At 28.3% G+C, this 42,802-nt stretch carries 43 protein-coding genes, 1 pseudogene and 1 riboswitch; of the genes and pseudogenes, 31 read left to right on the top strand and 13 right to left on the bottom strand.

What is annotated here, in order from left to right; translation table 11 throughout:
• Positions 1-243: 243 nt before the first annotated feature.
• Positions 244-645 carry a putative quinol monooxygenase gene (locus AVBRAN12647_RS06825; RefSeq protein WP_214150678.1) on the top strand — a complete coding sequence of 134 codons (402 nt, stop codon included), beginning with the start codon at positions 244-246 and terminating at the stop codon, positions 643-645.
• Positions 646-1,010: 365 nt separating this feature from the next.
• On the opposite strand, the gene AVBRAN12647_RS06820 is transcribed toward AVBRAN12647_RS06825, so the two are convergent.
• Entirely contained in the window at positions 1,011-1,679 is a 669-nt protein-coding gene (locus tag AVBRAN12647_RS06820; protein WP_336614902.1) for an HAD family hydrolase, read from the bottom strand.
• A 111-nt stretch (positions 1,680-1,790) separates the two neighbouring features.
• Between AVBRAN12647_RS06820 and AVBRAN12647_RS06815 the strand changes: the two genes are divergently transcribed.
• From AVBRAN12647_RS06815 to hemH, 7 genes are read left to right on the top strand one after another with little or no spacing between them, the layout of a single operon-like run.
• Positions 1,791-2,189 (top strand): MarR family winged helix-turn-helix transcriptional regulator, encoded by a 399-nt coding sequence (locus AVBRAN12647_RS06815; RefSeq protein WP_336614153.1) that lies wholly within the window; start codon positions 1,791-1,793, stop codon positions 2,187-2,189.
• Between the two features lie 9 nt (positions 2,190-2,198).
• Complete coding sequence (locus tag AVBRAN12647_RS06810; RefSeq protein ID WP_214118268.1) at positions 2,199-3,449, top strand: MFS transporter; 1,251 nt, start codon at positions 2,199-2,201, stop codon at positions 3,447-3,449.
• A gap of 8 nt (positions 3,450-3,457) precedes the next feature.
• Positions 3,458-4,201, top strand: a complete 744-nt coding sequence (fabG, locus tag AVBRAN12647_RS06805) for a 3-oxoacyl-ACP reductase FabG (protein WP_214118270.1) — start codon at positions 3,458-3,460, stop codon at positions 4,199-4,201.
• Positions 4,202-4,256: 55 nt separating this feature from the next.
• Positions 4,257-4,490, top strand: coding sequence for an acyl carrier protein (acpP, locus tag AVBRAN12647_RS06800; protein WP_214118272.1), 234 nt, complete (start codon positions 4,257-4,259; stop codon positions 4,488-4,490).
• 9 nt (positions 4,491-4,499) lie between these two features.
• A complete protein-coding gene (locus tag AVBRAN12647_RS06795) occupies positions 4,500-5,753 on the top strand; it encodes a beta-ketoacyl-ACP synthase II (protein ID WP_214118274.1) in 1,254 nt (417 codons plus the stop codon).
• Between the two features lie 5 nt (positions 5,754-5,758).
• The gene (locus AVBRAN12647_RS06790) at positions 5,759-6,694 is read left to right on the top strand and encodes an acetyl-CoA carboxylase carboxyltransferase subunit alpha (protein WP_214118277.1); all 936 of its coding nucleotides are present in this window, start codon (positions 5,759-5,761) and stop codon (positions 6,692-6,694) included.
• A gap of 42 nt (positions 6,695-6,736) precedes the next feature.
• Positions 6,737-7,666, top strand: coding sequence for a ferrochelatase (gene hemH, locus AVBRAN12647_RS06785; protein ID WP_336608803.1), 930 nt, complete (start codon positions 6,737-6,739; stop codon positions 7,664-7,666).
• Between the two features lie 1,316 nt (positions 7,667-8,982).
• Here the strand turns inward: hemH and AVBRAN12647_RS06780 are convergent.
• From AVBRAN12647_RS06780 to nrfH, 3 genes are all read right to left on the bottom strand, one after another.
• On the bottom strand, positions 8,983-9,525 hold the full coding sequence (locus AVBRAN12647_RS06780) for a hypothetical protein (protein WP_336614901.1): 543 nt from the start codon (positions 9,523-9,525) through the stop codon (positions 8,983-8,985).
• 184 nt (positions 9,526-9,709) lie between these two features.
• The gene (locus AVBRAN12647_RS06775) at positions 9,710-11,389 is read right to left on the bottom strand and encodes an ammonia-forming cytochrome c nitrite reductase subunit c552 (protein ID WP_336614900.1); all 1,680 of its coding nucleotides are present in this window, start codon (positions 11,387-11,389) and stop codon (positions 9,710-9,712) included.
• Positions 11,390-11,400: 11 nt separating this feature from the next.
• Positions 11,401-11,868, bottom strand: coding sequence for a cytochrome c nitrite reductase small subunit (gene nrfH / locus AVBRAN12647_RS06770; protein ID WP_214118286.1), 468 nt, complete (start codon positions 11,866-11,868; stop codon positions 11,401-11,403).
• Between the two features lie 279 nt (positions 11,869-12,147).
• On the opposite strand from nrfH, the gene napA reads away from it, so the two are divergent.
• The 10 genes from napA to AVBRAN12647_RS06720 all read left to right on the top strand — a co-directional run bounded on the left by napA (position 12,148) and on the right by AVBRAN12647_RS06720 (position 21,543).
• Positions 12,148-14,919, top strand: coding sequence for a periplasmic nitrate reductase subunit alpha (napA, locus tag AVBRAN12647_RS06765; RefSeq protein WP_214118288.1), 2,772 nt, complete (start codon positions 12,148-12,150; stop codon positions 14,917-14,919).
• 5 nt (positions 14,920-14,924) lie between these two features.
• A complete protein-coding gene (gene napG, locus AVBRAN12647_RS06760) occupies positions 14,925-15,677 on the top strand; it encodes a ferredoxin-type protein NapG (protein WP_336614899.1) in 753 nt (250 codons plus the stop codon).
• Positions 15,677-16,480 (top strand): quinol dehydrogenase ferredoxin subunit NapH, encoded by an 804-nt coding sequence (gene napH / locus AVBRAN12647_RS06755; protein WP_336614898.1) that lies wholly within the window; start codon positions 15,677-15,679, stop codon positions 16,478-16,480. The genes napG and napH overlap by 1 nt, the downstream gene beginning before the upstream one ends.
• Positions 16,477-16,998: a nitrate reductase cytochrome c-type subunit gene (locus AVBRAN12647_RS06750; RefSeq protein ID WP_336614897.1), complete on the top strand. Its 522-nt coding sequence runs from the start codon at positions 16,477-16,479 to the stop codon at positions 16,996-16,998. The genes napH and AVBRAN12647_RS06750 overlap by 4 nt, the downstream gene beginning before the upstream one ends.
• Entirely contained in the window at positions 16,995-17,822 is an 828-nt protein-coding gene (locus AVBRAN12647_RS06745) for a hypothetical protein (protein WP_336614896.1), read from the top strand. The genes AVBRAN12647_RS06750 and AVBRAN12647_RS06745 overlap by 4 nt, the downstream gene beginning before the upstream one ends.
• On the top strand, positions 17,822-18,133 hold the full coding sequence (locus AVBRAN12647_RS06740; protein WP_214118302.1) for a chaperone NapD: 312 nt from the start codon (positions 17,822-17,824) through the stop codon (positions 18,131-18,133). Before AVBRAN12647_RS06745 ends, AVBRAN12647_RS06740 begins: the two co-directional genes overlap by 1 nt.
• Before the next feature lie 133 nt (positions 18,134-18,266).
• Positions 18,267-20,351, top strand: coding sequence for a carbon starvation CstA family protein (locus AVBRAN12647_RS06735; RefSeq protein WP_336608798.1), 2,085 nt, complete (start codon positions 18,267-18,269; stop codon positions 20,349-20,351).
• Positions 20,332-20,490, top strand: a complete 159-nt coding sequence (locus tag AVBRAN12647_RS06730) for a CstA-like transporter-associated (seleno)protein (RefSeq protein ID WP_214118306.1) — start codon at positions 20,332-20,334, stop codon at positions 20,488-20,490. Before AVBRAN12647_RS06735 ends, AVBRAN12647_RS06730 begins: the two co-directional genes overlap by 20 nt.
• Positions 20,491-20,670: 180 nt before the next feature.
• A complete protein-coding gene (locus AVBRAN12647_RS06725) occupies positions 20,671-21,048 on the top strand; it encodes an NINE protein (RefSeq protein ID WP_214118308.1) in 378 nt (125 codons plus the stop codon).
• Between the two features lie 180 nt (positions 21,049-21,228).
• Entirely contained in the window at positions 21,229-21,543 is a 315-nt protein-coding gene (locus AVBRAN12647_RS06720; RefSeq protein WP_336612761.1) for a hypothetical protein, read from the top strand.
• A 180-nt stretch (positions 21,544-21,723) separates the two neighbouring features.
• Here AVBRAN12647_RS06720 and AVBRAN12647_RS06715 read toward each other — a convergent pair whose 3' ends face one another.
• Entirely contained in the window at positions 21,724-22,332 is a 609-nt protein-coding gene (locus AVBRAN12647_RS06715) for a LysE/ArgO family amino acid transporter (RefSeq protein ID WP_336614895.1), read from the bottom strand.
• Between the two features lie 54 nt (positions 22,333-22,386).
• Here AVBRAN12647_RS06715 and AVBRAN12647_RS06710 point away from each other — a divergent pair, with 54 nt between their 5' ends.
• Genes AVBRAN12647_RS06710 through AVBRAN12647_RS06700 form a run of 3 tightly spaced genes read left to right on the top strand, consistent with a single transcriptional unit; the run spans position 22,387 to position 23,296 of the window.
• Positions 22,387-22,908, top strand: coding sequence for a thermonuclease family protein (locus AVBRAN12647_RS06710; protein ID WP_250325170.1), 522 nt, complete (start codon positions 22,387-22,389; stop codon positions 22,906-22,908).
• A 54-nt stretch (positions 22,909-22,962) separates the two neighbouring features.
• Complete coding sequence (locus tag AVBRAN12647_RS06705) at positions 22,963-23,118, top strand: CstA-like transporter-associated (seleno)protein (RefSeq protein ID WP_214118312.1); 156 nt, start codon at positions 22,963-22,965, stop codon at positions 23,116-23,118.
• A 46-nt stretch (positions 23,119-23,164) separates the two neighbouring features.
• Positions 23,165-23,296 (top strand): hypothetical protein, encoded by a 132-nt coding sequence (locus AVBRAN12647_RS06700; RefSeq protein ID WP_275591981.1) that lies wholly within the window; start codon positions 23,165-23,167, stop codon positions 23,294-23,296.
• Between the two features lie 81 nt (positions 23,297-23,377).
• On the opposite strand, the gene AVBRAN12647_RS06695 is transcribed toward AVBRAN12647_RS06700, so the two are convergent.
• On the bottom strand, positions 23,378-24,298 hold the full coding sequence (locus tag AVBRAN12647_RS06695; RefSeq protein ID WP_336608796.1) for a bile acid:sodium symporter family protein: 921 nt from the start codon (positions 24,296-24,298) through the stop codon (positions 23,378-23,380).
• Positions 24,299-24,429: 131 nt separating this feature from the next.
• On the opposite strand from AVBRAN12647_RS06695, the gene polA reads away from it, so the two are divergent.
• Genes polA through motB form a run of 4 tightly spaced genes read left to right on the top strand, consistent with a single transcriptional unit; the run spans position 24,430 to position 29,730 of the window.
• The gene (gene polA, locus AVBRAN12647_RS06690; protein ID WP_336614894.1) at positions 24,430-27,036 is read left to right on the top strand and encodes a DNA polymerase I; all 2,607 of its coding nucleotides are present in this window, start codon (positions 24,430-24,432) and stop codon (positions 27,034-27,036) included.
• Positions 27,037-27,047: 11 nt separating this feature from the next.
• Entirely contained in the window at positions 27,048-28,190 is a 1,143-nt protein-coding gene (locus AVBRAN12647_RS06685; RefSeq protein WP_336607412.1) for a GGDEF domain-containing protein, read from the top strand.
• A gap of 35 nt (positions 28,191-28,225) precedes the next feature.
• Positions 28,226-28,999, top strand: coding sequence for a flagellar motor stator protein MotA (gene motA / locus AVBRAN12647_RS06680; protein ID WP_214118320.1), 774 nt, complete (start codon positions 28,226-28,228; stop codon positions 28,997-28,999).
• 2 nt (positions 29,000-29,001) lie between these two features.
• Complete coding sequence (gene motB / locus AVBRAN12647_RS06675) at positions 29,002-29,730, top strand: flagellar motor protein MotB (RefSeq protein ID WP_336607411.1); 729 nt, start codon at positions 29,002-29,004, stop codon at positions 29,728-29,730.
• Between the two features lie 287 nt (positions 29,731-30,017).
• Here the strand turns inward: motB and thiD are convergent, their stop codons facing one another.
• From thiD to AVBRAN12647_RS06650, 5 genes are read right to left on the bottom strand one after another with little or no spacing between them, the layout of a single operon-like run.
• Positions 30,018-30,773 carry a bifunctional hydroxymethylpyrimidine kinase/phosphomethylpyrimidine kinase gene (gene thiD / locus AVBRAN12647_RS06670; protein WP_336614893.1) on the bottom strand — a complete coding sequence of 252 codons (756 nt, stop codon included), beginning with the start codon at positions 30,771-30,773 and terminating at the stop codon, positions 30,018-30,020.
• A complete protein-coding gene (locus tag AVBRAN12647_RS06665) occupies positions 30,742-31,296 on the bottom strand; it encodes a hypothetical protein (RefSeq protein WP_336614892.1) in 555 nt (184 codons plus the stop codon). Before AVBRAN12647_RS06665 ends, thiD begins: the two co-directional genes overlap by 32 nt.
• Positions 31,272-31,889, bottom strand: coding sequence for a thiamine phosphate synthase (gene thiE / locus AVBRAN12647_RS06660; protein WP_336607409.1), 618 nt, complete (start codon positions 31,887-31,889; stop codon positions 31,272-31,274). Before thiE ends, AVBRAN12647_RS06665 begins: the two co-directional genes overlap by 25 nt.
• On the bottom strand, positions 31,873-32,667 hold the full coding sequence (thiM, locus tag AVBRAN12647_RS06655; protein ID WP_336608289.1) for a hydroxyethylthiazole kinase: 795 nt from the start codon (positions 32,665-32,667) through the stop codon (positions 31,873-31,875). The genes thiE and thiM overlap by 17 nt, the downstream gene beginning before the upstream one ends.
• The gene (locus tag AVBRAN12647_RS06650) at positions 32,630-33,763 is read right to left on the bottom strand and encodes a cytosine permease (RefSeq protein WP_336614891.1); all 1,134 of its coding nucleotides are present in this window, start codon (positions 33,761-33,763) and stop codon (positions 32,630-32,632) included. Before AVBRAN12647_RS06650 ends, thiM begins: the two co-directional genes overlap by 38 nt.
• Positions 33,764-33,806: 43 nt before the next feature.
• Positions 33,807-33,907, bottom strand: a riboswitch (TPP riboswitch).
• A gap of 216 nt (positions 33,908-34,123) precedes the next feature.
• Here AVBRAN12647_RS06650 and AVBRAN12647_RS06645 point away from each other — a divergent pair.
• The 5 genes and pseudogenes from AVBRAN12647_RS06645 to AVBRAN12647_RS06625 form a co-directional block, all read left to right on the top strand.
• A pseudogene (locus AVBRAN12647_RS06645) lies at positions 34,124-34,900 on the top strand (putative hydro-lyase); the annotation flags it as partial.
• A 30-nt stretch (positions 34,901-34,930) separates the two neighbouring features.
• On the top strand, positions 34,931-35,590 hold the full coding sequence (pxpB, locus tag AVBRAN12647_RS06640; protein ID WP_336614890.1) for a 5-oxoprolinase subunit PxpB: 660 nt from the start codon (positions 34,931-34,933) through the stop codon (positions 35,588-35,590).
• Positions 35,587-36,510, top strand: a complete 924-nt coding sequence (locus AVBRAN12647_RS06635; RefSeq protein ID WP_214118339.1) for a biotin-dependent carboxyltransferase family protein — start codon at positions 35,587-35,589, stop codon at positions 36,508-36,510. The genes pxpB and AVBRAN12647_RS06635 overlap by 4 nt, the downstream gene beginning before the upstream one ends.
• The gene (locus tag AVBRAN12647_RS06630) at positions 36,500-37,237 is read left to right on the top strand and encodes a 5-oxoprolinase subunit PxpA (protein WP_336614889.1); all 738 of its coding nucleotides are present in this window, start codon (positions 36,500-36,502) and stop codon (positions 37,235-37,237) included. Before AVBRAN12647_RS06635 ends, AVBRAN12647_RS06630 begins: the two co-directional genes overlap by 11 nt.
• Entirely contained in the window at positions 37,237-38,409 is a 1,173-nt protein-coding gene (locus AVBRAN12647_RS06625; RefSeq protein WP_214118343.1) for an NRAMP family divalent metal transporter, read from the top strand. Before AVBRAN12647_RS06630 ends, AVBRAN12647_RS06625 begins: the two co-directional genes overlap by 1 nt.
• A 49-nt stretch (positions 38,410-38,458) precedes the next feature.
• On the opposite strand, the gene AVBRAN12647_RS06620 is transcribed toward AVBRAN12647_RS06625, so the two are convergent.
• Positions 38,459-39,436: a catalase gene (locus AVBRAN12647_RS06620; protein ID WP_336614888.1), complete on the bottom strand. Its 978-nt coding sequence runs from the start codon at positions 39,434-39,436 to the stop codon at positions 38,459-38,461.
• A 76-nt stretch (positions 39,437-39,512) separates the two neighbouring features.
• The gene (gene ppsR / locus AVBRAN12647_RS06615; RefSeq protein ID WP_214120410.1) at positions 39,513-40,331 is read right to left on the bottom strand and encodes a posphoenolpyruvate synthetase regulatory kinase/phosphorylase PpsR; all 819 of its coding nucleotides are present in this window, start codon (positions 40,329-40,331) and stop codon (positions 39,513-39,515) included.
• Positions 40,332-40,386: 55 nt separating this feature from the next.
• Between ppsR and ppsA the strand changes: the two genes are divergently transcribed.
• Entirely contained in the window at positions 40,387-42,747 is a 2,361-nt protein-coding gene (ppsA, locus tag AVBRAN12647_RS06610) for a phosphoenolpyruvate synthase (RefSeq protein ID WP_214150430.1), read from the top strand.
• The last annotated feature ends 55 nt before the right edge of the window (positions 42,748-42,802 follow it).

The following is a 42,802-nucleotide window of genomic DNA, read 5'->3' as shown; positions in this document are numbered from 1 at the left end:
TTTTAGATTATTTTATTATGGTGTGTGTTTTTAATTGTTTTTAGTAGTTAGTGAAGGTTGTTTTAGAATGAGATTTTAATTGCTTTTTAGTTTTTAATTTAAAGTATTGTTTATGTTGTTTAGAGTGGTTGGGGGGGGGTTAATGGGTGTTTTTAGTATTTAATGGATTAGTGGTTTATGGTGGGGGAATAGTTTATGTATTTATAGTATATTGTTTGGTTTAAAAAATTGAAAGGTTGAAAAATGAAAAAAATATTAGCTTTAATTTTATCGCTATTTGGATTATCTTCTAATATTTATGCTGATGATAATATTAATAATAAAATGTTGGTTAGAATTTCTGTTGTTGAAGTTTATCCAGAGTATCTTGATGAATACCTTGTTATTGCAAAAGAAGTTGCTGAAGCTTCAATTGAAAAAGAAAAGGGTGTAATATCTATTTATCCAATGATGCTTGTAAAAAATAATAATATAATTAATATTTTAGAAATTTATAAAGACCAAGAATCTTATAATAAACATATTAATTCCGAACATTTTCAAAAATATAAAAAAGGCACATTGCATATGGTAAAATCTCTTGAGTTGCTTGATTCTTATCAATTAAGTGATAAAAATTTTAAAGCAATTTTTAAAAGACAATAATTTCTATATGTTTTTTAATTAAAAGTATTAAATAGATTGTGTGTTTTATAGACAAGGAGTATAATAATTTATTTTAATATAAATTATTTTAATTAGTAATTATTATCTTAATTAATTATAGCAGTAATTTTTATAGTATTTTTAATGTATGTATTAATGCTTAATTGTACTAAAAATACATTATAAATATTAAAATATTATATTTTATACAGATATAATAGTCCCTATTAAAAAATAGGTTTAATTAAGTGGTAATAATGAATATTTTATATAGCTAAAATTAAAATAAATTTTTCAAATTCCATTTTAATTTATTGATGTAAGTAAAACTAATTTTTTATTAAATTAGTTTTACTTTATAATATTTATTTTTTTAAAATATCTTGAACGCATTCAAGTGGGGTTTTAAATATTTTATCGCAACTTTGCTTGAGAGTATTCATATCTGTGTATTCAAATAAAGTTACATAAGCATTCACTCCAGCAGCTTTAGCAGCTTCTGTATCGTTTAAAGTATCTCCTATCATATAAATTTTACTAAAGTCAAATTCTTTTTTAAGTTCGTTAATTGCAAGCATTTCAGAGCCTTTTAAACGACTTAGTGCTTTATAAATTGGTTCTGGATTTGGTTTGCAGTATTTTACTTCATCACCACCCACAACTACGCTAAAATCATCTAAAATATCAAAATCTTTTAAAATTTCTTTAGCAAAATAAACAGATTTTGTAGTTACTAATCCTACTTTAGCATTTTTACTAGCAAGTTTTACTGCTTCTTTTGCCCCATTTAAAAGACTAGTTCCGTCTTTATAATATATTTTATAATTTTGTCTATATAATTTAACTATATCAGCAACTTGCTCTTTTGGCACTCCTATTGTTTCAAACATTCCTTCAGTAGACATTCCAATTAATGTTTTTATATATTCATCACTTAAATTAAAATTATAACTTTCTAAGGCTTTTCTAAGGCTAGTAATTATTGGCTGGGTAGAATCGATTAAAGTTCCATCTAAATCAAAAAATATAATCATTTGTATCCTTTTTTTATTTTAAGCTTAGCAAAATAAAGCTAATTTATTGACAATTTACAAATTTAATTATAAAATCTAATTTAATTGACTTTATCAACTATTAGGAATAACATGTTTTTTAAAAAAATTACCTATGCAAATAGAAAAATCATCAGTAAAGTAAATGAAATTTTAAAGCCATTTAATATTAATGCGACTGATTGGAGAGTATTTTATTATCTTAGCTCAACAAAAAGTGCTAGTTTAAGTGAGATTTGCGAGTTTTATCAGATGGATAAGGCTATTGCGTCTAGGATTTGTAAGAAACTAGAAAAAGCAAATTATTTAGAAATTTCAAGCTCAAATGATAAAAGAGAAAAAATCATTTCACTTAGTTTAAAAGGTAAGGAATTGTTTTTTGATGCAAATATTTTAATTTCTAATTACGAAAAGCAAATTTGTGATGATCTAGACTATGCTGAATTTGGATTATTCATTAATATACTTGATAAAATCAATAAAAAATTATAAGGAGTTTTTATGGGATTATCCAAAAAGTATAATATTTGGAATAAGAATTTTATTTGTGTTTTTATTATTAATTTTGTTATTTGTTTAGTGTTTTTTATTACTACTATTGCTTCTACAGATTTTGCAAAAACTATATTACAATCTAGCACAGCAATAGCAGGTCTTGCCAATGGTATTTTTGTAATTGGAGCACTATTATCAAGACTTTATTTTGGCTCAATTATTGATAATATAAACATAAAAAAAGTTATGATTATTAGTTTAGTTTTGTATTTTATACCTAATTTATATTACTTGTTTTTATCAACTAATTTTGAATTAATATTATCAAGATTGCTTGCTGGTATGTGTTATGGTGCATGCTCTTGTGCTTGTGGTGCTGCAGTAGCTAGACTAGTACCTAGCAATAAAAGAGGAATTGGTATAGGATATTATGCGGTTAGTGTTGTATTAAGTTCTGCTATTGGACCATTTTTAGCAGTATATTTAGTGGGTAAAAATAATTTTAATTTATGTTTTATAATTTCTTTAATTAGTATATTAATAGCATTAATTTCAAGTGTAGTAATAAAAGTTAAAAGATTTAGAAAACATAAGATAAATCATGTTAAAAAATCTTTTTCAATTTTTAATTACATTGAAAAATCGGTTTTGGGTGTTGCTTATGTCGTATTTTGTATGGGTTTTGTTTATGGAGCAATTATTGCTTTTATAAGTTCTTATTCAAAAGAGCTTAATTTAATTGAAGCAGGTTCATTATTTTTTGTATTTTATGCTTGTATTAGTGTGTTTTCAAGACCAATTTCAGGTAAAGTATTTGATAAAATAGGTGCGGATTATGTAATAGTTCCTTCTATTTTGTTTTATGTAGCAAGTTTAATAATTTTAGCTTATACAAACAATTCTTTAATGATGTATTTATCGGCTATTTTTTGTGCTTTAGGATATGGAAACGCTACTTCAAGTCTTCAATCACTTGCTATAAAATTATCTCCTAAAGAGAAAATGGGCTTAGCAAATTCAACATTTTTTATAGCTTTAGATGTTGGAATGGGTATTAGTCCTTATTTATTAGGTTTGATTGAGCCTAGTTACGGGCATTCTAGGATTTATGAAATATGTGCGGGGATAATTTTGTTTTCTTTAATATTGTATTATGCCTTTGTTATGAGAAAATCAAAAGATTTTAAAAAAGATTTAAAAGATTATGAAGATAATTTTTTAGAAAAAAATCACTCGGATATTATCATTAAAGACTAGGAGAAAATATGAAATTTAGTGGAAAAAATGTATTAATTACAGGTGCATCTAAAGGCATTGGTGCTGAAATAGCTAGAGTTTTAGCGGGATTTGGTCTAAAAGTATGGATTAATTATCGTTCAAAACCTGAACTTGCAGAGAATTTAAAACAAGAAATTGAAAAAAATGGTGGTAAAGCAGCAATTATTTGTTTTGATGCAAGTTGTGAAAGTGATTTTACAAATGCTATTAAAACAATAATTGATTGCGATGGAGAATTAAGTTATTTAGTAAATAATGCAGGAATTACAAAAGACAAATTAGTTTTAAGAATGAGCGAAGCTGATTTTGATGATGTTATAAAGGCTAATTTAAATTCAACTTTTATAGGTTGTAAAGAAGCATTTAAAGTGATGAGTAAAAAGCGTTTTGGTAGTGTTGTAAATATTAGTTCAGTTGTTGGTGAGATGGGAAATGCAGGTCAAGTAAATTATTCTGCTAGTAAAGGTGGAGTTATTGCTATGACTAAGTCTTTTGCTAAAGAAGCAGCTAGTAGAGAAGTTCGTTATAACGCAATTACTCCAGGATTTATAGAAAGTGATATGACAGATGTATTAAGTGATGAAATTAAACAAACTTATTATAAAGCAATTCCACTTGCTAGATTTGGTAAACCTAGCGAAGTTGCAAATGCAGTTGCGTTTTTATTAAGTGATTATTCTAGTTATATTACAGGTGAGATTTTAAAAGTTAATGGCGGAATGTATGTGTAATTTATTTACACTTTTTTGTAAGAATACGAGTTTAATTTTATTTTAGGAGAAAAAAATGTCTATTTTTGAAGATGTTAAAAAAGTTATTGTAGAAGAATTAGGAGCTGATGAAGCTAGTATTACACCTGATGCTAAAATTATTGAAGATTTAGGTGCAGATTCACTTGATGTAGTTGAATTAATTATGGCTTTAGAAGAAAAATTTGATATTTCTATTCCTGATGAAGATGGTCAAAAAATCGCAACAGTTAATGATATAGTAAAATACATAGAAGCAAAAAAACAATAAGGATTTAAATTGAGAAGAGTAGTAGTAACTGGCATTGGAATGATAAATGCCCTTGGGCTTGATAAAGAAAGTTCGTTTAAGGCGATTTGTGATGGAAAAAGCGGTGTTGGAGAAATTACTCTTTTTGATACCAGTGATTTAAGTGTTAAAATTGCCGCAGAAGTTAAGGATTTCGATCCTTTAACAGTATTAAATGCAAAAGATGTTAAAAAAGCTGATAGATTTATTCAACTTGGATTACACGCTGCAAAAGAAGCTATAAGTGATGCTAATTTTAAAATGGTTGATGGCGTGATTAGTGAAGTTGATTTAGATGAATTTGGAGTAGTAAGTGCAGCAGGAATTGGTGGCTTACCTAATATTGAGAAAAATTCTAATGTATGTTTGCAAAAGGGCGCAAGCAGGATTTCGCCTTTTTTCATACCTTCAGCTCTAGTTAATATGCTAGGGGGAATGGCTTCAATTGATTATAAATTGAAAGGTCCAAATTTATCTTGTGTAACTGCTTGTGCAGCAGGAACTCATGCAATTGGCGAAGCTTATAAAACAATAGTTTGCAATCAAGCAAATAAAATGTTAGTAATTGGAGCTGAATCAGCTATTTGTGCAGTAGGTATAGGTGGATTTGCTTCAATGAAAGCTTTATCTACTAAAAATGATACTCCAGAAACAGCTAGTAGTCCATTTGATGCTAGTAGAGATGGCTTTGTTATGGGAGAAGGTGCAGCTGCTCTTGTTTTAGAAGATTATGAAGATGCTAAAAAAAGAGGTGCTAGAATATATGCTGAAGTTATAGGGTTTGGTGAAAGTGCAGATGCAAATCATATAACTTCTCCAGCTTTAGATGGCCCATTAAGAGCTATGAAAAAAGCTTTATGTATGGCAAAGGGATTTGATTGCTCTGCTAATAAAATTAAAATTGATTATATTAATGCACACGGAACATCAACTCCAGCTAATGATAAAAATGAAACAGCAGCAATGAAAGAATTGTTTAAAGATGATATGCCTTTAGTAAGTTCTACAAAAGGTCAAACAGGACATTGTTTAGGTGCTGCTGGTGCTATTGAAGCAGTAATTTGTCTAATGGCTATGAGAGATAGTATAGTTCCACCTACAATAAATTATAAAAACCCTGACCCTGATTGTGATTTAGATTATGTGCCTAATGTGGCTAGAAAGCATACAATTAAAACAGCTATGAGTAATTCGTTTGGTTTTGGTGGAACGAATGCTTCAGTGATTTTTAGAAAATTGGATTAATTAAGATGGCAGCTTATTTAGATTTTGAGAAAAATATTCAACAATTAGATGAAGATATTATTAATGCTAATATTAAAGGCGATATAGAAGCAGTTAAGATTTTAAAAAAGAATTTAGAAAAAGAATTAACAAAAACCTATAAAAATTTAAGTGATTTTCAAAAACTACAGCTAGCAAGACATCCTGATAGACCATATTCTCTTGATTATGTGAGAATAATTTTAAAAAATGCCCATGAATTACATGGAGATAGAGCATTTAGAGATGACCCTGCTATAGTTTGTTTTGCTGGTTATATTGGCGAGCAAAAAGTAATGTTAATAGGCGAACAAAAAGGTCGTGGAACAAAATATAAATTACATAGAAATTTCGGTATGCCACATCCAGAGGGTTATCGTAAGGTTTTAAGATTTGCTAAAATGGCTGAAAAATTTAAAATACCTATTGTATTTTTAGTAGATACTCCAGGTGCTTATCCTGGAGTAGGAGCTGAAGAGCGTGGTCAAAGTGAGGCAATTGCTACAAATTTATATGAATTAAGCGCTTTAAAAACAATAATTATTTCCATAGTAATTGGAGAAGGCGGTAGTGGTGGAGCTTTAGCTTTAGGTGTAGCTGATAAATTAGCTATGCTTAAAAATTCAGTGTTTTCTGTAATATCTCCTGAAGGTTGTGCTGCTATATTATGGAATGACCCAAGTAAAAGTGAAGCTGCAACAAAGGCTATGAAAATAAGTGCTGATGATTTATATGAGCAAGGGTTAATAGATGATATTATAGAAGAAGGCATTGCTCATAGAAACAAAGAGATTACTGCAAATAATATACAAAATTATGTTTTAGAAAAAATAGAAGAACTAAAACCATTAAATCTTGATGAATTGGTTGCAAAAAGAATGCAAAAAATTCTCAAATTGGGTTCTTTTAATGAAGACAAATAATATTTATCCAAGTATCTTACTTGGATAATTTTAGGTTTGTATATGAAGTATGTTTTTTTACTCAATATGGGTGGCGTAAATCAAATTGATGAATGTGAAGTATTTTTAAAAAATATGTTTAATGACCCAAATATTTTGGGAATAAAATCAGATTTTTTAAGAAGTCTTGTAGCATTTATGATAAGAAAATTTCGTATTAAATCTATGAAAGAAAATTATAATAAAATAGGTGGTAAAAGTCCTTTAACTAAAATCCAAAAATCTCTTTGTGATAAATTAAATTCTTTGCAAAAAGATTTTCATTTTGATTTTATATCAACTTATGTTCCGCCTTTTGCTAAAGAAGTCTTAGCTAAATATGATTTTAAAGATAATGATGAAATAATACTATTTCCTTTATATCCACATCATTCTATAACTACTACCACATCATCTTTACAAGATTTTTATAAAAATTTTGATAAAAAAATCAGTATAAAAGAAATACCTTATTTTTACCAAGATGAGCTTTATAATAATATTATTTTAAATGAGATACAAAAATATAAAAATATTGATTGCTTGATAATATCAGCACATTCTTTACCGATAAAAACTATAGAAAAGGGTGATATTTACGAAGAGCATATAAAAGAACATTTTGCTATATTAAAGGATAAATTACAAAACGATTTTAAAGAAATTAAATTAGCTTATCAGTCAAAATTAGGACCTGTAAAATGGTTAGAACCTGCACTTAGTGATGAATTAGATAAATTAGGCAATAAAAGTGTTTTAATATATCCACTATCATTTTGTATTGATTGTTCTGAAACTATTTTAGAATTAGATATTGAATATAGACATCAGTATAAAGGTGATTATAATGTGTGTAAATGTCCAAATGATAGTGAAGATTTTGCTAAATATATCTTAAGCAAATTGGAATTTGCAAATACTAATTTAAATTATGAAAGTCAAAATAAAATTTAAGATTAAAATGATTTTTTCTAACTAATATAAATAACTTATCAAAAGAATTTCAATAATTTTACTTGTTTATAATTGGTATCTTATTTATTCTTTACAATTTATATTAAGTTTTGAAATTCTTATTTCAATTTTTTAGATTTTATGGTATTTATAGATAGATTTATTTGGAATATAAAATAGTAGTTTGGCTAAAATTAGATTTAAAAAATAAACTTTTATTTTAAATTCCATAGTTTTTAAGTTAATATATATTTTATTAAATTTTAAACTAATTTTAAAAATATAAAAGATTAGAGTTTTAAGTGTTTTTTATTAGCAAAGCAAATAAAATTATAATTAAAATTGTAAAAATAACATTAAAAAATGTAAGTAGTAAATATATATATCATATACAAAATGTGGCGAATTTTTAAAATACTTGATTGTAATATCGTTAAAGTTTTATAATGGAATTTAAAGAGCTTTTAAAGTATAAAAACTAATGCACGAAAAATATGTATAATCGTTATTAAATTTTACAAAATAGGTAAAATTAAATTAATCTTATTAAGTCCTTAAAATCATATTTTAATGATATTTTATGCAGTTTGAGTTTCGCAAAAATAATATTAAGTCAAGCTTAAGCAATATATTCCATAAAAATTCATCTAACTTTAGCGAGTAAAAAAATTCTTGGCTTTAAATATTTTTATCTATAATTTAAAGCTAATAGTAAGTTTTTATTATCACAATTTTAAAATGTTGCAATGGTTGAGAATGTGGATTTACAAGGCAAATATTTGCTTTGTAATTTTTTCTGTTTTCATTTAATAAATTTAAAAATTAATAGATTTTTTCTATTCAAAAACTTATTCTGATTTATTTTTACTTAGAAGGGGACGGATACAAACTTCATTTAGTTATTCTCGTATCCTTATTACATAATTAGTCATTATCTTTGTTTTAACATAATCTAGGTTTTTCTAACCTTTATACTTACTTATATTTATAAAAATCAAGGTAGGTTTCTTAACAGCAGTTTTTATATTCTAGTTGTTATTTCATTTATTTTGATGTTAAATATTATGGAATTTAAAATAAGAATTTGTATTTGAAATTTATAATTTAAATTTCATAATTTAATATGAAAAATTACTAATAAAAGCTATTTAAAATACTATTAATTGTGTATATTTTAAATTCTAATATTTTAGATTTTACAAATAAGTTTAGTTTTAAAATTTAGAATTTAAAATGAGAATTTGATTTTTAATACAGATTATATTTGTGCTACTTTTATTAGTTGTAATACCTTTAAAACTCTTAATAACTTAGATTTAAATTTTAAAGATTTTATCTACAATACTAAAAACATTATAAAATATTTTATCATCTATGATTGAAACTTTTTTATTAATACCCTTTGCGTTTAATAATTCTATTAATTTTTCTAAATCATCTGGATTAAGCAATTCGGTGTTTATAATGCTGCTAAAGAATTTGTTTTTATAAGATAGATGCAAAATCTTGTGTGATGAAAATCTAGTTTTTAAATATTCGAAATAATATTCTTTTAAATTATCATAATATATCCTTGTTTTACTAAAAAGCCTAATGATTTCAAAATACTCATCATAACAGATAATTTTTCTTATCATAAGTGGAAAAAGCATAAAACGAAAATGGTGAGGAAGGGCAAATAAAACAAATAGCAATATCACTAAATAACCATCATTAAAATACAAAGAACAAGCAAAAATTAAAATGATAAACAAGCATACAATAACATTAGGAAATAATAAAAATAGTGATTTATATATAGAAAACAATAAGCTTTTTTTAAGATTTACTATCAGAATTATTTCTTTATCATTTTGCATAATATAAGCCTTTTTTTGATAATTTAAGATTACATTATTTTAGCAATTAAATTAGTTAGCTTTAACACTAATTAAAATATATTTAAACTAAATTCTTATTTTCAATTATATAATGTTTTAATTTTTATGCTATTAAAATTGGGCTTTAATTAATGAGTAAATTGCGAGAAAATCTCGCAATTTTTTATTTAAAGTTTAGATTTTTTACATCCTCATCAACTTTTTTCATAGTTTCTGTTGGTAGAGAACCTGTTGGTGGTTTGTGATCTAGCTTTAGAGGTGCTGCTGGAATTGTTGCTGTTTTTGTTAATTCAATTTTAATTCCATAAGGAGCTAACGCATTTGCTAACTCTACTTGTCCTTCTCTAGCTACTTCTTTACATTGACCTATAATTCTCATAAATTCTTGTGGTGAGTGGAAGCCATAGCTATTTTCACTAAATGATACGTCCCATCTAATATGTGCTTTTCTATGAGCATATTGTGCTTTTTCTATAACTTTTGAAATAGCATCATCTCTTGCTTTATCTTCAAGATTTGCAAATTCAGGAAGTTTTGCTAATTCTTCACGAGCTGTTTTTATATCAGCAATTAATGCTAATAAGTTATTTTCACAACCTCTAAGCTCATAAGCGTGGCGATTTTGAATAAAGCTAATTCTATCTTTTAATACTTGTTCGCTTTGTGGATGGCAAGTTTTGCAAGCTGCATTTATATCAGCTAATGGAGATAGTATATTGTGATTAGTTACTTTGTTTGCTCCATCTCTTTTGTATGGCATATGACAATCTGCACAAGTTACACCACTTCTATAATGTAAAGAGCTTGAATACATTTCAGCTTCTGGGTGTTGCATTTTAATTATTTTTGTTTTTGTATCTTTTTGAATGTAATCATATGGGAATTCGCCATTTGCAAATTTTTCATCATAGTATTCATCAAAATTCTCTATTTTAAATGCTTCATCTTTTTTCCATTTTGTCCATGGGAATGTTAAAGTGCTATCTTTACCTTCAAAATAATACTCAACGTGGCATTGCATACAAACATAATTTCTCATTTCTTTTCTACTAGCTTTGATACCACTTTTAGCGTCTGCTTCATAGCCTCTTAAAACCATAGCATTAACAAAAGCAGGGCGAGTTACACGAAGGCTCATATCATCTGGGTTATGACAATCTGCACAGGTTGATCCCATATGAGAGCCGTGAATTCCATCTCCGTATTTTTCTTCTACTTTTTTCATAACATCAAAATAAGGCATTTTATTCATATTTGTCCAAGCTTCTTTCATAGCTTCGCCTTTTTCACCAAATGCGTCAAAAAATCCCATTTTCTTTGCACCCATTACTTCAGTTTTACCCAGCATAAAACTTGGGCTTAATTTATCACTTTTATAAATAGCAGTTAAAAATCCAGTATGGCAATTTACACAAGCACCAGGCTGACCTTTAAATGCAGGTAATCCGTGAGCATTTAGATATTCTTTATTGTTTCTTTTTGTTTCCATTTGGTCAATTTGTGAGTAATAGTGAGTTCTTGGTTTAGAATAATCAACCGCAAAAGCATATCCATTCCAAAATGTTGTTGCAGCCGGCCAGCGAATAATCTTACTATAAGGTAAGCTTCCACCAAATGGTGTTTCAATATACTCATCTTTCATTTGTAAATAACCATCTAATTGAGCTGGGAAATTTCTACCCCATTTTGCAAAATCTGGTTCTTCATCACTAATTTCAAAAGTTTTTAATGGTTGAGTTTTACTTTCACCTTTATGTTCTGCAATGTTTGTATTAAGTGCAAATAAGCCTGCACCACCTAAAGCAGCTACCACAATAGCCGCAACATAAACTGATTTTGACATATTTTCTCCTTTTAATTATGTAAATGACCTATTGTTCTATGACAGCTAAGGCAATCAAGTGGCTCGCTATTTAATTTTGTCGTTGCATTGATTGCATTATGTGCGTAGTCTTTATGACAAGTCGCACAATTGCGATTAACATCTTCGTGTGTCATTTCGGTAGGTTCTAAATTAGGTGGATTTCCTCCTACTGTAAAATAATAGCCGTGTTTTAATCCGTGATAAGCTTTTTTAGTCCAATAAGCTACCACATCACCTTGAGGTAAATGACAATCTACGCAACCTGCATTGCTTGAATGCTCACCTTTTGCCCAACTATCATAAACATCTGTCATAATATGACATTTACTACAGGCTTCAGGTTTAGAAGTCATCATTAAAAAGCCATCTGCTATTATAAAAGTATAAATTCCACCACCAATAAAAATCCCAATTACTATGCAAAGGGCTAATAAAAGTTTGTTTGTTGGTTTTTTCATTTATACACCTTGTGAAAATTTGAAACACTACTTTAATATAAAAAAGCTTAAAAATAATTGATGGCAATTAATATATTTTTTTAAATTTAATTTAATTTTTAAATATTTTATATTATTTTATGAATGTTTTTTCAATTTTTATTGAATTAAGAATTTTAAGTTAATTTAATGTTGATAATATTTATGCGCTTTACTTTAAAAAAAATATTAATCTTAATCAATAAGATTTTAAAGCAAATAATCTAATCTATTTTTACATTATTATTATAAGGAGAATAAATGCAAAGACGAGATTTTTTAAAGAGCACAGCAGTTGCAAGTGCAGCAGCTTGCATAAATCCTACTATTGCTTTAGCAAAAGATGAAACAAGTGAATGGACTTGGGATAAAGCAGTTTGTAGATTTTGTGGAACTGGCTGTGGTATTATGGTTGCTACTAAAAATGGCAAAATTGTAGCTACTAAGGGCGACCCTGAAGCACCTGTAAATCGTGGTTTAAATTGTATTAAAGGATATTTTAATGCAAAAATTATGTATGGAGAAGACAGACTTGTAACGCCTTTATTAAGAGTAAATGCTAAGGGCGAATTTGATAAGAACGGAAAATTTGCTCCAGTATCTTGGAAAAGAGCTTTTGATGAGATGGAAAAACATATGAAAAAAGCTTTAAAAGAACAAGGTGTAAATGGTATAGGAATGTTTGCAAGTGGTCAGCATACTATTCAAGAAGGATATGCTGCTTCAAAATTATTTAAAGCTGGTTTTAGAAGCAATAATATAGACCCAAATGCTAGACATTGTATGGCAAGTGCTGTTATTGGCTTTATGCAAACATTTGGTATTGATGAGCCTGCAGGTTGCTATGATGATATTGAACTTACTGATACTATTATTTGTTGGGGTTCAAATATGGCTGAAATGCACCCAATTTTATGGAGCCGTGTAAGTGATAGAAAATTAAGAGACCCTGAAAAAGTAAAAATTGTAAATCTTTCAACCTATACAACAAGAACTAGCGACATTGCTGATATGGAACTTATATTTACTCCAAGTTCTGATATTGCAATATGGAATTATATTGCTAGAGAAATTGTATATAACAATCCAAAAGCAATTGATTGGGAATTTGTAAAAAATCATTGTGTATTTACAACAGGATTTGCTGATATTGGATATGGAATGAGAAATAATCCAAATCATCCAAGCTTTAGCGAAGCTGAAAAAGATACCGTAGCTAAAGAAAATGCAATCACTTTAGATAAAGATGAAGCAATAGCGTTAAGTCATTTAGGTGTAAAAGATGGCGAAAAATTTGAAATGAAACATCAAGCTCAAGCAGCACTTAACTGGCAAATTCAATTTGAAGATTTCAAAAAAGCACTTGAACCTTATACATTAGATTATGTTGCAAGCGTAGCTAAAGGAAATCCTGATGAAGATATAGAAGAATTTAAGAAAAAATTAAAAGCATTAGCTGATTTATATATTGAAAAAAGTAGAAAGGTAGTAAGCTTTTGGACTATGGGCTTTAACCAACATACTCGTGGTAGTTGGGTAAATGAACTTGCATACACTGTGCATTTATTAGTAGGAAAACAAGCAAAACCAGGTGATGGAGCATTTTCTTTAACAGGTCAGCCAAGTGCTTGTGGAACAGCAAGAGAAGTTGGAACTTTCGCACACCGCTTACCTGCTGATTGGGTTGTAGCAAATCCTAAACATAGAGCTAAAAGTGAAGAACTTTGGAAAGTTCCTGAAGGAACAATTAATGGTGTTCAAGGAAATCACTTTATGCAAATGATGAGAAATCTTGAAGATGGAAAACAAAAATTCGCATGGGTTATGGTAAATAATCCTTGGCAAAATACTGCAAATGCAAATCACTGGATAAAAGCTGCTAGAGAAAAAGATAATTTTATAGTAGTAAGTGATTGCTATCCTGGAATTAGTGCAAAAGTTGCGGATTTAATTTTACCTACAGCTATGATTTATGAAAAATGGGGAGCTTACGGAAACGCAGAAAGAAGAACTCAACATTGGAGACAACAAGTATTGCCAGTTGGCGAAGCTATGAGTGATTTATGGCAATTATTAGAGCTTAGCAAACGCTTTAAATTAAGCGAAGTTTGGAATGAAGTAAAAATTGATGAAAAGACAACATTACCAAGCGTATTAGAAAAAGCTAAAGAAATGGGATATAAAGAAGATGATACTTTATATGATGTTTTATTTGCTAATAAAGAATGTAAAGAAATTTCATTAGATGATAGTGAAAGTTTAAAAGATTGGTTAAATAGCGAAGTTAAAGGCGATAGTAGAAATGTAAAAGGTAGTGATGGCAATGTATTTAAAGGCTATAATTTCTTTATTCAAAAATATTTATGGGAAGAATATAGAAAATTCGGAGCTGGTCACGGACACGATTTAGCTAGTTTTGAAACTTATCATAAGGTAAGGGGCTTAAGATGGCCTGTTGTTGATGGTAAAGAAACTCAATGGAGATTTAATACAAAATATGATGTATATGCTAAAAAAGCAAATCCTGAAGGTGATTTTGCATTCTATGGGGATTTTGATAAATCAATTAAAAGTGGTGATTTAGTAAAACCAACAAGCGAAGAAGCAACAGCAATTACAAATAAAGCTAAGATTTTCTTTAGACCATTTATGAAAGCACCTGAAAGACCATCTGAAGAATATCCATTCTGGTTATGTACTGGTAGGGTTTTAGAGCATTGGCATAGTGGAACAATGACAATGAGAGTTCCTGAATTATTCCGTGCAGTTCCTGAAGCTATGTGTTATATTCACCCAGAAGATGCTAAAGCTTTAGGAGTTGAGCAAAGAGAATTAGTATGGATAGAATCTCGCCGTGGAAAAGTTAAAGCTCGTATTGATATGCGTGGAAGAAATAAACCACCAAGAGGTCTTGTTTATGTTCCTTGGTTTGATGAGAATGTTTATATTAATAAAGTTACATTAGATGCAACTTGTCCAATTTCAAAACAAACTGATTTTAAAAAGTGTGCAGTAAAAATAACTAAGGCGTAATATTTATGAGAAGGCAATTTTTTACAAATACTATAAAGATTTTAGCAGTTGGTGTTGGAACTTTTAGTATATTCAAACTAAACGATACACCAAAAAGTGAAAGCAAAATTGAGTTAAAGAAAGGTTTTTTCTTACGCCCACCAGGAGTTGTTAGTGAAAAACATTTTTTGGCTAATTGCATTCGTTGTGCTAAATGTGTAAAAGCTTGCCCTTATAATACTTTAAGTTTAGCTAAGATAGGGGAATTTGCTAGTTTAGGAACTCCTAAATTTAGTGCAAATGAAATTCCTTGTTATTTATGCGATGATTTGCCTTGTATTAAGGCTTGTCCGACAGATGCGCTAGATAAAAGTATTGATAAAATTTCTTTAGTAAATATTGGTCGTGCAATAGTAGATGAAAGCTCTTGTGTAGCTCATTTTGGAATTCAATGTGATGCTTGCTATAGGGCGTGTCCTTTTATAGATAAAGCTTTAAAGCTTGAATATAAAAGAAATGAGCGAACTAAAAAACATGCAATGTTAGTGCCTAAGGTTGATTATGATTATTGTGTGGGTTGTGGTTTATGTGAAAAAGTTTGTATTACTAAAAAGCCAGCTATTGTTATTTTGCCTACTAGTTTTATATTGGGTGAGAGAAATGATAATTATGTTAAAGGCTGGGTTAGTGGTGATGATGAAAGATTAAAACACATAGATACTAGCAAAAAACACGATGAGAAAAAAGCTATAAATTACCTAAATGATGGAGAATTTTAATGAAGATATTAAAAAATAAATATTTGATTTTAAGAAGATTTATCCAATTAGGACTTTTAGTTTTATTTATATTACCTAGTGCTGATTTTATTTTAAAAGGAAATCTTAGCTCTTCGCTATTATTTAATAGTATTAGCTTAAGCGACCCTTTTGCGTATTTGCAAATATTTTTAGCAATTTTTACTCTTAATGTGGGATTATTTATATCTGCATTTTTAGTTTTTATTATTTATGCTTTATTTTTGGGTCGCGTATTTTGTTCTTTTGTTTGTCCTGTTAATTTGATTACAAATTTAGCAGATTTTATCAAGCAAAACACAAGTTTTAAAAGCTCTAAGCTGACTAATTTTAAACAAAACACTAGATATTTTATATTATTTAGTATTTTGATTTTGTGTTTGATAGCAAATGAGCCAGTATTTGAAAAGTATTCTCATATAGGAATAATTACTAGGGGAATAATTTTTATGCAAACTTCGGCTATATTTGTTGCAATTATTATATTTTTACTTGATTTATTTGTGCAAAGGAATTTAGTTTGTTCGCATCTTTGTCCATTAGGTGCTTTTTATAGTTTAATTTCAAAATTTGCTATGTTAAAAGTAAGTTATGATTTAAATAAATGCACTAAATGTATGAAATGCAAAATGATTTGTCCAGAAGCTCAAGTATTATCACTTATTACAAAATATAGTGGTAATGTTAGCAATAGTGAGTGCATTAAGTGTGCTAGATGTATTGAAGTATGCGATGATGATGCACTTAATTTTAATTTAATTAATTTTTTGAAAGGAAAAAAATGAAAAAAATATTTTTAAGTTTAGCTGCTAGTAGTTTGTTGATTGCTGCTAGTGTGAGTGATACTGAAATTGGTTTAAGAAAACATTCACTAAACGATGAAACAAAATTAGAAATCAAGAATTTTACATACTCTGAAAAAGAAGCTGGAGAAGCAGAGCGTTTTGAAAGAGCTTATTTAAATGCTCCACCACAAATTCCACACAATGTAGAAGATTTTTTACCAATTACTCAAGATAATAATATGTGTCTTAGCTGTCATGATTTAGGTGCTGATAATGAGCGTATAAAGCTTAGTATTGAAGAAGCAACTCCTATGCCAGCAAGCCATTATTATGATTTAAGAAATGAGAAAAAACTTGATTCTATATCTCAAGCAAGATATAACTGCGTTCAATGCCACGCACCACAAGCAAATATTGATAGTGGAATCAAAAACACATTTAAACCTGATTTTAGAAATGATGAATTAGGCAAACATCGTTCAAATTTACTTGATGTAATAAATGAAGGATTAAAGTGAAAAAATTGCTATTATTTATAGCTAGTTTAGGTTTAGCAAGTGAGCTAAACCTAAATGAATTAGAATATTTAGAATATGATTGTTATATAAACTATATTAATAATGAATTTGTGGCGTGTGGCAATGATATTTATAAAAATAATGATAAGGTTTTAAGCCTTGATGATAATATTATTTTTATTGATGATTACGATAGTAGCATTTTAGCAATTAGCTCAAAAGATGGATTAAAGACTTTAAACATTTATAAAGATAATAAATTATTGAAATTTAAAATCTCAAGCGATATTAATAAGGCATTTTTATATAAAGATAAAATAATTCTTACTTCTTTAGGAAGCGAACTAATCATAAGAGATTTATCATTTAACTTAATAAAAAAAGTTCATTTTTCAAATGCAAGCATAAATGCTGCAAGTATTAATAAAGAAAAGGCAAAAATTGCTTTAGGATTTGAAAGTGGAAAAATAGTTGTTTATGATTTAAATTCTAATGATTTTATAAGCAAGGAAGTTCATAAAGATAATATTTATAATGTAGATTATAAAAAAGATAATATTATTTCTTGCTCAACTGATAGAAAAGTTATAATTAATGATGATCAATTAAATGAAATTACTAATATAGAAAGTGATAATTTAGTTTATAATTGCGCTTTAAGTGATAATTTAAACTTTGCTTATTCTTGCGATTTAGAAAATAATATTTGTATAGGTAAGGATAAAATAAATATAGGTAATTTATATCTTAATTCAATATTATTTGATAAAAATACATTAAAGCTCAATGCTTATTCAAAAATTTTATACAAAAAGGATTTTTAATGATTTCATCTTTAGTAGTTATTGCAAATGAAGAATTTGAAAACGAAATAAAAAATATAAAAGATGCCAACATAGAGCAAGTAATTGATAAAAAATTTATCGTTTTAATTGAAGCTAGTGATTTTGACAATACTTTAGCAACTTTTAATGCCATTAAGCGATTAGATAGTGTTATAGATGTTAATATGGCTTTTAGTGAAGCTAGTGAATTTGATTTAGAAATTAACGCTCAAAAAATAGCAGATAAAGTAAATGCTTTAGGCAATGCAGAGAATATTGAGTATTATGGAAACATTTATAATAAATATTAATAATTTAACTCGTAATTTTTTTATATTTTTATCTTTTAATATAAAATTCTTATAAGTATTATAATTTTAGATTATAATACTTACTCACATTTTTAATTAGATTAAAAAATTAATTTATTTTTAAGGAGAAGCTATGAATAAGCTTTTATGGATAGTTGTTGCTATTCTTGGAGCATTTTGTATGGGCGTTATTGCTTTAAATAATGGCGAAACAATAAATGCTGCTTGGATAGTTGTAGCTGCTGTTTGTATTTATACAATCGGCTATAGATTTTATGCTTTGTTTATAGAAACTAAGCTTTGCGGCGTTGATGCTACTAAGATTACTCCTGCTGTAGCACTTAACGATGGAAAAGACTTTGTTCCTACAAACAAATATGTTTTATTTGGCCATCACTTTGCTGCAATTGCAGGTGCAGGACCACTTGTTGGACCAATCCTAGCAGCTCAAATGGGATATTTGCCTAGTGTATTATGGATATTAATTGGTGGCGTTTTAGTTGGTAGCGTGCATGATTTTGTTGTGCTTTTTGTATCAAGCAGACGCGGTGGAAAAAGTCTTGGCGAAATGATTAAAGACGAGATGGGGAATTTCGTTGGTGTTGTTTCTATGATAGGAATTTTTCTTATTATGCTAATTATCATTGCTATTTTAGCTATGGTTGTTGTAAAAGCTTTAGCACATTCTCCTTGGGGGACATTTACAATAGCTTCAACAATTCCTATTGCTATTTTTATGGGAATTTATATGAGATTTATTCGCCCAGGTGCAGTCGGAGAAGCTAGTATAATTGGCTTTGTTTTACTTATGATAGCTTTATATTTAGGAAAAGTTGTAGCAAACGACCCTGATTTAGCAAGACATTTTGATTTTAGCGTTCTTGAACTTAGCTTTATAATGATGGGCTATGGAATGATAGCTGCGATTTTACCGGTTTGGTTTTTACTTGCACCAAGAGATTATCTTTCAACATTTTTAAAAATCGGTGTAATTTTGATAATGGCTATTTGTGTTGTTTTAGTTTCTCCTGAAATTAAAATGGCAAAAGTTACACATTTTATAGATGGCACAGGTCCTGTTTTTGCGGGTGGATTATTTCCATTTTTATTCATAAATATTGCTTGTGGGGCGATTTCAGGCTTTCACGCATTAATTTCTAGTGGAACAAGTCCAAAAATGCTAGAAAATGAAACACAAGCAAAAATGGTAGGTTATGGCTCAATGTTAATGGAGAGTGCAGTTGCTATTATGGCTTTAATTGCTGCTTGCATACTTCAACCTGGAGTATATTTTGCAATAAATTCAGCACCAGCAATTATAGGCACGACACTTGAGAGTGCGAGTGCAGCTATTAGTGCTTGGGGATTTAGCGTAACTCCTGCTGATATTCAAACACTTGCTAATGATATAGGTGAGAGCACTATATTAAGTAGAACAGGTGGAGCACCTACATTTGCAATAGGCTTATCATTAATTATTCACGAGCTAATCGGTGGAAAGGAAATGATGGCATTTTGGTATCACTTCGCTATTTTATTTGAAGCATTATTTATCTTAACAGCAGTTGATGCGGGAACTAGAACTTGTAGATTTATGGTTCAAGATATGTTAGGAAATGTTTATAAGCCACTTGCAAACACAAGTAATTTAGGAGCAAATATATTCGCTACTTTAATTTGTGTTGCTGGATGGGGCTGGTTCTTATATGGTGGTGCGATTGACCCACTTGGCGGAATTTATTCACTTTGGTCGCTTTTTGGTGTATCAAATCAACTTTTAGCAGTAGTTGCTATGTTTTTATGTGGCTCTGTATTTATTAAAATGGGAAAAAGAAAGTATATCTTAGCTATTGTTTTACCTGCGCTTTTTGTAATCTCAACTACATTTACAGCAGGTATTGCAAAGGTATTGCCACAAAGTGAAAGTAAAATCGCAAACTCAATTTCTCACGTAGCAACAGCTCAAATTAATTTTGCTAAAGCTGATGAACTATTAGTAAAAATTAATGCAGGAGATAATAGTGAAGCAACTTTAAAAGAATTTAATAAAGCTAAACAAGTAGCACATTCTAATGTAGTAAATGCTATTTTAACGATTTTCTTCTTATTAGTTACCATAATAGTTGGAATTAAATTCGTTCTAATTTGGAAAGAAAGTTATTCTAATAGGTTTAGCATTCCACTTAAAGAAGTGGTTTATGAAAAAGCAGCTTCGTGAGTTTTTTTACGCAATGCTTGGAGCACCTGATTATGAAAAATATTTAGAGCATTTTAAGAAAATGCACCCTGATAAAACTCCTTTAACTAAAAAGGAGTTTTTCATAGAACAAACAAGCAAGCGTAAAACAAAATGCTGATAAAGATAAGTAGCTAGTTAGCTAATACAAATTATCTTTATTAGCAAATATTTTTTATCTTTTTTTTATAATTTTATTTTTAAAAATCTTGAATAATTATTAAATAATTTTAATCCATTAACTTCTTGTTAGCGGGGGGGGGTATTACAATAGCTCTTTTATTTAATCAAAGGAGTCATTATGGACAAAAGTTCTTATTTAATGTTGCTTGATAATAAAATATCAAGCGAGCAAAAGTTTATGCTAAGCAATAAACTTGACAGCTTAAGTGAAGAGAAATTCAAAAATCTTTCTTGTATTAATTACAAACACCCTATATTGGCAATGAATTTAGGGTTTTTCTTCGGGATATTAGGTATTGATAGGTTTTATCAAGGTAATAGGTCTTTAGGTTTTTTAAAATTAGGAATATTTTTAATAGGCTTAATTAGTGTATTTCTTTTTATAGGGATATTTATTTTATGGGCTTTATATATTTATGTTTTAATAGATATTTATTTTGTATATAAAGCAATTCAACAAAGTAATTATCAAAAAATTTTACAAGCTATAGGCTAAGTAATAATTGGTTTTCAATACCAAATAACGGCAAAATTAGTGCAAAAGATAATAGCAAAGAACAGAATTATTAAAAGCTAAATAATTTGTAAGATTAAATATTGCAAAGTTATTTTGCCTATATTTTGCCTTTAATCCATTTTAAAATTAAAAATAAAGAAAATAAAATTAAAGGAAAAAATGAAAAAAAAGAAAAATATCGGTATTGGTGTTATTGTAGGTTTAATAGCTGCTAGTTTATTTAGCACTAAGGTATTTGCTTTTATGTTGTATTTAAAGAATCCTAATAATCCTTATAACTCGTTGAAAAATATTGAAGCAACAATTAACTTAGTAAAAAGTGTAGGGGAATTTGATAAATTTATATCGCAAGAGCGTTTGGCATTAGAACTATATGCTTCTTATGGTTTAACTTTTATCTTAGGATTTGCAATAGCGTTAATAGCATTATATTTTGTACAAAAAGCTAAGAATAAAAATAAAATACAAAACTGATTTAATATTTTTATCTTAAAGTTATAAAAACATTAAGCTCTGTTATTTTTATAATAAAGCTTAATGTATAAATAAAAATTAAAATTATGATTAGACTAATTTTTTAAATACTAGAATTTAAAATCATCAAGAAGTTAAAATTAGAAAGCGTAAAATAATAACAAAAAAGCTATTTTATGGCTAATCGATTAAAATTTTTAATAAATCATAAGCTATATAAATCATTATTAGGCTAGTTAATATTTCTATAAAAAAATATATTTTTTTATTTAAAAGTATTTTACTAATTTTACTAACTCCTAATCCTAAAGAAAAAAACCACAAAAAAGAAGCACATACACCACCTAAGAAAAATAATATCCTTTCATTTTGTTGAATATTTATAGCGTTTGCTCCAACTAAAAATATGGTATCTAAATAAACATGTGGGTTTAGTAAAGTAATTGCTAAGGTTAAAATTATTGCTTTTTTTACACTTAATTTTTCATTATCATTTTGAAAATCACAATTAGTGTTCATAAAGGCTGATTTTAGTGAAATCATCGCATAAGTGATTAAAAATAATATACCTAAAATTGTAACTATTAAACTTATTGTTTCGTTTTTTAATAATACTTTACCAACTCCAAATACTCCACAAGCAAGTAAAATAGCATCGCAAATAAAACAAATACTGCATATTAAAATTATATGATTTTTTAATATTGCTTGTTTTATTATAAACATATTTTGAGCTCCGATAGCAACAATTAATGATAATATTAATATAAAACCTTTTATAAAAACCATTGTAAAATCCTTTTAAAAATAATATTATATAAAAAAATAATTTTAAGGATTAATATGAAAAAACCAACAAAAGCACAAATGCAATTAATTAAAAAATTACCATTTAAATACCAAATAATTGCTTTAATTATTTTTTTAGTAGTTGCAAATTTTTCTTATTTTACTTCTTTTACTAAAGAGTATTCACTAGAAAAAGTAAGTGATGGAGATACTATAGTTTTGCTTAGCAAAGGAGAAAAAATCAAAGTGAGATTTTATGGTATAGACGCACCTGAAAGCGCTCAAGAATACGGGCAATTTTGTAAAAATATGCTAAGTGATTTTCTTAAAAATAAAGATATTAAGTTAGAGATTAAAGACAAAGATAAATATGGACGGGTTGTAGGTATTGTCTATGCTAATGGCGAAGATATAAATAAAGCAATGGTAAGAAATGGTTGTGCGTGGTCGTATCAAAACTATACGAAAAAATATTTAGATGATGAAAAATACGCAAGAGCCAATAAATTAGGATTATGGCAAGGTAAAAATCCACAAAATCCAAGAGAATTTAGATTAGAGCATAAAAGAGATTGATTAGCAAATATTTTATGTTATCTTTAGATTTTATTTTAACTTAAGGAGAAAGCTATGGGATTTTTTGATAAACTCAAAGCAGCTTGTGGTATTCCTGATTATGAAGCTTATTTAAGAGAACATAAGGAAAAATACCCAAATGAAGAGCCTTTAAGCAAAGAAGAATTTTTAAAGCGTGAGAAAGAGCGTTTAAATTCTAATTGTGCTTGAGGTTAATTAAGAAGCAAGTTTGCTTATACAAGATTAAGGACAAGCAATGTTTAAAAAGCTTAAAGCATTTTTTAAAACAAAAACTCAAAGCTATGAAAAATACTTAGCTGAATGTGAAAAAACAGGCGAAAAGCCAAAAAGCGAAGAAGAATTTAAAACGATTAAAAAAAGTTGTTGATTATTTAAAAGAAGCTAGTTTAGTTTTACAAGTTAATTTAAAATAATTCCTATTTTAAAATTAAAATAGGAATTTAAAATATTAAAATCTTCTAAAAATTGTTGCTAAAATCCCACCTGAAATATTGTGCCATACGCTAAATAAAGCAGCCACAACAGCAGCTAAAGGATAAGCAGCAAAATGAGTAGTTGCTAGTGAAGCAGCTAAGCCTGAGTTTTGCATTCCTACTTCTATTGCTAGAGTTTTTTGTTTTGCTAATTCTAATTTAAAGATTTTTCCCGCAAAAAAGCCTAAAAGATAGCCTAAGACATTATGAAGCATTACAACTACTAAAATAATGCCTAAATTATCTAAGATTTTTGTTGCGTTTGCACCAACTACACTCATTACTATAGCTACAATTCCAAAGGTTGAAATAAGTGGCAAAATATCTTGTAATTTTTCAGTAATTTTAGGTAAAAACTTATGAGCTAAAACACCTAATAAAATAGGAATAATAATCACTTGAATAATGCTAACAAACATTGAAATAGCGTTAATATCAATGCTTTTTCCAACTAATAAATAAGTAATAAATGGAGTAATTATCGGAGCTAAAATCGTAGTGCAGCTTGTAATGCTAACTGATAAAGCAACATCAGCTTTTGCTAGGTAACTAATCACATTTGAGCTAGTGCCACCAGGACAAGCACCAACTAATGCAACACCTATTGCTAAAGCACTATCAAGTTTGAAAACAAAAATCAAAACAAAAGCTATAAAAGGCATTATTATAAATTGTGCAAAAATACCTATAATCACATCTTTAGGTCTTAAAAATAACTCCTTAAAATCACTAGCTCTAACGCTAAGCCCCATTCCAAACATAATAATTCCAAGCAAATAATTAACATAACTTGTCTTAATAATATTAGAAATACTTGGATAAAACAAAGCAAAAGCAGTGCAAACTAAAACCAAAATAGCTAAATTTTTTGAAATAAAATCGCTAATTTTTTTCATAAAATCTCCTTTAAAAAACACGAAATTTATTAAATTAAACTTTAAAGTAAATTAAAAATGAAAATTAGTTTTTTATTAGTTTTATTAATTATTCTTTTGATAACATAAAGGCAAAATCAAAGGTAGAAAATATGAAAAAAATAATAGTAGTAGATACTTTAAATGTGCTATTTCGCTCTTATTATGCGATGAGGAATTTAAAAAGTGCAAAAGATGAAAAACCAATAGGAATGATATTTGGTTTATTAAATTTTATGTTAAAAATTGTTGAAGAAATTGAATGTGATTATGTAGTTTTTGCACTTGATAGCTCGGGCGGGTCATTTAGAAAAGAGCTTTTGCCTGATTATAAGGCTAATAGAAAAGAATTAGAGCCTGAATTAAAAGAGCAAATTCCAGTATGTATCGAGCTTATTAAAAAATCAGGATTTTTATCAATAGAAATTCCTAATTATGAAGCTGATGATATTATTGCTAGTGTTAGTAAGTTTGCTAAGCAACAAGGCTTATTTACTAGCATTTATTCAACCGATAAAGACCTTTATCAATTGCTTGATGATAATAATACCGAGCTAATTGGTAAGAATTATGAGATTATAAATGAGTTAGCTTGTATTGAGAAATTTGGAGTTAAGCCTTATCAAATGCTTGATTATTTAACCTTAGTAGGCGATAGTGCTGATAATTTTAAAGGTATTCCTGGTATTGGACCAGTTGCTGCTAAAAAACTATTAAACGAATACGATAGCCTTGATAATGTATATAAAAATCTAAATGTATTAGGTAATAAAAGTTCTCAAAAAAAATTAGCCGAACATAAAGATGATGCAGTTTTATCTAAAAAATTAGCAAAATTAGTTGATGATTTGCCTTTAGGAGATTTTCTAAGCAAGGCTAGTAAGCCAAGTATTAATATATTTAATAATATTGAAGATGAATTAAGAGAATTTGAATTATTTAAATTCTTAAAATTTATAGATAAACAAAGCGAGATAAAAGAAGAAAAACAAGTAAGCTTAAAATATACAAAAACCTTATTAGATGATAAAGAAGAATTATTTAAGATTATAGACAATTTAGGAGATGAGGTTGGATTTGATACCGAAACAACAGGGCTTAATTATGATGATAAGATAGTTGGATTTTCGTTTTGCAATCAAGATAAAAGCTATTATGTTCCAATACTACATAAAAATGCAAAAAATATTGCTAAAGAAGATGCAATAAAAGCTATAAATAAGATATTTGAAAAAGTAATAATAGGTCATAATTTAAAATTTGATTTAAAAATGCTGAAAAATGATTTAGGTATTTCGTATCCAAAGAAATTTAAAGATAGTATGATAGCTGCTTGGCTACTTGATTCAAGTTCTAAATACTCACTTGATTATCTTGCTAAGGAGTATTTTGATTATACTTGTTTAGCTTATGAAGAAGTAGTTAAAAAGGGCGAAAATTTTAGCGATATTGATACCAAATTAGCTTGTGAATATGCAAGCGAAGATGCGTTTATAACTAAAGCAATTTATGAACACGCTTTTAAAAACTTAGATGATGAACGCAAAAAAGAATTTGATTTTGAATGTGAGTTTATTAAAGTTTTAATTTCTTTAGAAAATAATGGAATTACACTAAATAAAGAAAAATTATTAAATCTTCAAAATATATTAGAGCTTAATTTAAAAGAATTAGAAAATCAGATATTTAATATGGTTGGCTTAAGCTTTAATTTAAATTCTCCAAAGCAACTTAAAGAGATTTTATATGATAAATTAAAACTACCTGATAATTATAAAGGCTCAACTAATGAAGCAGCCTTACAAAGCATAGAGCATCCTATTGCTGAATTGATTTTAGAATATAGAACCGCTAGCAAAGTCCTTAGCACCTATGTTTTACCATTGCTTGAGTTAAATATAAATAATCAAGAAAATTTCAAAGTGCGTTCAAACTTTTTACAAACAGGCACAGCAACAGGAAGACTTAGTTCAAACAATCCAAATCTACAAAATATCCCTGCTAGAAGCAAATACGCAAGTTATTTAAAAGAAGCTTTTATCCCGCAAAAAGGTTATTCGTTTATTAGTCTTGATTATTCTCAAATTGAGCTTAGAATGTTGGCTCATTTTAGCCAAGATGAAAATTTATTAAAAGCATTTTTATTTGATGAAGACATTCATACAAGAACTGCTATTGAGATTTTTGGCACGAGCGATAAAGATAAAAGAAATTATGCAAAAAGCATAAATTTTGGTCTAATTTATGGAATGGGTGCTAGAAGGCTTAGTGAAGAGTTGAAAATACCATATAGCGATGCTAGTGATTATATTAAAAAATATTTTGCTTCTTTTAGTTTGATTAAAGAATATTTTGAAAATACAAAAAAGCAAACAAAAGACTTAGGTTATATCAAAACGCTTTTAGGTAGGAAAAGATTTTTCAAATATACAAATGATATTAAGATAAATAATGCAAACGATAGAGAATGTATAAATAGCATTTTGCAAGGTTCAGCAGCAGATTTAATTAAATTAGCTATGATTAAGATTTATCCATATTTGAGTGAAAATGCAAAATTGATATTGCAAATTCACGATGAATTAATTTTTGAAGTAAAAGATGAATATGTATTAGAATTTTCAAAAATAGCTCAAAATATAATGGAAAATGCTTATGGTTTAAAAGTTAAATTAAAAACGAGTTTGAGTGTTGGGAAAAGTTGGGATAAATTAAAATAAAGGGAAAGGTTATGGAAATAATATTTGCTTGGAATAAAGACTATGAAACAAATATTGATAATGTTGATAAGCAGCATTATTATTTAGTGCAATTAATCAATGAACTAGCTTTAAAATTAAGCGAAAAGAATTTAAATAAAAATGAGTTAGATGAAGCTTTTACTGGTATTTTAAACTATGCTAAAGAGCATTTTTCAGAAGAAGAAATGCTAATGCAAAATGTAAATATTTATAGTGATTTTTTTCAAGAGCATAAATTAAGTCATAAAATGTTTATAGAACAAACTAAGCAATTATATGATGATGTTGGAGATGGCACTAATAAAGAAGCTGTTAAGAGTTTGTTAGAGTTTTTGATTTCTTGGCTTGCTTTTCATATTTTAGGGATTGACCAAAATATGGCAAAACAAATAGAATTAATTAATCAAGGTCTTGAAGCTAAAGAGGCTTATGAGATAGTAGTTCAAAATGAAAATAAGCAAACAGCACCTTTAGTAAAAGCTCTTAGTAATCTTTTAAATGTTGTAGTTAAGAAAAATAGCGAATTATTAGAACTTAAAAGAAATCTTGAATTAAAAGTGAAAGAGAAAACAAGAGAATTAGCAGCAACAAATCAAACTTTAAGAAGTATAGCTTTAACAGATGTATTAACAAATTTGCCAAATAGAAGACATTTATTTGAAGTTTTAGAAGTTATTTTAAATGAAGCTAAGGAAAATTCGTTAATTACAAGTGGTTTAATGATTGATTTAGATAATTTTAAAGAAGTAAATGACACTTATGGACACGAAATGGGCGATAAGGTATTAAGAGAATTTTCGCAAACAATCAAAGAAACTATTAGAACTGATGATGTTTTAGCAAGACTTGGTGGAGATGAGTTTTTTGTTTTACTACCAAATACAGATATTGATGGTGCTATGTTATTAGCAAAAACACTTTTAAATGTTACTAGAAGTTTAAATATTCAAGTAGGAAATAAGTTAGATGATAGATGGAAAAGTAGTATTAGTATAGGAGTGGCTACAATTTTGCCGACTACTATTACAAATTCTAATGATTTTATGAAAAAAACCGATTTAGCAGTGTATGCTGCTAAAAATGCTGGCAAAAATTGCATAAAAGTATATAATGAAGAAATTTTAACTAAATGAATGTAATATTTTAAGATTTAAATAAAGGAAAAAATGTGGATTTAACAACGGTCTTAGGAATGGTTTTAGCTCTTACATCTATTTGCGTAGGGGATATTTTAGAAGGTGGTAACCCATTACACCTTATTCATATTTCATCGGTTTTAATCGTTTTACCAACAGCATTTTTCTCTACTATGGTTGGAACGAATAAATATTTTATAAAAGGAGCTTTTAAAGAGCTTAAAATAGTTTTTAAAGGTAGTGGGGTTAATTTTCAAGCAAGAACCGATCAGTTAATAGAATTTGCTTCTATTGCTAGAAAAGATGGGCTTTTAGCACTTGAACCAAAAGTAGCTGAAATAGATAATCACTACTTAAAATCAGCAATGATGATGATGGTTGATGGTAAAGATGTTGAAGAGATAAAAGAAAGTATGGAGCTTGATATTTCTCATTCAGAAACTTATTATGATGAGTGTAGGGAATTCTTTTGTCGTGTAGGTGAGTCTTGTCCTACATTTGGACTTGTTGGAGCGGTGTGCGGTCTTATGCTAGCACTTCAATTACTTGATAATCCGCAAGCAATGGCGATGGGTATTGCGGGTGCATTTACGGCTACGGTTACAGGGATTTATTGTTGTTATGGAGTGTTTGTGCCTTGGGGAAACAAAATCAAAGGTAACGGACATGATTTAATAGTAGAAAAAGAGCTTATGATGGCTGGGGTAGTTGGTATAGCAGAAGGTGCAAATCCAAGAGATTTAGAGCAAAAGCTATTTTTATATTTCCCACATGGTTTAGTACCTAAATCACAATTTGGTGAATAATAATGTCTAAGAAAAAAAAGTGCCCACCAATACCAGCATGCGAGAAATGGGCTGTTCCTTTAGCAGACTTTTTCTCATTATTACTAGCGTTATTTATCGCACTTTATGCTATTGCTTCGGTAAATACTGATAAAGCAAAGGCTTTAACTAAAGAATTTGTAAAGATTTTTGATTTTCCAAGCACACAGGTGGTAGAAAAAGAGAGTAAAACAGATGGCAAACATAGTCCATCAAATAACGAAGAATCTCGTGCTTTACAAGCTCAAAATATAAATCAGCAAGAAAGTATAGAAAAACTAAAAGCTATCTTAGATCAAAGAGAAAACCAATTCTATATGGAACTTCCTTCAATATTGTTTTTTAACAAAGATGAAACTAGAGTTGCAAATAGTGATGATATTTTATATCTTAAAAGAATTAAAATGATTATGCAAGGCTTAGGAGATGGGGTTCAGCTTGAAATTCGTGGATTTAGCGATAATGATGATAGTTATTTAACAAGTTTTGATTTAGCAACTGCAAGAGCTAGAGAAGTCCTTGAGATACTTATTAAAAGCGGGGTTGATTCATCAAAACTTAGTATCAAAAGCTATGGAGCAAACAATCCTAGATTTGATAATAATAGTTTAGAATCTGCAAAAAATAATAGAGTTGAATTATATTTTAAAACTGATATAAACGATATAAAATCTCAAAAAACAATACTTGATGCAGTAGAAAAAGTTAAATAATTTTATATGTATTTAAAGTTTTAAGGAATTTCAAATTCTTTTAAAGCTTTAAATATTACATATTTACTACTTTTATCTTTTATAAATTAATAATAAAAACCTTATACTTATTTTACATATAATTAATTGTGTAATTTTGTAACAATTTTAGTTAAGTTTTTATATTTTTACTTTTCTTCACATTTTTTCACACTACATTTTCAAAAAGGAGAAAAAATGAGACCAGAAGAGTTAAGAGCTTTAATTTCAAAAAACATATTTTAAAATTAAAGCTTAAAACTATAATGCTAAAAATGATTTAATAATTTTACTTTGTAATTAAAGTTAAAGCTATTTTTTAAAGCATTACTTACATAATCTTTTGCATTTTTACAAGCTGTTTTAATATCTTCGTTTAAAGCTAAATTACAAGCAATTGCAGAGCTTAGAGTACAACCCGTGCCGTGAGTTACAATATTTTTTATTTTTTCGCCTTTAAAAATAGTAATTTCACCATTTTCGCTTAAAAAATCACTTGCTTTTAAGTGTCCACCTTTTAACAAAACCTTACAATTTAGAGTTTTTTCTAGACTTTTTGCTGCATTTATTGCATCTTTTTCATTTGTGATTTTTTTGCCCAATAAAACTTCAGCTTCATATAAATTTGGAGTAATCAAATAAACATTTTTTGCAAAATCTTTTATAGCATTAATTGCCCTTTCATCAAGCAATCTTGCACCACTTGTAGATACCATTACTGGATCTAATACGATTTTACTATATCCATTTAGAGTATTTTTAACACAATTTATAATTTCTTCATCATAAAGCATTCCGATTTTTATAAAATCTATTTCGCATTCATCAAAACAAGCTTTTATTTGAGCTTTTATAAAATCTGCATCAACCCTTAAAACGCCAAAAACTCCGCTAGTATTTTGAGCAGTTAGAGCTGTAATTACACTCATTGCATACATTTTATGAGCTTGAATTGTCTTTATATCAGCTTGCAACCCAGCCCCACCAGATGGGTCACTTCCAGCTATGCTTAATATCTTTTTCATTTAATTCTCCTATGTTTTTAATATTTATTTTTGCATTTTCGCAATTTATTCCAACGCTAAAAATGTCGTTTTTATTAGCTAAATCAATTATTTTAAAGTTATCATCAATTAAAATAAATTTATTAGTATTTAGCTTATTCATACAAGTTTTTAAAGCTATTTGAGTAGTTTTTAAATGTTTTCTTTCATCTTGAATGAAAACAAATTCATCTAAAATATCAAATCTTTTTAAAACAAGTTTTGCAAATGGACTAGCTGTATAAATACACTTTTTATAAGCTTTAAATTTGGCTAAAAACTCATTTACACCTATACATAAATTAGCTTCTTTGCTATAAAAATCAATGCAAGTTTTAATAATTTTTTTACTTAATTTAGTTTTGTTTAATTCATCAATTTTTTTAAGCCCATCATAAAAACTTAAATCATCTAAATTATATCCATTAGCTAATTCTTGCCAAAAGCCAACGCTATCAATGATTACGCCATCAAGGTCAATTATAAAAGAGAAATCTTTTTCCATAATTTTTCGCAATTTGCTTTATAATTTTGATTTTCATAAATCGCACTTATACAAGCTATATTTTTTATTTTAAATTCTTTTAAATTGTCTATATTTTGATAATTTAATCCTCCTATTGCCACTTTAGGAATGTTTATTTCTTGCACTATTTTTATTAGGTCATTTTTGCTTAGCATTTTTGCATCTTTTTTAGTATTGCTCTCATAAATTGCTCCAATGCCTAGATAATTTGCTCCTAATTGTAAGCCTTTTAACGCTTCTTCATAATTACTTGCACTTATTCCTAAAAACATATTTTTTGGTATTTTTAGATTTTTGTTTATATCACTTTGTCCTAGATGAATACCATCAGCATTTAGCTTAATTGCAAGGTCTAAATCATCGTTTATTATTAAAGCTACTTTTTTTATTTCACAAAGATTTTTTAATTTTAAAAGTGTATTAAGGCTATAATTGTTCGCTTTATTTCTTACTTGAAAGCAAGTTACATGATTTGCAAATAAAATCTCACAAATATCTAATAATTCATCTTCTTTAGTGTATATATCATCACTAATTGCATAAAATCTTAAAATTTCATCTAAGTTTTTCAATTTTTATCCTTTCTTTTATGGTAGTTCCATCAATTTTGCTTAACTCATCAATTAAGTGCATTTTAAACGACATAGTGCCATTTGCTTTAGTTTCGGCTATTTCAGCACTTATGTTAAATGCACTTATACCTGTGATTACAGAATTTAATTTATCATCATTTGCCCCAACAAAAACGGCTAAGATATTGCCTAGCATACAACCTGCACCTGTGATTTTCGTCTGCATTGCCGAACCATTGCTTAGTATAAAAACATTCGTTTTGCTGATAATAAAATCATTTTTACCTGTGATTACCAAAATAGTTTTATGTTTTTTAGCAAAATCAATGTATTTTTCTAAATCATTTTGATTTATTTCATCACTACTATCGCAGCCACTTGTATTTAATGTCTTATTTACTAGATAATTTATCTCGCTTGCATTGCCTTTAATTACACAAAACTTTATATTTTGCATTAAATATTTACATAAATTATTTCTTGCATTACTAACTCCTGCTGCAACGGGGTCAAAAACAATAGGAATATTTAATTCATTTGCCTTTAAGGCTGCGTTTTTATGGGCTTTTATTAGATTTTCGTTTAACTGCCCGATATTTAGCAAAACCGCATTACTAATTGTAACAATTTCGCCAACTTCTTCATAAAAATCTCCCATAATAGGTGAGCCACCAACAGCTAAAATAGCGTTAGCTGAGTCATTTATCGTTACATAATTTGTAATACTTTCTACTAAAGTTTTATGATTTCTTGTTTTTTGCATAATGTTTTGATACATATTCTCCTCCTAAGGTTAAAATTAAAATGATTAAAAAAGTTAAAATTGATGCTAAAAAATCAAAATAAATCAGTATTTGATAAATTAAAAATCCAATAAACCAAATTAAAAAATTTAATTTAGCTGAATTTTTTAGTTTAAAACAATATACACATACTATAACCGATGCCATAGGTAAAAATACTGAACTTAATGTATATAAAAAATTTTCATATAAAGAAAAAGGTATAAAAATAGCTATTAATAAAGCAATAAAGATTATTAATAAAATTGTAATTTTATTACCAAATTTATTATTTATGTTTTTAATACTTTCATTAGCTGAAAAAATGTCTAAATATGTTGTTGTTATTGTTGAAAAAATAATCAAAAATATTATTAACATTGATAATTTTAAAGTGATTAAAAAACTAGAAAGGTCGCTATAGTATTTCATAGTTAAATATCCAATTATATACATAAGCGAACTTCCTAAAAAATACGCGACTGAAGCTACTAAACTATCTTTTATTGGATTTTTAAAATATTTTGTATAATCACCAACTAATGCAAGCCAAGAAATTGGCATAGCAATACTTAGTTCAATAGCATTTATTAAGTTTATTTTATTAACTTCTATTTGGTTTAAATTAAGATTAATTAAGTTATAAAAAATATAAATTACTATCAAAAAAAGTATGCAAACTATAAAATTATTTATTAACATTAATAAATTTTGTTTTAAGAATAGCCATATTATTAAAAGTGATGATAACAAAATTGCTACTAAGTTAAAAATTGTATTTGGATATAGTCTATTTAGTAGTATTGCTGCACTCATAATCATAACTGCACTCCAGCAAATTAAAGCTAGAAAATTGCAAAATGAAAAGAATATTTTGCCATTTTGTGAGTAAAAATATTTAAGACTACCCATAGCATTGCATTTTAGTTTAGTACTAATATACATCATAGCAAAAAATAAAATTCCACCTAAAAAATGTCCAAAAAATATAGCAAATAAAGAATCACTTAAAATAAGACCTGAAAATAAACTACCGGCTTCAATTTCAGCTAGCGAAATACTAGCTCCAAGCCACAAGAAAAAATTACTCATACAACTCTCCATAAAATCAATTTATGGGAATGCTAAGAAAGGATTAGAAAATTTTGCATCTCCCTACGCTGGCATTACCCAAACAGGTTCAAAGGGTCAAGACTATTACGCCTACTCTCAGCTTTCGCTCCCCTAAAATTATTATTCTAATTAAAATTAGTTATGAAATAGATATATAAAATATTACAATAATTATTTGTTATATTGCAATAATTTCTTAATTTTTAATATAAATAATCAATATATTTAATACTTATTTTATATATAATTAATTGTGTAATTTTGTAACAATTTTAGTTAAGTTTTTTATATTTTTACTTTTCTTCACATTTTTTCACACTACAATTTCAAAAAGGAGAAAAAATGAGACCAGAAGAGTTAAGAGCTTTAATTTCTAAAAATGAATTTAGCAAACCTACAGCAGGGGTTTGTAAAGGTTATGTTCAAGCTAATCTTGCGATTTTGCCTAAAAGTGATGCTTATGATTTTTTATTATTTTGTCAAAGAAACCCTAAACCTTGTCCTTTAATTGAAGTCTTAGACGCGGGAGAATATCTTACAAAAACAAGTGCAAATAATGCAGATATTAGAACGAGTATTCCTAAATATAGAATATATAAAAAAGGCGAATTAGTAGAAGAGACAAGCAATATTATTAATCATTTTAAAGATGATTATGTGAGTTTTTTAATAGGTTGTTCGTTTTCATTTGAAGCAGCTTTATTAAATCACAATATACCTTTAAGACATATTGATGAAGATCATAATGTGCCTATGTATATTACAAATATTGATTGTGCAAGTGCTGGTAAGTTTTATGGAAAAATGGTTGTTTCAATGCGACCAATTAAACATAAAGATTTAATCAAAGCTACAACCGCAACAGCTCTTTATCCTAGCGTGCATGGAGCACCTGTTCATATAGGAAATCCTAGTGTAATAGGTATTAAAGATATTAATAATCCTGATTTTGGAGACGCATCTACTATTTATCCTGATGAAGAATGTGTATTTTGGGCTTGTGGGGTAACTCCGCAAAGCATAGCACTTACTAGTAAGCCTGATATTATGATAACTCATTCTCCTGGATATATGTTTGTAACGGATAGAAAAGATAGCGAATATAGTGTGTTTTAGTATTAAAAAAAATAAATTTAAAGGATGATTATGTATAACAAATTTAAAATTACAAGCGAAACTTCATTGCTTTTATATCTTGAGCCTCCAATAAGCATAGAAAAACAACGCCTATGCTATGCACTTAATTTAGTAATTAAAGATATGCCTTATATAAAAGAAGTAGTGGTCGGAATGAATACTCTTTATGTCTTAACAAGTGATTTAAATTATAAAGATTTATTAGATTTACAAAGTAAATTAAATGAGTTAATTACTAGCACTAAACCACTAGAGCTATCAGGAAGATTGATTGAAATTCCTGTTGATTATGGTGGGGATTTAGGACTTGATTTAAAGGTAATTGCAAAGACTAAAGGTATGAGTATGAGTGAGTTTGCTAAATTACACGCCGAGCCTATTTATGATGTTTATTTTATAGGTTTTCAACCAGGATTTGCATATTTGGGTGGATTAAATGAGATTTTACACACTCCAAGGCTTAGCACCCCAAGACTTAAAATTCCAGCAGGTTCGGTTGGTATAGGCGGAGCTCAAACAGGAATATATCCTTATCAAAGTCCAGGTGGATGGAATATTATAGGAAATACAAAGGCAAAATTATTTGATGTAAATAGCGAAAATCCGAGCCTTTTAAAAGCAGGTGATAGATTAAAATTTGTAATCAATAGCATTAAGGAGAGATTATGAAAATTACAAAAATATCATCAATTGCAACTATTCAAGATTTAGGTAGGTTTTCGTATAAAAGTTATGGGGTAAATGAGAGTGGGGCTTTAGATAAATGGAGCTTTATGTTAGGTAATGCTTTATTGGGAAATGACTTAAATGCACCTGCAATTGAAGTGATTTTAGGTGGGATAGAAATATATTGCAATAAGGCAATGACTTTTTGTATCACAGGGGCAAATTATGAAGCATTTATAGATGAAAAGCCAATTCATAATAATTATAGAATTAGAATTGAAGCAGGAAAAACTCTTAGATTAATAAGAGCTATGTCAGGAATGTGTGCTTATATTTGTGCTTATGGTGGTTTTAGTGCTGATTTTGTTCTTAATTCAGCTTCTACAAATCTTAGCGCATCTTTTGGTGGATTTAATGGTAGAGCATTAAAAGTAGGCGATGAATTAAGCATAGGTTCAAGAATGAATTTATCTCAAATAGCAGTATCTAGGATAAAACCAAGAGATAAAATAAGAATAATTAAAGGTGCTGAATGGGAGCTTTTTAGCGATGAAGCAAAGCATAATTTATTAAATCAAGAATTTAATATATCAAGTTCAAGCAATAGAATGGGATATAGGCTAAATAGTGATTTTAAACTTAATTTAATCAATGAATTAAGCTTGCCATCTCACGGAGTTAGTGCAGGAACTATTCAAGTGCCAAGTAGTGGAGAGCCTATAGTTTTATTAAAAGACGCACAAACAACAGGCGGTTATCCAAAAATTGCTCAAGTTATTGAAGCTGATTTAGGGCTTTTTGCTCAAAGTAGAATTAATTCTAAGATTAGTTTTGAATTAGTAAGTATTGAAGAAGCTCTAATGGCAAAAAAAGAAAGAATTTCACATATAAATCAAATAAAGGAGTATGCAAGTGAGAATTGATTTTAATTCAGATTTAGCTGAAGGTATGCAAAATGATGATGAGATATTAGCTTTAATAAGCTCGGTTAATGTATGCTGTGGGCTTCATGCGGGTGGATATAAAGAAATATATAATACCTTAATTAAAGCTAAAGAATATAAGCTAAGAATAGGAGCTCACCCAAGCTTTAATGATAGGGCAAATTTTGGAAGAACTAATGAGAATTTAAATAAAGAATTATTACAAGCATTACTTGCTTATCAATTTGGTGCGATTAAGCAAATGTGCGAATTAGTGGGGGTAAAATTAAGCTATGTTAAACCGCACGGAGCTTTATATAATATGGCTTGTGTTGATTTTGACCTAGCAAAAAATATTGCAATAGAAGTTGCAAAATTAGGCAAAGATATAGCATTAATGGGGCTTAGTAATTCTTGTTTAATTAGTGCAGCAAATGATATAGGTATTAATAGTATTAGTGAAGTTTTTGCTGATAGAAGATATACAGATGATGGTTTATTAGTATCAAGAACTAAAGAAAATGCTTTAATTGAAAATGAAGATGAAGCAATAAATCAAGTATTAAATATGATAAAACATTCATATGTAATCAGTGAAAATGGTAAAAAAATTAATATAAAAGCTGATAGTTTATGCGTTCATGGAGATAGCAAAAAAGCACTTTTATTCGCACAAAAAATCAAAAAAACTTTAGAAGAAAACAATATAAGCATAAGGAGTAATTAATGAAAAATAATAAAGCTATATTAGGTGCTGCATTTTTAATGGCTACTTCAGCAGTTGGACCTGGATTTTTAACTCAAACTGCTAGCTTTACGCAAAGCTTAGGGGCTAGTTTTGCTTTTATTATTTTAATGTCGGTTTTAATGGATATTGGGGTTCAATTTAATGTATGGAGAATTATTGCAGTTAGTAAATTAAAAGCTCAAGATATTGCTAATAAGGTCTTTCCAGGTGTAGGATATTTATTATCATTTTTGATAATTTTAGGTGGACTTGCATTTAATATAGGTAATATTGCAGGTGCTGGACTTGGATTTGAAACTATTTTTGGGATAAATCCTATTTTAGGAGCTTGTATTAGTGCAGTAATTGCTATAGGTATTTTCATTAATAAAGACGCAGGTGCACATATGGATAGATTTGCTAAGATTTTAGGTGCTATATTAATACTTATAATAATTTATATTGTGTTTAAATCAAATCCACCTTTAAAAGAAGTGGCTATTGAGACATTTGCTCCATCAAAATTTGATGCTTTAAGCTTGGTTACTTTAATAGGCGGAACGGTTGGCGGATATATTACTTTTTCAGGTGCTCATCGCTTACTTGATGCGGGGATTTGTGGTGTTGAAAACCTAAAAGAAGTTAGTAAAAGTTCGGTTTCAGGAATAATTATAGCTAGTATTATTAGGGTATTTTTATTTTTAGCAGTTTTAGGTGTTATTTCTTTAGGCGTTAGTTTAAATCCTAACAATCCAGCTCTTACTCCTTTTGAATATATTTTGGGTAATTTTGGTAGTGTTGTTTTTGGTATTGTAATTTGGGCTGCTTCTATTACTTCAGTGGTTGGCTGTGCTTATACATCAGTTAGTTTTATATCAAGCTTTAGTCCTTGGCTTAAAAAGAATGAAAACAATATAATAATAGCTTTTATTATATTTTCTACTTTAGTATTTTCAACTATAGGAAAACCAACTGCAGTATTAATTTTGGTAGGGACTTTAAATGGTTTTATATTGCCTATTGCTTTATGTGTGATATTAATTGCAGCTTATAAGAAAAACATAGTAGGAGATTATAAACACTCTAAACTACTTGCTTTAATAGGTTGGTTAATTACCATTGCTATGGCGTATTTGTGCTATGTAACTTTAATGAAATATATAAACTCTTAAAATAATTAGAATTTGAAATTAATATTTCAAATTCTAAAACCCCTTTAGCTTATTGTCTATAACCAAAAGTTATTACATAAGCTTCGTTTCTTGGTATAAAAAGTTCATCTTTTGGCTCATATACTCCTTTTGCCATATCCCAAGGAAAATATACATCAAGATTGCAATCTAAGCCATTATATTGTGTAAGTTGCAAAGTCCCTGCGAAAATTTGCTTGTGTTCTCCTTGCCATAAAGCATTTGTTGAATACAATTCATCATTTTCATTTGGTAATGTAAAAAATAATTCATATTCAATAGGAGCATTTTTTATTTTTTCTTGAAAATCTTTTGCTAAATAATCATTACTTGTTGTTTTTATTTCTTCTTCGCTTAAAAATTTAACTCCATCTTTTGGTTTAAAAGTCCATCTAGCTGGAAATTTGTTATTGTTTTTATCATCAAAGAAAAAAGTATGAACGCTGTAAAATTGAGTATTAGCAACGCTTTTTGAAAACCCTATATTTTTAGTATATTCTGCAAAATTTTTAAAAGATTGAACTTCGCTAAAAGCTTGTTTTATTTTTTCTTTATTTACATTACCATTTTCATCAGGTAATTGCATTTCGTGAAAATATCCAAATTCTTTTAGAGTTTTTGCAAAATTAATTGGATTGCTTAGCATTACCATAGTCCAATTATCATTATCTCCTTCTAGCTTAATAGCTAAACCCCTTGCTTTACTTTTATCATTTAATTCACCACCACCTAAAGAAACTCTTCCATTTACAGGTATGCTTTTTTGTTTAAATAGCTCAATGTTAAAATATTCATTAATATTACTATCTGGCTTAAAAACTCCACTTACGCAAAAACCCTTATGATGATTTGGTTTTTTGCTTTTATCTCCCATAACATTCAACTTTACAATAATATCTGCTAGTTTTTGAGCATCATATTCTTTTGCAGCAATTTCTTCATTTATATTGTTAGCATATAAACTAATTGAAAGAGTTGTTGCTACACTAATTTTTATAAGATTTTTCATTTTTATCTCCTTAATATAAATATAAAAAATCTTATAAGATAAATATTAATAATTAATAATTATTTTTAAGTAATAATTAATTATGTATGTCAAATATATCTAATAAAGTAGAAGTTACTTCTTCTATGCTTTTATTTGTGATATTTAAAAATGGGATATTGTTTATCTTCATTAAAAATTCCGCATTTTTTACTTCATTTTTACAATTAATTATACTTGCGTATTCAGAATTAGGCAGCCTTTCGTTGCGTATTTCACTTAGGCGATATGGGTCTATACTAAGACCAAAAAGCTTGTTTTTATAAGGTTTTAAAGCATTAGGCAAAGCACAAGCCTTAAAATCATCAGGAGTTAGTGGATAATTTGCTACCTTAATTCCATATTGCATAGCAAGATAAAGGCTAGTTGGTGTTTTTGCTGATCTTGAAACCCCTATTAAAATTATTTGAGCATTATCAAGTGCGTAGATGAATTGTCCATCATCGTGCTCTAAAGTAAAATTAATAGCTTCTATTCTATTTTGATAATTTTTATTATGAGTGTTTGAGTGAGATAGACCTTGTTTTATGCTAGGTTTTACATTTAATTTATTTGAAATTAAGCTAACAAAAGGCTCTAATAAATCTATAAAAACACAATTAGAATTCTTAATATGATTAGCAATATTTACATTAATTAAAGTGCTAAATGCTAGCGGAATATCGGTTTTTGCTAATTCATTAATTTTATTTGCAACCTTAATAGCCTTTTCTTCAGTATTTATAAAAGGCTCTCTAATTTGTGTGAAAACATATTCATCTTCAAATTGAGCTAATACCGAGTGAGCAAATGTTTCAGCGGTTATTCCTGTTCCATCACTTATAAAAAACACAATTTTTTTATTTAATTGTTTCATTTAAGTTATCCTTGCTTGTTAAAATAAAATAATTCTATCAAAAAGGAGTGTGAAAATGGAATATGTTTTAGCTTTTTCAAAACTTAGAATGAGCGATGTAGAAATAGTTGGTGGTAAAAACGCTAGTTTAGGCGAGATGATTTCAAATCTTGCTAGTAGTGGGGTTAGAGTGCCTGATGGTTTTGCAACTACAGCACAAGCTTTTAGGGATTTTTTAAAATACAATAATTTAGATGAAATAATTACTAATGAGTTAAAGAATTTAAATCCTGATGATTTAGATGCACTTGCTAAGTGTGGTGCAAAAATTAGAAGCTTAATAACTAAAGCTAATTTTCAGCCTTTATTTTTAGAGCAAATCATTAAGTTTTATAAAGAATTAGATAGCGATGGGTTAGGCACTTTTGCTGTTCGTTCATCAGCTACCGCAGAAGACTTGCCTGATGCTTCTTTTGCTGGTCAGCAAGAAACTTTTTTGAATGTTAGTGGAATTGATGATATATTGGATAAAATCCGTTTGGTTTTTGCATCGCTTTATAATGATAGGGCGATTTCTTATAGGGTGCATAAGGGTTTTTCACATTTTGAAGTATCGCTTAGTGCTGGTATTCAGCGTATGGTAAGAAGCGATAAAGGAAGTAGCGGGGTTATGTTTAGCCTTGATACTGAAAGTGGATTTAAAGATGTTGTATTTATCACTTCATCTTATGGATTAGGCGAATGTGTGGTTCAAGGCTCGGTGAATCCTGATGAGTTTTATGTATCAAAAACTTGCCTAAAAAACAATAATAAAGCAATAATCTCAAGAAAAATCGGCTCAAAGCTAATTAAGATGGAATTTAAAGAAGAAAGAAAAGCAGGAGAAAACGCCGTAAAAGTAGTAGATGTAGCTAAAAATATGCAAGATAAATTTAGCTTAAATGATGAGCAAATAAACGAACTTGCAAGATATGCTTTAATTATAGAAGAACATTATCAAAGACCTATGGATATAGAATGGGGATTAGATGGATTAGATGGTAAGATTTATATACTTCAAGCAAGACCTGAAACCGTTCAATCTCAAAAGAAAAAAGATATAAGCTATAAATTAAAAGAAGAATCAAAAGTCCTAATAACAGGTAGAGCAATAGGACAAAAAATAAGCGTTGGGGTAGTTAAGGTTATAAACGATATTAGCGAGATTTCTCGTGTAAATGCTGGAGATGTAATAGTTACTGATATGACAGATCCAAACTGGGAACCTGTTATGAAAAAAGCCGCAGCAATAGTTACAAATAGGGGTGGTAGGACTTGTCATGCAGCAATTATTGCAAGAGAGCTAGGAATTGGTGCAGTTGTTGGCACTAGTAATGCTACAACTATATTAAAAGATGGAGATTTAGTAAGCGTTAGTTGTGTTCATGGAGATGAAGGTAGGGTTTATGAAGGGGCATTAAAATACGAAGTAATTGAAAATGAAGAATTTGAAATGCAAAATTGCGGTGTAAAAATAATGATGAATGTGGGAAATCCTGCATTAGCATTCAAATTCGCACAAATGCCAAATGATGGTGTAGGACTTGCTAGACTTGAGTTTATTATAAATAATCACATAGGCATTCATCCTAATGCTATTTTAGATTACGACAATATAAATGATGATTTAAGAAATAAAATAAATGAAGCTAGCAAAGGCTATTCTAATGCAAGAGAATTTTTTGTATCAAAATTAGCCGAAGGTATAGCTACAATTGCAGCTGCTTTTTATCCTAAGCCTGTGATTATTAGACTTAGTGATTTTAAGACTAATGAATATAGAAAATTATTAGGCGGAGAATTTTACGAAATGCACGAAGAAAATCCTATGCTAGGATTTAGAGGTGCAAGTAGGTATTTAGCTCCTAATTTTGCGGAATGCTTTAAGCTTGAATGTGAAGCTTTAAAAATAGCAAGAGATGAAATGGGGCTAAATAATATTGAAATTATGGTGCCTTTTGTAAGGACTTTATCACAAGCAAATTCAGTTATAAATTTATTAGCGAAAAATGGCTTAAAGCGTGGTGTAAATGGCTTAAGAGTGATTATGATGTGCGAAGTGCCTAGTAATGCTATTTTATGCGATGAGTTTTTAGAATATTTTGATGGTTTTAGTATAGGCAGCAATGATTTAACCCAGCTTACTTTAGGACTTGATAGAGATAGTGGAATGGATATTTTAGTGGCTGATTTTGATGAAAGAGATGAAGCGGTTTTATTTATGTTAGAAAGAGCAATTACAGCTTGTAAAAAAGCAAATAAATATGTAGGAATTTGTGGTCAAGGTCCAAGTGATCATATAGATTTAGCTGTTTGGCTAAAACAAAAAGGCATTAGCTCAATGTCGCTTAATCCTGATAGCGTTATTAGCACTTCAAAACGCCTAGCTAGTATTTAAAAATAGTTAATTTACATTGCTAAAAACAAAAAAGCAATGTAAATTTATTTTTTTT

This window comes from Campylobacter sp. RM12647 (assembly GCF_020138135.1).
GTDB lineage: Bacteria > Campylobacterota > Campylobacteria > Campylobacterales > Campylobacteraceae > Campylobacter_E.
This window is presented reverse-complemented; position numbering and strand designations above follow the sequence as displayed.

What these genes read in the sequence shown, in the direction of transcription:
- AVBRAN12647_RS06825 (WP_214150678.1), top strand. Translation starts at nt 244, where the DNA reads ATGAAAAAAATATTAGCTTTAATTTTATCGCTATTTGGATTATCTTCT.
- AVBRAN12647_RS06820 (WP_336614902.1), bottom strand. Translation starts at nt 1,679, where the DNA reads ATGATTATATTTTTTGATTTAGATGGAACTTTAATCGATTCTACCCAG.
- AVBRAN12647_RS06815 (WP_336614153.1), top strand. Translation starts at nt 1,791, where the DNA reads ATGTTTTTTAAAAAAATTACCTATGCAAATAGAAAAATCATCAGTAAA.
- AVBRAN12647_RS06810 (WP_214118268.1), top strand. Translation starts at nt 2,199, where the DNA reads ATGGGATTATCCAAAAAGTATAATATTTGGAATAAGAATTTTATTTGT.
- fabG (WP_214118270.1), top strand. Translation starts at nt 3,458, where the DNA reads ATGAAATTTAGTGGAAAAAATGTATTAATTACAGGTGCATCTAAAGGC.
- acpP (WP_214118272.1), top strand. Translation starts at nt 4,257, where the DNA reads ATGTCTATTTTTGAAGATGTTAAAAAAGTTATTGTAGAAGAATTAGGA.
- AVBRAN12647_RS06790 (WP_214118277.1), top strand. Translation starts at nt 5,759, where the DNA reads ATGGCAGCTTATTTAGATTTTGAGAAAAATATTCAACAATTAGATGAA.
- hemH (WP_336608803.1), top strand. Translation starts at nt 6,737, where the DNA reads ATGAAGTATGTTTTTTTACTCAATATGGGTGGCGTAAATCAAATTGAT.
- AVBRAN12647_RS06780 (WP_336614901.1), bottom strand. Translation starts at nt 9,525, where the DNA reads ATGCAAAATGATAAAGAAATAATTCTGATAGTAAATCTTAAAAAAAGC.
- AVBRAN12647_RS06775 (WP_336614900.1), bottom strand. Translation starts at nt 11,389, where the DNA reads ATGTCAAAATCAGTTTATGTTGCGGCTATTGTGGTAGCTGCTTTAGGT.
- nrfH (WP_214118286.1), bottom strand. Translation starts at nt 11,868, where the DNA reads ATGAAAAAACCAACAAACAAACTTTTATTAGCCCTTTGCATAGTAATT.
- napA (WP_214118288.1), top strand. Translation starts at nt 12,148, where the DNA reads ATGCAAAGACGAGATTTTTTAAAGAGCACAGCAGTTGCAAGTGCAGCA.
- napG (WP_336614899.1), top strand. Translation starts at nt 14,925, where the DNA reads ATGAGAAGGCAATTTTTTACAAATACTATAAAGATTTTAGCAGTTGGT.
- napH (WP_336614898.1), top strand. Translation starts at nt 15,677, where the DNA reads ATGAAGATATTAAAAAATAAATATTTGATTTTAAGAAGATTTATCCAA.
- AVBRAN12647_RS06750 (WP_336614897.1), top strand. Translation starts at nt 16,477, where the DNA reads ATGAAAAAAATATTTTTAAGTTTAGCTGCTAGTAGTTTGTTGATTGCT.
- AVBRAN12647_RS06740 (WP_214118302.1), top strand. Translation starts at nt 17,822, where the DNA reads ATGATTTCATCTTTAGTAGTTATTGCAAATGAAGAATTTGAAAACGAA.
- AVBRAN12647_RS06735 (WP_336608798.1), top strand. Translation starts at nt 18,267, where the DNA reads ATGAATAAGCTTTTATGGATAGTTGTTGCTATTCTTGGAGCATTTTGT.
- AVBRAN12647_RS06730 (WP_214118306.1), top strand. Translation starts at nt 20,332, where the DNA reads ATGAAAAAGCAGCTTCGTGAGTTTTTTTACGCAATGCTTGGAGCACCT.
- AVBRAN12647_RS06725 (WP_214118308.1), top strand. Translation starts at nt 20,671, where the DNA reads ATGGACAAAAGTTCTTATTTAATGTTGCTTGATAATAAAATATCAAGC.
- AVBRAN12647_RS06720 (WP_336612761.1), top strand. Translation starts at nt 21,229, where the DNA reads ATGAAAAAAAAGAAAAATATCGGTATTGGTGTTATTGTAGGTTTAATA.
- AVBRAN12647_RS06715 (WP_336614895.1), bottom strand. Translation starts at nt 22,332, where the DNA reads ATGGTTTTTATAAAAGGTTTTATATTAATATTATCATTAATTGTTGCT.
- AVBRAN12647_RS06710 (WP_250325170.1), top strand. Translation starts at nt 22,387, where the DNA reads ATGAAAAAACCAACAAAAGCACAAATGCAATTAATTAAAAAATTACCA.
- AVBRAN12647_RS06705 (WP_214118312.1), top strand. Translation starts at nt 22,963, where the DNA reads ATGGGATTTTTTGATAAACTCAAAGCAGCTTGTGGTATTCCTGATTAT.
- AVBRAN12647_RS06700 (WP_275591981.1), top strand. Translation starts at nt 23,165, where the DNA reads ATGTTTAAAAAGCTTAAAGCATTTTTTAAAACAAAAACTCAAAGCTAT.
- AVBRAN12647_RS06695 (WP_336608796.1), bottom strand. Translation starts at nt 24,298, where the DNA reads ATGAAAAAAATTAGCGATTTTATTTCAAAAAATTTAGCTATTTTGGTT.
- polA (WP_336614894.1), top strand. Translation starts at nt 24,430, where the DNA reads ATGAAAAAAATAATAGTAGTAGATACTTTAAATGTGCTATTTCGCTCT.
- AVBRAN12647_RS06685 (WP_336607412.1), top strand. Translation starts at nt 27,048, where the DNA reads ATGGAAATAATATTTGCTTGGAATAAAGACTATGAAACAAATATTGAT.
- motB (WP_336607411.1), top strand. Translation starts at nt 29,002, where the DNA reads ATGTCTAAGAAAAAAAAGTGCCCACCAATACCAGCATGCGAGAAATGG.
- thiD (WP_336614893.1), bottom strand. Translation starts at nt 30,773, where the DNA reads ATGAAAAAGATATTAAGCATAGCTGGAAGTGACCCATCTGGTGGGGCT.
- AVBRAN12647_RS06665 (WP_336614892.1), bottom strand. Translation starts at nt 31,296, where the DNA reads ATGGAAAAAGATTTCTCTTTTATAATTGACCTTGATGGCGTAATCATT.
- thiM (WP_336608289.1), bottom strand. Translation starts at nt 32,667, where the DNA reads ATGTATCAAAACATTATGCAAAAAACAAGAAATCATAAAACTTTAGTA.
- AVBRAN12647_RS06650 (WP_336614891.1), bottom strand. Translation starts at nt 33,763, where the DNA reads ATGAGTAATTTTTTCTTGTGGCTTGGAGCTAGTATTTCGCTAGCTGAA.
- pxpB (WP_336614890.1), top strand. Translation starts at nt 34,931, where the DNA reads ATGTATAACAAATTTAAAATTACAAGCGAAACTTCATTGCTTTTATAT.
- AVBRAN12647_RS06635 (WP_214118339.1), top strand. Translation starts at nt 35,587, where the DNA reads ATGAAAATTACAAAAATATCATCAATTGCAACTATTCAAGATTTAGGT.
- AVBRAN12647_RS06625 (WP_214118343.1), top strand. Translation starts at nt 37,237, where the DNA reads ATGAAAAATAATAAAGCTATATTAGGTGCTGCATTTTTAATGGCTACT.
- AVBRAN12647_RS06620 (WP_336614888.1), bottom strand. Translation starts at nt 39,436, where the DNA reads ATGAAAAATCTTATAAAAATTAGTGTAGCAACAACTCTTTCAATTAGT.
- ppsR (WP_214120410.1), bottom strand. Translation starts at nt 40,331, where the DNA reads ATGAAACAATTAAATAAAAAAATTGTGTTTTTTATAAGTGATGGAACA.
- ppsA (WP_214150430.1), top strand. Translation starts at nt 40,387, where the DNA reads ATGGAATATGTTTTAGCTTTTTCAAAACTTAGAATGAGCGATGTAGAA.